Below are 54,239 nucleotides of genomic sequence, written 5' to 3' on the forward strand. Positions count from 1 at the left end.
TCTTAGACATCTATATTACCTTTACATGAAAAAAGGACACTAAACTGTGTCGACGTCTAGTACAGCAATTGCGGTGACATTTGTCCAGTGCGAATTGATGAAAAAGTGATAAATATTGATTTTTTGCGTGCTGATCACACTTTCTGCGCACGTTTAAATCTTAAAACTCAAATCTTAGCCAGGCAAAATAGACATTTCCGTTATTGTAAGTGCCCGGAATATAAGTCATTTGAAAAGTTGCCGGACCATATCCGATTGATGCTAAAGGTAAAACCAGCGGAACCGGGATATATTTCCAATTATCCCTCGCGGTGACACCCACGGTGTAGCCTGCACCCAAATGGAAATTTTGATCATCTAGAGGTCGCCAAGTGGCTTCCCAACCGTAACCGCCAATCGGTTCCCATTTGTTAAATGAGTCCTTGAACGCCATCACATACAAACCGTTCCAGTTCCCCTTCTCATCCCAACGTGACACACCTGCACCCGCGCCCCACGGACGTTCGTTGTACTTTTTGATGTGCTCATCGTCATAGGTCCAGCGGTTATGCCATGTTATCGCAGGGAGATAAAAATCGTAGCTTTGCGGTTGCGACCACGTCTGCGCGACGTTATCGCTGAAGGTATTCCAGCCAGATTTAATGGCTTGTGAGGTGGTTTCCGCTAATGCCGAAAATGAGACCGTTAAAGTCAAAAAGCAGCCGATTAAGGCTGCAGAAATATGCCGATTCACAACTAAATTTCCCGTCAAATCATTCTAAAAACTGCATAACCATCGATGCAGCATTTGCAAGTTTCTGAACTGCGAAATGTCTTACTTTTTTCACACATGAGCGTACTGGAAGTTGACATTAATCACTCCAGGTAAAGTCTGGGATTTTTGTAATCCAGCTCCTAATTGTACTTCAGGCAGGAAAGAGAGTCGAAACGGCTATTAAACCGATGAGGAATGTTATGTCATGCACAATAAGTGCAAACCTTGTGTGATGGTTACCCGAGACAACAATCGACTATTCATACACTTACCGCCGATCGTTCACATAAGAAATAATTCAATTAAATTTATCAATTGAACTCTTCCGATGATTAAGTTAATTCTCATAGCTCCAGGACGGAGAGGAAAGGAACGCAGGTGAAAATTCGTTGTAGCCGCTGCGGTAGCGGTAAATTTTTTTACACTTCCCCCAAGCGGGAAAAGGTCGATAACCCAGATCATCACGGCGCCTGTTGCGCGCATTGCCAAAAACCGATCGATTTGCGCGATCTCATTCCTCGATTCGTGGCCTTTTCCGAGAAAGAAAAATCCTATGCAGAATAATCAATGAAGGCACCCGCAGGTGCCTTTTCATATCAGAAAATCAGCTTAAACACGCCTGTTATCGTAAGTAATCCGACGATGAAGATAATGGCGATGATCCACAGAATTATTTTCATTGTTCGCTCCTTCATGTATGAAAAATAACGTATCTGCAAATCAGTATAGATGATCATTCTGCTTTCGCTGCGCGCTGCGAAGCTGTTCACGTCCATTTGATGACGCCGTGTTTAGTCACATTGAATTTCTGCGAGACCGGTCGCAGCGATCAATTTCCCTCGTCTTGTTCGCGCATTTTTCCATCGCCCAGAGTCTAAACTTACAGCGCCTAAAGCAGGCCTCAATTGTTATCAATGCCTACGTAACAAGGAGAATTTTATGAGCACGATTAATACCAGCATGGGGCGTTACAGCCTCAAGGCAAAGGATTACGGCAACCACATCAGCGGTAGCATTGCGATTAACGATGAAGGTGGCACGCAACTCACCATGCAGGAGTTTGAAGAGCATTACCTTGACGATGTCGTCAACAATGTCATTTATCCGATCACGGGTGGGAACCGTGAAATTACCCGCGCACTGCGCGATCAGATGGTTAAAGCGGGTTTTGAACAACCGCACTGAGTTTTTGGGCCACTGTTTGTGGCCCTTTCCTTGCCAAATACTTACTTGCCGTTATTACTGTTTTAGTCGCAGGATGCGTTATTGATCATGATAAGGAGATTGACCGCGTGAGTATCTTGCATCGCATTCCCCCTTCCCACCTTCATCAATTTGTTCAGGCTATCTGGTTACATGCGGGCAGCCGCATCGAAGAGGCAAAATTGGTTGCCGATCATTTGGTGGCCGCTAACCTCGCCGGCCATGACTCGCACGGCGTTGGCATGATTCCCAGCTATATGAAATCGCTTTCGGCCGGTTTTTTGCAGTTGAATCAACACACCACGCTGGAGAAAGATGCCGGTGCGGTGCTGACGTTGCATGGCCATAACGGCTTTGGTCAGGTTGCCGCTTTTGAGGCGATGCAGCTAGGCATAGAGCGTGCCGCTAAGCTGGGCATCGCGGCGGTGGGTTTACACCATTCACATCACATCGGACGCATTGGACATTGGGCAGAACAGTGTGCAGCGGCCGGTTTTGTCTCGTTCCATTTCGTTAACGTGATGGGCGATCCGATGGTCGCGCCATTCAACGGCAGCGATCGTCGCTTCGGTACCAATCCGTTTTGCGCCGTATTCCCGCGCAAGGATGGCAAACCTTTGCTGCTCGATTTTGCCACCAGCGGCATCGCATTTGGCAAAACGCGCGTGGCATGGAATAAAGGTCAGGAAGTGGCTCCCGGCTATCTCATCGATCACCAAGGCAAGCCAACGACTGAACCTGGCGTGATGCATCAAGCACCGTATGGTTCGTTGATGCCGTTTGGCTTGCACAAAGGGTACGCGCTGGCGACGATGTGTGAAATTCTCGGCGGCGCGCTGTCCGGTGGACGCACCACGCATGATGAAACGTTAGTCACCTGCCACGACGCGATTTTCAACTGCATGACCACCATCATCGTCAATCCTGATGCTTTTGATGCACCGGCGATGCAGGAAGAAGCTGAATCCTTCCTTGATTGGGTGAAACAGTCGCCGCAAAGCGGTGATGCGCCGATTCAGGTGCCAGGCGAGTGGGAAGAACAGAATCGCGTGGAGCGCAATCGCGAGGGAATTCCGCTGGATAGCAACAGCTGGCAGCAAATCTGCGCGGCGGCATTGCAAGCGGGAATGCCAGAAGAGGAACTTGCGGCCTTTCGTGCGTTAACACAGTAAGGCGTTGATGGCTGAGGCGCGTTGCCTCAGCCATCAAACTTACACTACGTTAGCCAGCAGCAAGCAACCGACCAAACCGCACACTGAAATGATGGTTTCCAGCGCGGACCATGAGCGGAAGGTTTCGCCAATGGTCAGGTTGAAATACTCCTTGAACAGCCAGAAGCCGGGATCGTTAACGTGCGAGAAAATCACGCTACCGGAACCGACCGCAATCACCATTAATTCTGGGCTGGCTCCGCTGGTAATGATCAATGGCGCAACAATCCCGCCCGCCGTAATCGCCGCCACGGTCGCGGAACCCAGCGCGATACGCAGTACCGCCGCAATCGACCACGCCATAAAGATCGGTGACAGGTTGGTAGCGTGCATCATGTTGGCGATGTATTTATCCACGCCGCTGTCCACCAGCACTTGCTTAAACGCCCCGCCGCCGCCAATCACTAACAGCATCATGGCAATAATCTTGATGGAATCGGTAATCGTGCCCATCACTTCGTCCATGCTGCGTCCACGATTGAGGCCGAAGGTGAAGATAGCAATCAGCACCGCAATCAAGGTTGCCATGATCGGATCGCCAAAGAATTCGGCATACGGCAGCAACGCGTGACCTTTCGGCAATAGCATTTCAGCCACCGCGCGCAGCGCCATTAATACTACCGGCACCAACGATGTCCAGACGCTGACAGCAAAGCCCGGCATTTCTGCTTCGGTAAAGGTTTTCGGGTTCCACAATCCTTCTGGGATCGGCTTATCAATGCCTTTCAGGAAACGTGCATAAACCGGACCCGCCAGAATCACCGTTGGAATACCTAACAGCGTGCCGTACAGCAGCGTTTTGCCCATATCGGCATTAAACAAGGTGGCGATGGCAGTTGGACCTGGATGCGGCGGCAGAAAACCGTGTGTCACCGAAAGCGCAGCGGCCATGGGTACACCGACATAGAGCAGCGGCACGCGCGCAGAGGCGGCGATGCTGAACACTAACGGCAACATCAGCACAAAGCCGACTTCATAGAACAGCGCGAAGCCAACCGTGAATCCGGTCAGCACCAGCGCCCACTGAATGTGTTTCTGACCAAATTTGGCGATCAAGGTCGTGGCGATACGTTGCGCGCCACCACAATCTGCCAGCAGTTTACCCAACATCGCGCCAAAGCCCATGATCAGCGCCAGGCTGCCCAAGGTGCCGCCGACACCGGTTTTAATCGAGACGATGACTTTATTGACCGGCATGCCCTGCATCATGCCAACTGCCAGCGCCACCAGAATCAGCGCAATAAATCCGTTTAACTTGAAACGAATCATCAGCAACAGCAGTAACGCTACGCCAATCGCCACATAGAGTAATGGCATAATTTTTCTCCACTTTTGCGCACGGCAAGCTGCCGGCAGCGGTTTATTTTGGTTATCCCAGAGGACGTAAGTTTCAGCAGCGAGCACAGCGAGAAATTATCCCGCCACGCAATGTTACGGGTATCATGTTAAGGGTAACATTGCTGGCAAAGCATCAGTCGCGGCGGCGGAATTTCTGTTTTGCGAAGGTGATCAACTTTTTGCCTTAGGGTTATCAGAATGTTTGCCGCTGGAATGTCACGGCTTTTGATTACACTAGGTTCTTTACGCTAATCAAAAAGGACATACAGGTGAGTGAGAATCTGATCGAGTTGTACAGTAATCAACAAACCCTGTTTGGTCGCGGCAGCATCGACCAGTTAATTCCTCTGCTCTCAGCCAATCCGCAACCCACATTGCTGTTTTGCGGCCGCTCATTTCTGAATGGCCCCGCCTGGGCGCGTTTGGGCGCGGCGCTGAACGACCAGATCCTCGGTTACGAAATCGTCAGTCATGAAGCGTCACCGGGTGAGATTGATGAATGGGTGCGGCGCTGGCGCGGCCACGTTGATCGCGTAGTGGCGATTGGCGGCGGCAGCGTGTTGGATGCCGCCAAAGCTTTCAGCGCCATGATGCAACATCCGCTGAACACCGCGCGCTATCTGGAAAAAGTTGGCGATACGCCGGTGCAAGCCATCACCTTACCGCTGATCGCGATTCCTACCACTGCGGGTACTGGCAGCGAAGCCACGCAAAACGCGGTAGTGACCGATCAGCAACACATTCAGGTCAAAGCCTCGCTGCGTCATCCGGTGTTTGTGCCGCAGGTGGCGATTCTGGATGCCGACTTGCTCAAAGGCGCGCCGGACAGCGTGCTAGCCACCTGCGCAATTGATGCTTTCACCCATTTATTTGAGGCGTATCTGTCGCGTAAGGGTAATCTGTTTACCCAGCAAACCGCGCTCAACGGTCTGCGACTGTTCTTTAAAGCGTGGCCCGATCTCAATCGTGATGATGAGCGTGGCGATGCCGCGCGCGAAGCGATGATGATGGCATCCTGGCTAGGCGGCGTGTGCTTGAGCAGCGCCGGTTTAGGCGTAATCCATGGCATAGCCGGTGAATTGGGCGCCATCAAGCCGTTCCATCACGGCGAAGTATGTGGTCGTTTGCTGTTCCCGTTCCTCGATGTATTAGCAGAAACCGAACATGTTGAGCAGCAACGTTTGATGGCGCAGCTCGGTCAACAACTGCTGCCAGACGATCCCGCCCCGCCTGCTTTGGCGTTAAAAACCTGGATTCAGCACCATGCGATTACTCCTTTCTGGATCGACGGACCGACGCTTGCGGCAACGGAAGTGGATTGGATTGTGGCGCGCGCCAACAGCAAAAACGGTTGGGTCAGTTACGATGCCCCGACGTTGACGGAGATGATCGCCGCCGCCTGGCGCATCGTTTAAATCATTCGGGCAGCGCTGTGGCTGCCCGACTCGTTTACTGCTCGGCCACTTTAAACATGGCAATTTCTTGCGCCAATTGCGCTGCTTCATCACGCAACGCTTGGGTGTTTTCAGCGGTTTGCGTCACCAGCATCAAGTTCTGCTGAATACTCCGCTCCATCTGCGAAACCGCCAGCGTCACTTCCGCGATGCCTTTGCTCTGCTCATCGCCCGCCACGCGCATTTCGCTGACCACTTGCTTCACTTTGTGCACGTCGCCAACCAACTGCGTCAGTTGTTGGCCAGCGCCCTCCACCAGCTTGCTGCCAGCCAAAACGTTGCTGTCGGAATCGGCAATCAACGCCTTGATTTCCTGCGCCGCTGTGGCACTGCGCTGTGCCAGTGCGCGAACTTCAGAGGCCACCACAGCAAAGCCGCGCCCTTGTTCCCCGGCCCGCGCGGCTTCAACCGCAGCATTCAACGCAAGGATATTGGTTTGGAACGCGATGCTGTCGATTACGGTCAAAATCTCTGCCACACGTCGCGATGAGGACTGAATCGCGCCCATGGTGCTGACCACTTCGCTCATCACTTCACTGCTGCTGCGTGCGATTTGTGCGGTTTGCTCAGCGGCGGCATCGGCCAAGCGCGTGTTTTCGGCGTTTTGTTGCACGGTAGCGTTGAGCTGCTCCATCGCCGCTGCGCTCTGCTCAAGCGCCGCCGCCTGTTCGGCAATTTTCTCCGACAGCGCGCTGTTGCTGTGGGCTAAGCCGGATGCGTTCGCCGCCACGGTTTCGCCGCTGCCCTGCACCCGCGTAATCACGCCTGCGATCTTGTCGACAAAGCTGTTAAATGCGCCGGCAATATCTGCCAATTCATCCCGCCCGCTTTTGGTCAGACGACGTGTCAAATCGCCGTCGCCGTTGGCGATCTCATCCAACGCAGCGTGAGTCGCTTTCAGGCGCTGCCCAATACGTTGCGTGAATGCCCAGGTCAGGAACAGCAAAACGATCATCGCTGGAATTAAGAAGGTGAAGATATCGCGCATCATGGTGCGAGCCAGGCCGCTAACGGCACTTTCCGGCGTCACTAAACCAATCACCCAACCGGTGCCGGGCATGCGGAACAGCGAAACTTGCGCGTGAGTGTGCAAATAGTCATCGTTAAAATCAGACAACTGCAACACCTTGCCATCGTCTTTTAATTCAGCGATGCGCGCAGCAAGGGGAGCCAACCACGGGGATTTTTCCGCCAGCTTATTTAAACTGCTCAATGATTTGAGATCTTGCCCGGGGTAATACAGCAAATTGCCAGCCCCATCGAGCGCGAAAGCATAGCCGCCGGTCACCTGCCCTTTTTGCTGCATAAATCCGGCGAGGTTATCCAGTTGCACATCCAGCGTAGCAACGCCGGCAAAGCGATCGCCCGCCACGTACGGCACGCTACAGGTCACCATATTCACAGCAGAAACCGGATCCTGATAAACCTCTGACCAACCGCAGCGATCGCGTGGCGCATTACGCACCGCGCTATACCAGCTTTCTTGCTGATAGCCGTTGCCCGCTGGCAGATTGTAATCATCAGAGTAGGCCAACGCGCCGTTCGCTTGTCGCGCCCAAAAGAAACTGCGGCGCTGCACACCAGCCGTAAACGCATCGGGTTCCGGCCATACGCCGCCACCCGCAATGGTTTTATTGCCGCTGCTGTTGATGATTTGCGGGAAACTTTGCTGCCACAGCGTGGCATCGTGCGGTAGCACTTCGGCGAGGCGCGCCATGCTAACGGCTTCGCCTTCAATGCGGATTAATTGCTGATTGAGCTGACTGACTAAATTACTGCCAGCTTGCTCGATCAGTTTATGGCTGGCTTCGATGACGCGTGGCTGACCACGCAACATCAGCACCGAGAACACCACGGCGGTGGTAACACACAGTAATAACAGGCCGCCCAAAGTCATTCGGGCAGCCAAACGGGTTGGCAACATAATTTATCCTTACTAACCGACTGCATTAACGATTGAGATAAGAAGTGCCGCTCAGCGGCGAATTGTGCGTTCCGTCACAATCGAATATCGGCAAAGCTAAGAATAAATTGAGTTTTAGATGACGATTAGATGACAAACGGCGGTTTGCCCGCCAGCATCTGCTCAATCACCTGCAACACGCCCTCTTCATTGTTGCTGGGCGCTTCGAAGCGTGCCGCGTCTTTCACCTTCTGCGGTGCGTTCGCCATGGCAAAGCTGAAGCCCGATTGTTGCAACATCTCCAGATCGTTGCCACCATCGCCAAACACCAGAATCTCGCTGCGTTCAATGCCCCAGCGCTTGCCGAGCAGATCCAAGCCGTGGCCTTTATGATTGCCAGGCACGATTAAATCGACCGAACCGTGCCCGCTGGAGGTCGCCGCTGCTGCACCATGATGCAGACGCTCAATGTCTGCCATCAGCGGTTCAACATAATCATCAGAAAGATTCAGCGCGAACTTGAACAGCTTATCGTCGCCCACATCTTCCAGGCGGCGAATCGGTTTGAGGCGATGGCAGTAGTGACGCATCTTCACCAGCCACTCTTCATCGATGCCCTCGAAGTAGTAAGCGCTGTCGCGCCCGCAGAGGATATAGCGCAGTTCGGGATAATTGCCGTTATGCAGCGTATCCAGCACCGCATCAATGTCCTGCCGCGAGAACGAACCACAGAACAACTCTTCGTCACAATCGATGATCCACGCGCCGTTTTCCGCCACAAAGGCGATTTCGCTGGCGATGTCGGGGAAGAAGGATTTGAGTTGGTAGTATTGGTTGCCGCTGGCTACCACAAATTTGATGCCACGCTGCTTCATTTCCTGATAGCAAGCGGCAAAACGCGGGCGATTGAACTGTTTATTGTCGTCGAGAAAGGTGCCGTCCTTATCCACCGCCACCATTTTTACCACGGTCATCATCACTCCTTAACGTCTCAAAAGGAAAAACGGGTCGTATAGAGAATAACCTGGTGAGCGGATAAAGCGGAGAGAAACACGGATGGCCGTCGCCATCCGTCGGGGAAATTAGTTGAAAGCGCCGTTAAGCAGAATGGCAGTGATGATGCCCGTTGCAGCCGCCACCAGCACATAATTACCGTCGATATAGGCCCAATGTTCGCCACGCGGTGGTTCATACAAACCACGGCCGCGCCAATCATCTACACGATAATGTGGGCCACGGAATTCCGGCGGTGCGGGATAGCCGCGACGGAAATCATGACCGCCCCAGGCAAAGCGATCGCCGCCATGATGTCCTTCCGGCATACGATGGTCAGCATAATGGTCGTGACGATCAGGACCTGGACCGCGGTCGTGATTGTAGCCATGATCCGGACCACGATCCGGTCCATGGTCGCCGCCATGATCAGGGCCACGGCCATGATCCTGATGCTGGTCGCCGCCGTGCTGCTGCCAGCGCTGATCGCCATGATCATCGGCGCGCGCTACGTTAGAAATCAGTGTGCTGCATGCAATAAGTGACGCAATAAGACTTAATGTTGTTTTTTTCATGATGTTGCCTCCAATGATAACGGCGGTTGCTGTGCCGTTGAGCATCACTATCAATTAATTGTCGGCAGAAAAGCATTTCCAAAACTCTTAAAAATCGGAAACTTACAGGAAATTACCCCAAATTATCACTTTCTTAACGATTGTGAATTCTCTGACATAACTTGGTCCGAATTTAAGCACGAGGAAATAGATGAATACAGGAGACGGAAAATTAAAGAAAAACCCGATCACAAGGATCGGGAGGATAATTCAATTTCCATAAATTGCATAAGCGGGTAAACCCTACAAGAGTGAGGGTAAAACTGAAGCACACAACGCCACATCACTAGCATTGCCGGTAAACAATACCATTTAAAATTGAAAAATGCTTTCTAAAAGCACTGTCTTTCGGAAAAATACGCAAAAACAAATTAGCTTTGCAAATAATATTTTGCGCAACGGATTTCAACCACAAATAAGGTCCGTGCTCTGACCAGCGCTTAATGTTGTTTAAAAAACATTAATTTATCATCAATCAAAAATGACATAAAAATCATCACAAACAAATCAAACCCTTTAAAATCAAATTATTAAAAACAAACCTTGCATCAAGCCCCCGTATTGCGACTCAAACTTCAGCATTATTTATCATTTTATACATCGTTTATTAGTCGAAATCGGTTAGTGTGCGTATTAATACAATACAGTGATTAATATCACGCTCAATATTACAGTTGTTGCGCAACATATAAATAGCACAAGAAGCCGCAACCGAATATTTAAGGAGTCAGGATAGATGGAGAGAATATTAGTCAGTGCCTGTCTGATGGGATATGCCGTGCGATATAACGGCAGCGATAAAGCCCTTATCTCCAATACGCTTGCACGCTGGAGAGAGGAACAACGTTTGCTTATTCACTGTCCGGAAATGGCTGCCGGTTTGCACACGCCGCGCTTGCCTGCCGAAATCGATGGCGGCAATGCAGAACAAGTATTAGCCGGTACCGCGCGCATCCTCGAATCTGACGGCAAGGATGTCACGCAACACTACGTTCTGGCGGCCTGGTTGGCACTGCGTGCGGCACAAGAATCTGACTGTAGATTTGCCCTGCTCACCGATGGCAGCCCAACCTGCGGCAGCCAACACATTTATGACGGCAGCTTCAGCGGCCAACAGTTACCCGGACAAGGCGTGGCCGCAGCCTTGTTGCGCCAGCATGGCATTGAAGTGTTTGCTGAATCTCAATTAGCCGAACTGGTTCAGCGCGTAGCCGCTGCAGAAAAATGTCGGGTGGTTGATGCCGGATGACGCGCTAACGCCGCTGCCGGACGAATCGGACGCCGCACCAGCTCACCGCTACAATTCGGGCAACACTGCGCCAACACGCCTTCGGCACAACTGACGCAGAAGGTGCATTCAAATGAGCAGATACGCGCGTCGGATGATTCCGGTGGCAGATCTTTATCACAGCATTCGCAGTTAGGACGTAATTCCAGCATGTCGATCTCCGGTTAAATTCAGCCACCATCATCACCGCATGCACGCGCTTCTACCAAGACATCAAGCGGACAAATCGGGACATGATGTTTTATCGGTTCGCCGATTAGGATGACCGATTCGCGCCCAACGAGCCACGTTTTAAGCGATCTCACCTAAAAACATTACATTCTCCGCCAGGCGTTCTATAGTTCAGTCGCCCTATCGACAAACGAGACACTGTAATGCGTATTAAAGGACTTAATTTCGGCTTCTTTATCGTTATTTTGGCGATCGTCACGGTCGCATTTTTTGATGTGCTGACACCGTATTTTTCCGCCATTTTCTGGGCCGCGATTCTGGCGGTGATCTTCCATCCACTGAAATCTTTGTTACGCCGTAAAATGGGCGATCGCAACGGTTTGGCGTCATTCGCTACCTTGCTGATTATCTGCCTGATTGTGTTCACACCGCTGGCGCTAATCACCTCTTCGATGGTGGTGGAAGTCAACACCGTGTACACCAAACTGCAAAGCAACTCGGCGCAGTTTCCCGCGGTATTTGCTGATCTATTGCAGCATTTGCCGTCATGGGCACAGCAATATCTGGCGGACAATCACCTCAATAATGCGCAAGAGATTCAGCAAAAACTGTCCGGCTTCGCGCTAAAAGGCGGCCAATATTTGGCGGGCAGCGCGTTCTTGATCGGCAAAGGTACCTTCACCTTCACGGTGGGCTTTGGCGTGATGCTGTATCTGCTGTTCTTCCTGCTGAAAGACGGCGCATGGCTGGTGAATTTGATGCTGGAAGCGCTGCCGCTTTCGACTTACGTGAAACATCACCTGATGATGAAATTCGCGGCGGTATCGCGCGCCACGGTGAAAGGCACGGTGGTGGTTGCGGTGGTGCAAGGGATTCTTGGCGGTATCGCCTTCTGGATCACTGGCATCGACGGCAGCTTGTTGTGGGGCACCTTGATGGCGTTCCTGTCGCTGATTCCAGCGGTTGGCTCGGCGATTGTTTGGGTACCGGCAACCATCTTCTTCTTCGCCACCAGCGCTATCTGGAAGGCGCTGTTCCTGATTGGCTTCTTCGTGGTGGTGGTTGGCCTGGTGGATAACATCCTGCGCCCGCTGCTGGTCGGCAAAGACACCAAAATGCCTGATTACCTGATTCTGATCTCGACACTTGGCGGCATGGAAGTGTACGGCATCAATGGTTTCGTGATTGGCCCGCTGATCGCCGCGCTGTTTATTGCCTGCTGGAATCTACTTTCCGGCCGCGATAACCAAGAGAACGCCGAAGAGATCGACGAAGAGTTTATCGAAGAAGGCAAAACGCGTGAGGAAGAGGGAAAATCCGCGAATAACGTTTAAGCGCATTAAGGCACGCCATGGAAGGCGCCTGTGCGATGAACCCGCGCGTGGAATTTGCTATCATCGCTGCATTGATTACCGCTTGCATTGAGACGAGACACAACATGTCCATGGATTCATCCCTAGCGCGTGCAGATCAGGTGCTGTCAGTGTTTGATTTTGACGGCACGCTGACCATTCACGACAGCTTCATCCCATTCCTGCGCTTTAGCTTTGGCAAACGCGTCTTCGCACGCAAAATCGCCCGTTTGGCGCTGCCAACGCTGCGCTGCATGCGCAAAAAGCTGACGCGCGATGAGTTGAAAGAAGTGCTGATTCATACCTTCTTAACCGGCGTTGAAGAAAAATGGCTGCGTCAGCAAGCGCAGCTGTTTTGCGCCGCCAACTGGAATAAGTTGATGCGTCCGGCGGGATTGTTGGCGGTTGCCGCTGAAGTCAATTCCAGCGCAGAAGTGACCATCTGTTCGGCTTCTCCGGCGATGGTGTTAGAGCCGTTTGCCGAACGTTTGGGCATCAAGCTGATCGGTACACAACTGGAAGTGGTTGATGGCGTTCTTACCGGTAAAATCACCGGACATAACTGCCGCTGCGGACAAAAAGTCCAGCGCCTCGAAAGCGTCTACGGCCCGCTGCACAATTACCATCTTCGCGCCTGGGGCGATACGCGCGGCGACTTTGAACTGCTCGCCGCCGCGCAAGATCCGCACTGGCGTCACTTCCATCCAACGTGGAAGAAACGCCGCGTGCCGATGGAAAAACTGCGCATGCTGCGTCTGGATCCCTAGTCGATTAATAGATGCGGTCAGCTTTGGCCGCATCCAGCCACGGTTTAAACTCTTCTAACAGTAAATCGAACAAGCGGTCTTCCGCCAAACTGGCAAAGTTATCGATGGCAAAGAAATGCGTGTTATCGATGCGGCGATCCAAGAAGTCATCCAACTCCTGCAAAATGCCGTAATTATTGCCGCCGAGACCAACAAATTTCCAGAAGATCGGATAGTTCGCCGAGCGGCGAATCGCGTCTTTAATAGCGCGGGTTTTGCTGATGCCACCATCGGTGATAAACACCACGTAAACAGGCAAATCGCTGTGGCGGAAAGTATCAATCAACTCTTCCATCACCGGCGGTTCATTGTTAGTGCCGCCCAATTTGGGCAGGATTTCCCACGCAGATTTCTTTTCACCGCGCTGAATGTTAGTGATGTAACCATCGAGATTATCCAGCGTCACATCGGCATATTTGGCGTGCTGCTGGGCAAAGCCCCAGACATCCATTGAACCATCATCGTCAAACTGCACCGCCAGCACCGCAATGCGATCTAACACCGCCTGCACGTTGCCTTTACTGAACTGGTTTTTCATCGAACCCGATGCATCCAGCACAAACGCCACTTTGGCTTTTACGCCTTGCGGCTGATATTTGCTCAAGCTGACGCTGGCGTTTTTCGCCAAACTCACCAATCTTGGCGCTTTCTGCTCGAGCTTTTTCTCCAGACTTACCACGCTGGGCGCCGCAATCGGCGCTGGCTGCGCCACATCGACACCAAAATTGCGCGCCAATGGTTCCAGACCTCCGTTGAATCCCTGCCCTAACGCGCGCAACTTCCAGCCGCCATTGTGGCGATAGACTTCGGCGAGAATCAGCGCCTTCTCGCTGCGTCCGTGTGTTTCAGGATTGAATTGCGCGATATTGTCTGCACTGAAATGGATGCTGTTCAACGCGGCGAGCGTTGCATCACCATCGATTACCATGGTGATGGCAATTTTGCTCACGCTGGCGGCGATCTTTGTCAGATCCAGTGAAACCGTGCTGGCGTGCGGGGTGCATTGCAAAACCACGCTGCGATTGGCCGTCGCAGGTTGATTGAAGAAGATAAAGTCCTCGTCCCCGCTAACTTTCCCTGTGGCATGGAGCAGAAAAACGCTGGTATCAATTTCACCTTTGAACGCTGACGACACCTCATAGTTGAGTCGCAACGTTAACGCGCTGCCGTTCAGCGCCATATTCTGCCCCGGTTGTAACATCATCTTTTCAACCTCCTGTTATTGATGTGTAACTGAAATCCACGCCAAATCTCGTAGGGTCGCCATTTATGGTGACCGATTAACGCTTAACTGCCGGAAAATGCGCAATAAAAAGCCCCGGACATGCCGAGGCTCAGATAACGTATTGGCTAAATCACACGCTCACGCCATGCTGTGAAGCCAGCGCGGCCAGGCCGCCGGCGAAGCCCTGACCAACGGCTTTAAATTTCCATTCGCTGCCGTTGCGATACAGTTCACCGAACACCATCGCGGTTTCGGTGGAGGCATCTTCAGACAGATCGAAACGCGCGATCTCTGCGCCGTTGTCATTGTTGAAGATACGCATGAAGCTGTTGCTGACCATGCCGAAGTTCTGCTTACGTGCTTCCGCATCGTAAATCGTCACCGCGAACACCAGCTTCTTCACTTCGGCTGGCACTTTCGACAAGGTCACTTTGACCTGCTCGTCATCGCCTTCGCCCGCGCCAGTGCGGTTATCGCCCTGATGCTCAACTGAACCGCAGCTGCTGTTTTTGTTATTGAAGAAGATAAAGCTGCTGTCGCTCAGCACTTTACCGTCGTCACCCACCATAAAGACCGAAGCGTCGAGGTCGAAATCCTGACCGTCAGTGACGCGTGCATCCCAACCTAAACCCGCCATGGCTACGTTCATGGTCGGTGCTTCTTTCGTCAGGGAAACGTTACCGCCTTTTACCAGAGAAACTGCCATTGTAAAGCTCCTGCTGTGTATTGAGGGATGCGGGCAGCGCACGGCTGCCCGTTAAAGCCATTACGATGCGTTGATGCCGTACTGCGCACAAACAGACGCCAAACCGCCAGCGTAGCCTTGGCCTACCGCGCGGAATTTCCACTCGGCGCCGTTGCGATACAGCTCACCGAACAGCATTGCGGTTTCGGTTGAAGCATCTTCAGTCAGATCGTAACGCGCGACTTCGCTGCGGTTGTCGTCGTTAACCAGACGAATGAAGGCACCAGAAACCTGGCCGAAGCTTTGACGACGGGTCTGCGCATCGTGGATGGTGACCACGAAGACGATCTTGTCGACGTCAGCTGGAATCATATCCAGTTTGATTTTCAGTGACTCATCATCACCGTCGCCTTCGCCGGTACGATTATCACCGGTGTGCGTCACGGAACCGTCAGAAGAAACCAGGTTGTTGTAGAAAATGAAGTCAGCGTCGCCGCGCACTTTGCCGCTGGCAGAGAGCAAGAAAGCTGACGCATCAAGGTCAAAGTCCTGACCATCGGTGGAACGTGCATCCCAGCCAAGGCCAACGAGGACGTTTTTCATGGTTGGTGCCGCTTTGCTCAGCGAAACGTTACCGCCTTTTGATAGAGAAACGCTCATTGTAATTACCTCTTGGTTAATGATTTTTCAGGTTCAACACAGGAAGAAGATCAGTTCTCTTCTTTTTCCTCGGGCTTGCCGGGGAACATCACGCTCAACACAATACCGACCGCCAACACACCCAAGACCACAAACAGGCTGGTGCTAGCAGAGATGCTGTAACCGTGATGCCAGATATGGTCGGACGCGTTCAGACCCAGTTTCAGCGCGATGAAGAACAGCAGCACAATCACCGCTTTCTCCAGGTGCACCAGATACTGTTTCAACGCTTCCAGCACGAAGTACAGGGTACGCAGGCCGAGGATGGCGAACATCATGGCGCTATAGACGATCAGCGGTTCACGGCTCACAGCAATAATCGCTGGAACGGAATCGAAGGCGAACATCACGTCAGAAAGCTCAACCACTGCCACACACAGCATCAACGGCGTGGCGTACAGCGCGGCTTTCTTGCCACGGCCAATGGTCACGTCTTTGTTTTCAGGCTTTTGCAGCTCAGCATCGACTTCTTTCTGGTTCAGCAGGAACGCGTTGCCGCGCATTTTTGGCCAGATCGGGAAGAATTTTTTCACCATGCGATAAGCCAGATGCTGCGAGTAATCTTCGATTTCGTCGCTGTCATCACCGCTTTTCAGCATCATCACCGCCGTCCACGCCACGATTAGCGCAAACACGATTTCGACGTACGGACCCAGGCTCAGCAAGCCCGTACCGATGGCCACGAAGATGCCGCGGAACACGATGGCGCCGATGATGCCCCAATAGAGCACGCGATGGCGGTAGCGATCCGGCACAGCAAACCACGAGAAGATCGCCATCATCACGAACAGGTTATCGACGGAGAGCACTTTCTCCAGCGCGTAACCGGTGACGAACAGGCTGGCAACTTCAGCGCCGTGGTGAATATAGAGGAAGCCAGCGAAACCCATCGCCACCGCAACCCAAAACACCGACCACAACGCCGCGCTTTTCAGCGAAATCGGCTTATCGCCGCGGTGCATAAACAGGTCGATAAAAATAGCGCCCACTGACAGCGCGATAAACACCGCGACCGTTTCAGCCGGGAAGCCAATATGCGTAGAAACCATGATTAACCCTTAAAGGACAAAAAATTACAGCCCAAACTCTGCTGGTTCGAAGCCCAAAGCCAACGCGATTTCACGCACCGCTTTCTGCTCGTCAGCATCAAAATCGCCGTCGCTTTTACCGACAGCAATACCGACACGGATCGCCAACTGCGCGGCTTCCGGTTGATCTTTTAACGCCATGATGTACTTCATGGTTTCGCCCTTGCCGATTTCCAAATCGAAATCGAAGCTGGTCACCAGTTTGTTGAAGAAATCGATCACTTCGTTGGTATCGAACACTTTCAGCTCATCGGAGGCACGCAGAAAACCGATCATCTTCTGCTTCTCTTCCGCACTCACGCTGCCGTCAGCAACGGCGATGCGCGCGCACACCGCCACAGTACCTTGCATAAACTTTTTATTTTTGAAGCGGCTAACCTGTTTGGTTAACTCGTCGCGGCCAGAATTAAATGCGCCTTTAACCTTGTTGAAGAAACTCATAGTAAACCCTCTGCCTGTAATTATTTTGAGCCTGCACGCCAGTTGAAACCCCAACCAAACGCTTTATCCATTTCGGAATGGCCGTTGAAGAACTGGTTGATGCGCTCAACGCGAATGCTGCCGTTCTCATTCACCAGACGCGCAATCGCACACATGTTGCGACGGTTTTCCCCTTCGGTCAGACGTGTTTCAATCGGCGGCTGATCGGGAATGTGCAATGTCACTAAGCCATCGGTTTTGTCCCAGCTGGCAACGCCTTCGTAGATAAAGGCAAAGATCAGCACTTCACGGATCTCTTTCCATTCACGACCGTTGATGTGCATCCATTCGCCGTCGCTGACTTCACCGGTACGATCGTCGCCCTGCAAGTGTACGAAAGGTTTGGCATGCATGGCGCCAAAGTTGCCACCTAATGCCTGAATCACGCCACGCGACCCGTCTTGCAGTTCAACAAAAGCGCCAAGATCGAGATCCACACCTTTGTTGCCGCCGCCAAACAATCCACGGAAGCCACCGCCGCCGCTGCTGGTTTCGCGATGCCAGTTGAGGTTGATACGGATCTCGCCGAAGTTGTCGCGCTTGGTCAGGCTGATCGCCGGTTTCTCTTTGGTCAGTGAAACCTTGCTCAGATTGATTTTGCTCGGCGCGGGAGCCGGTGCGGCTTGCGGTGCAGGCGCTGGAGTCGGTGCTGGTGCTGGTGCTGGTGCGGGTTCCGCCACATCCACGCCAAAGTGTTCCGCCAATGGCTTTAAGCCACCGTTGAAACCTTGTGCGATAAAGCGGAATTTCCAATCATTGTTGCGACGGTAAAGCTCGCCGAGAATCAATGCCGCTTCCTGACGTCCCACCAGCTCAACGCTGCCGTTCATCAGCACTTCACCGCTCTGCTCCACCTGAATCGCTAAGCGTTGCAGGCTCGACACATTTCTGCCGCCGTCGCAGGTCACGGTGAAGGCAACTTTCTGCACCTCTGGACGCAAGCGGCTGAGATCGACGGTAAACGCGCTGTTATTGCCTTCGTTTTTCAGGCTGATGGTGCGGTCATCGTTATCCGGCTGGCCGTAAAACACCATGTCGGCATCGCCATTCACTTTGCCGCTGGCAAACAGGCGAAAGGCGGAAGCATCCACCGCGCCGCCAGACAGCACGCGCACCGTCAGTTGGTTAGCGGGAACGGGAGCATTGCTCCCCGGCGTCATGTTCATTAGCGCACCACTGCGGCAACGATGTCGTTTTGCATCGCTTCGATGGTGCGGCCTGCGCTGGCACGGCCATGTGCGGTGAAGTCCCACAATCCGCCGTTGCGATGCAGTGAAGCGATCACGATGCCGGTGTGGTTACCTTGTTCATTGAGTTGATATGTCGCCAGCTCTTTACCGTTTTGATCGACCACGCGGCAGAAGGCGTTCTCGACTTCGTTGAAGGTTTGGCCCTGGAAGCTATTGACGGTGAACGCGAGGTATTCGACGTTGGCAGGCAGACGCGACAATTCGACGTTGATCACTTCATCGTCGCCGTCACCTTCGCCGGTGCGGTTATCGCCGCTGTGTTTCACTGCGCCGCATTGGGAGGTTAATGCGCGGAACCAAATGGTATCGATGGCATTACCGGATTGATCCAATAATATGCAGCTTGCATCAAGATCGATAGCATCACTGCCGCCGCCAAAAAGCTTATTTAAAAAGCCTTTCTTTTGAATGGGATCCCAGCCTAAGCCGAAATGTAATTTATTCAGCGAAGCGGTTTGTTTGCTGAGTGATACCGTTTGATTCTTAGCGAGTGAAACCATGTCATAATTCCTTCAAACAGGTTTGAAAAGGTTTTTTATATTTACGTCTAATTCCATGAGGGCAAAATCATATCATGATGTTATTAGCTCACAAGATTATTTTCATAGCAATTTCTTGAAACAAGTTAACCCATTGAATTACGCCAATTTATTCAGATGTTACTTAAGAATTAAGCCAGACAAACCTGACGATTCTTTACACTAAAATTCATAAGGTTACATTGAAGTAAAGAATCATATTATGATTGACTTAAAATCATGCGCTCCCTACACTCGCCAATTAAAACCTAGCCTTATCAATCCTGCGGAAATAATCAGAAATGCCTTACAAGATTTGGCTTACGGAAGGTTTATCCTCCCAACGCGATATTATTAATGGCATTAAATTAACGGCTAAAAAACACCAGGCCGAAATATTCACTTATGCGTCACATAAACATCAACGAAATGAAATTCTTTCGCTGGCTGATTCCGCAATAATCGAACCGGCAGATAATAGTCAGCGTCTCGAATTTATTCTCAATACAATTAATAAATATAATATTCAGGCGATTCATGCTGCGCGTCATGCGCATTGGTATGAAACCCATCGTCAACAGATTGAGGCCAGCGGTGCGCGCTTAACAACCGGCGCTCGCGATGTAGCGATGCTCGATCTCGCCGACGACAAAGTCGCCTTCGCCCAACGCATGCAAAGCCTTAACCTGCCGGTGGTGCCTTCGCTACGCGTTGATACGCCGACGCAATTGCGTGAGTTGATCGCCGCACAACCGTTTGGCGATCTGCCGCTGTGCGTGAAACCGGTAACCGGCATTTATGGCATGGGATTCTGGCAGTTTGATGAACGCGTCTCGCCGATGGCGGCGTTTACCCATCCCGATGCACGTCGGGTAAATGCACAGTTTTATCTCCAGGCGCTGGAAGCCGCGCCCAGCATGGAACCATTGGTGTTGATGCCGTATTTGCCCGGCCCGGAATACTCCGTCGATATGCTGGTGGAAAACGGCGAAGTGTTGGCAGCAGTGGCGCGACGCAAAGAAGGCGCGCTGCAATATCTGGAGAACAGCGGCGCGGCGTTTGAGCTGGCAAAAGCCTGCGCCAGCGCGATGGGCGCGGATGGTTTGGTCAACGTGCAAACGCGTAACGATGCCAGCGGCAATCCGCTGTTATTGGAAATTAACCTGCGCCCTTCTGGCGGCATTGGCTATACGCGTTTCAGCGGCGTAAATATTCCCGGCTTGTTTGCCCTGCGCCAACTAGGCTTGATCAATCAGCAACAGGTCATTGATCAATCCCGCCGTGATTTCTCTCCTGCCACCGTGCGCGCCATCAGCGATGTAGTGGCTTACGACGCCGTCCTCGCCAACCAGCTTCAATAAGGAACTCTCCATGAATACGCTCTGGAGCAGGACGCTATCCTGCGGCACATTAAGCGTCACCCCAACCGGCGGCATCAGCGCCATCGACGATCTGTTTGAGATCGCCGAGCGCCGCAATCCCAAGCGCGCATTTCTGTTCGTCAGCAAGGTGCTGGGCCGCCACATTCCGGTCAATCCGAACAAAATGCGCGCGGTGTATCGCCAACTGGCCGAGCAATTCCCGCCGGTGTCGAACGGCCCAACGCTGTTTATTGGCATGGCGGAAACCGCCGTCGGTTTAGGGGCTGGCGTGTTTGATGAAGTGCGCCAGCGCATCAGCGAGCCGGTGTATCTCACGTCAACGCGCCATCCGCAGCAGGCCGATTTACTGTGCGAATTTAAAGAAAATCACAGTCACGCCACCGATCATCTGATCTACCTGCCCGATGATGCGCAACTGCGCCAACGCGTGCTGAACGCGCGCACCTTGGTGATGATTGATGATGAAGCCACCACCGGAAACACCTTTATTAATCTGCTCGAAGCGCTGCGTAATGATGGCGGATTGCAACACATCGAACAGGTGATCGCCGTGACCTTAACTGACTGGAGCGGCGACGCGTTAGCCACGCGCAGTCCGCTGCCGGTGCGCACCATTTCGCTGGTACAAGGCGATTGGCATTGGCAACAAGATCCTGATGCCGAACTGCCGCCAATGCCCGCGGTTGCACTTAACGATGCGGCAACGGTGGCGATCACCGGCAAACAGCGCTGGGGCCGACTGGGCATGGCCGCGCCCGCTGGCGATTTGGGCCGAAATATTCAGGCGCAGCCGGGCGAAAAAATTTTGGTGCTTGGCAGCAATGAATTCGTCTGGGAACCCTTCTTACTGGCCGAACGGCTGGCGGCGCAAGGCGCAGACGTCAAGTACAGCTCAACCACGCGTTCACCGATTGCCACCGGTTTTGCCATCGAATCAGCCATCGCCTTCACCGATAACTACGGCCTCGGCATTGCCAACTTCGTTTACAACGTGGCGCATCAGCAATTCAACCGCATCATTTTGTGCATCGAAACGCCGCTCAGCAGCATCGATCCTCGTTTAACCGCTGCGTTAGCCAAGGTTGCGCCACAAGTTGAGGTGATCTGCGATGAATAAACCGGTGATTTTTTCCGACCTCGACGACACGCTATTCCAGACGCGGCGCAAAATGGTCGATGAGCTGGATCTTGAGCCGTTCCGCACCGGCGCGCTGGATCTCAGCTTGCAGCCGCGCAGCTTTATGACCGAAGAACAAGCCATGCTGGTCGATTGGATGCTGGAACACGCGGATCTGATCCCGGTTACCGCGCGCGGCACTGAAGAGATCGCGCGCGTGCAGATCCCGTTTCGTTCGTGGGCGGTCACTACGCATGGCGCGGTGATCCTCAATCCGCAAGGCGAGGAAGACGCCGAATGGCGCGCGCTAATGCTGGAAAAACTCAATCCCTACGGTCCGGCGCTGCTCTCGATGCAGCAAGCGATCACCGATCTGATGGCCGAACGCGCGATTGATGGCTGGGCGCGCATCAACTACGAATATGGCGTTACGCCGATCTACTTAGTGATGAAGCATCGTGACAGCACGCGCCTCGACGAGTTGTACGCCATCGCCGATGAAATCGAACAACGCTTCCCCACCACAGGTTATTACATCCATCGCAACAGCAATAACGTAGCGTGGCTGCCAAACGTGGTGGAAAAAGGTCTGGCGGTCAGCTTCCTGCTGGAAAAACTGCGCCAACAGCGCGGCGTATTCCCGGTGATCGGCCTCGGCGACAGCCTGAGCGATCATCGCTTTATGAAGCTGTGCAGTTGGTACGGCATGCCGCGCCAAAGCCAGTTTGCCGACCGCATCAACCAATCCTTATTCGGAGAACAAACTCATGGCGAATAACCAGCCTTTCTCTGGATCATACCTACCCGGCGACGTTGAATTCCTGCTTAAGCCGGTTGATATCGACATGACGCCGGTCGATCAAAAAGAACAGCTGATTCAGTCTGGCGCGCGCCACTATTCCGAGATGTTGAGCCAGGAACCGGAACCAACGCGCTGGCATCTGGATCTGTTTGCACGCGCGCTGGATCAAGGCGCGGGACGTCTGGCGAAAGAAGTCGCGATGCTGGCCAATGCGCTGGCAAAACAGTTTGCCGACACGCCGATTGTGCTGGCGAGTTTGGTACGCGCAGGCGTGCCGCTGGGCGTAATGCTGCAACAGGCGCTGCGTGCCATGGGCCGCGAATCCTACCATTACGGCATCAGCATTATCCGCGATCGTGGCATTGATAACGCCGCGCTGGCGATCATCGAAGCGCGCCACGGCACCGATGGCATTGTGTTTGTCGATGGCTGGACCGGCAAAGGCGCGATCACCGGCGAACTGATCAGCAGCCTCAAACAGCGCCCTGGCTATCCGGCACAACCGCGTTTGGTGGTGCTGGCCGATCCGTGCGGCCGCGCGTGGCTCTCTGCCAGCGATGATGATTGGCTGATCCCATTTGGCATTATGGGCGCGCCGGTTTCCGGTTTGATCTCGCGCTCGCTGTGGTCAGAAACCGGCTTGCACGGCTGCGTGCAGTGCGACCATCTGGCACAATTCGATTGTAGCCAGCAACTGGTTGAAACCGTGGCGGAATATGCGCGCACACTGGATATCAACGCCCTGCCCGCTTGCCCGCAAGATCCGCAGCATCAACAACAGTTAGTGGCGCAAAGTGACGCGGTAATCGCGCGACTGGCGGCACGTTATCAGGTCAACAGCATCAATCGCATCAAACCGGGCATCGCCGAAGCCACGCGCGCCGTATTGCGCCGCGTGCCGGATCAGGTGCTGGTGCGTTCGGTGGACGATCCCGATGTGGCGCTGCTGGTCTATCTGGCGCAGCAAAAAGGGTTGAGCATCACCGAAGCGGGAGCCGATTTAGGGCAATACCGCGCTGTGACCATCATCAAAAAGGTGCTGTGATGAACGCCCGTCTCTCGCCGTGGCGTTTGGGTGCTACGCTCTATATGCCCGCGATGCGCAGCGATATCGTCGATGTGATTGTTAACCATAAAATCAACGGTCTGCGCTCGCTGGTGATCTGCCTGGAAGATGCGGTGAGCGACGCGGATCTGCCGCAAGCGCTGCACAATCTTCAGCACATCTTGCGTGAATTGAATGCCGCGATGCGCAGCCATGGCAACGCGCATTGGCCGCTGGTGTTTATCCGTCCGCGTAACAGCGCAATGGGCGCGTGGCTGGTGGAAAACCTCGACCTCAGCGCAGTAGATGGTTTAGTGCTGCCGAAATTCACCGCCGATTCGCTGCCAATGTGGTGGCAAATCCTCGAACACAGCCATTTGTGCCTGATGCCGACGCTGGAAACCGAAGAAGTGTTCGACGTGGCCGCGATGCGCGAACTGGCGCTGACGCTGCAAAACCACGCGTGCCGCTCACGCGTGATCGCCCTGCGCATCGGCGGCAACGACTTGATGAATGTGCTCTCGCTGCGCCGCTCACGCCAGTTCACGCTGTATGACGGCCCAATGGGTTACACCATTAAAATGTTGGTGGCGGTATTTTCGGCGCGTGATTTTGCCCTCACCGCACCGGTGTGCGAGCACATCGATGATCAACAGATTATGGATCACGAACTGGCGCTGGATATCGCGCACGGCCTGGTCGGCAAAACCGCCATTCACCCCAGCCAGATTGGCAAGATCCACGAGATGTTGATGGTCTCAGCCAGCGATCACGCCGATGCGTTGCGCATCCTCAACTCCAGCCAGGCGGTATTCAAATCGCAAGGCGCGATGTGCGAACCCGCCACGCACCGCCGCTGGGCCGCCGCCATCCTCGCGCGCGCGCAAGAATACGGCATCGCGCCAGATTCACGGTCCGATGGCGCGTTGATGTTGGTGACTTAAGTTATTGTGCGATTTGACGCGGATTCGTTAAACCGCACAGTCCGTAGCGGCGCGATTTATCGCGCTGTTTTGACCTTAAATCCAACGCAACACTTTTTCGGAACCCATTTACCTGATATTTAGAAACTCCCTGATACTGTCGGACATTGTTTGCCAGGAGGGCGATAAAGACCATTGACCACCAACGCAGGCCTCAATCGACCATGCAACTCAGTACCCGACAGACACGCGTATTCATGCTCGCCTCACTGCTCAGCAGCGGCAAACCGATCGCCTCCAGCCGCATGCTCACCGAGCTCAATTGTTCAGAACCCACGCTTACCCGCGCGCTCAAAGAACTGCGCGAATCCTGGTCAGCAGAAATCAAATACATCCGCGTTACGCACTGCTACCAACTGACCGATGCTGGGAAATTAGATAAGAAAAGCCTGCGCCATATTAATGAAGCGTTGAAGCTCAACGCCGAACTGCAACACAATGAAACCGTTAGTCGAGTATTTCTGGATAAAGAGAAAAAGAAAGCGGTGTCGCTGTCGCTGCGGATGTCGGTTTTGAGGAAGATTGATCAGGTTGTAAGACTGAGTGAAACGACTCGCAGCGATGCGGTGGAAATGCTGGTTGAAAGTGGGTTGGATGAGTTGATTGAGAAGTTAATGCTTGGAAAAGAAAGGTAATTGAAGGTTAATAATAATTTATTGTTGATGGTTTTGCTGGATTAGTGACATTCATTATCTAATGGTTAAAGCTAACATCAAGAAAAACCATTTTTTTGGCATACAAAGATTCTTAAAACATAAAAACATAAAAACATAAAAACATAAAAACATAAAAACATAAAAACATAAAAACATAAAAACATAAAAATGGAATGCTTTTTTGACCATAGAATATGGATTACCAATTAAAAAGCAGGTTAAATAAAAAACCCTAACCCACATTAGAGTCAAATATCAAAGTCTAATATTGATTGCTTTTAACTAAAACAAACCATTTAATTAATAAACGGTTAAGTAATCGCTCTACTTATCCCTGCCAGAATTTAACATGTAAGAAAACTCTTTCCGTGTTTTGTATAAACACTCCTTTAAATTACCGATGCTAAACCTTTTATCTCTGCCAACTATCCCTTGAGGTGTAAATATTTTCGATATAGAGTCCATTTTCTTATCTCCTAGAGTATCAAAGATCCATTCACTAAATTTTTCATTATAGATCGGAAGCATTTTATTGGATAATCTATGAACAGCGATTGCGCTAAGACCTGTCAACTCGATAATATCCCAAATATCTTTATCACAAGTTAATATTTGCGCAAGATGAAACTGAGTTTCATTATTATCAGAAATAGTATTAGTTAATAAATCTAACATCCTAACAATAAATAAATCCATCGCGCAATTTCTAATTAACTTTAATGGCTCGGATTTGTTTTTAATATCATTTAGCTTTTTAGTTATACTTAACTCATTCTTGCGAAATATAATATCAACACAAACAGCAATTTCTTTTGGCATTACTATTGCAATTTCTTCATCAATGAAATTGATTAGTTCAATTAATTTATTTTCAGCGGAGCGATTTGAGCTGCATTCTATTATTTTAGTTTTCAATAACAGCAATTCCATTATATCAGCTACTTGTAACAGTTTTCCAAATTGATATTCATCATTATTGAAATAGCCGAATAAAAAATTATCCGCTTCGGCTTCAGATCGTAGTCTATGATTATGTATAAAATTATCTCTCCACGAAAAATCAAATTTTGAATTTATCATTGCTATTGATTTTATAGCCGATATAGTTTGCCTTACTTTAACAATATCACTATCAGCTAAGTTGTTCGTTATCTCATAAAGATATAAGGCTGTATTTATTTCATTAATGAAACCCTGAGTGATATTTTCCGATATAGATTCACATACCTGTCGAACTCTTTCTGATGGTTGAGCCTCGTAAGCAAACGATCTTAAATAGCTAGCGCAATTACTGTCAACATAGATCGCTGAAGATATTAAGTGAACTGTTTCAGCTTTGGTCTCAACTACTTCTTTATCTATAACACACAAGGAATTTCCTTTAAATGGGGTCAAAAGATAACATTTTGATGATAATTCTTTTTTGGTAGATAAAATGGCCCATTAGTTGATTCATGCGCAAATAAAACCCTCCAGTCTTTTAAATCATCTTTATACTCTTCGTAACGTTCAATTGCACCCATAAATGAAGTAGCATTACCTATTTCATTTAGATACACTAACGTTTGAATTTCCTTTTCCATTCTTCACACCTTCTCATTGGCTATTTTTAACTTCATTACCTACACATTAACAACACATTCACTTACTAGAGTTAACTTATCTAATTTATATAAAATCAAATGTTTAAGTCATCAGCCATATTAACTGGCGCTAAAGATTTACTTACAAAACTAGCAATAATAAAAACATTTTTTAGAGGCTTAAATGAGATCCAATTTTCAGATTCCTTAAAGCATGTCAAATACCACCCTTGCAAACCCACTGGCAAGTTCAGGATTGGACAGATATTGCATCATCATATCCTGATGGGTGTCATTTAAATAATCAGCAAAAAAACTATCTCGCTAAAATACCCAAGGAATTTAATAATTGAGTATCTAATGTTTCTCTTACTGGAGTAGGCAGTGCATTTGCAATCCTGTAATTCTTAATAGCAGCTCGAGTAGCTGGCCCCATGCTTCCATCAATATTTCCGTTGTAGAAACCCTTATCGAGTAATGCGAACTGCACTCGCATGATTAACCGCTTACGTTTTTCGGTATCCGAAGTCAGCCCACTACTTGCACGATTGGCTCCAGTCATTCCAGCCGAGTTTTTAGTGGTAGAGGTGTCCGTGTCATTTGAGCGAAGTGAACGGATAGATGAAGAAGAGGATGACGAACGAGTGCCTGAATTAGAAGAGTCTGAGGTATTTGGTGCACTATATGTTTTGGGATAATAAGGAGTGCTTCCGCCATAGTAGCCACCACCTGATGAGGAACGGTGAGAGCTATGACTACGATGAGAACTGTGGCTTCTATGTCCAGCAATGTAGAACGGCACTTCTGTGTTGAGTGGAGCTAACACCAAGTCATGCTCATTCAATGTCATTCCCGGTAAATCACTTGCACCAGTAGAAGAATCACTTGCCCATACTGAATTGTTAAGAGCCAAAAATCCCGGAAGCAGAGCAGCGAAATTAAACTTTTTCATATTATTGGTCTCGGAGGTTGATGAAAACGGCCTTTTGATGAACTGAAATAACCAGCACAGGAAGACTTCTGAGTGCATTCATCGCATTCTTTTGGATAGTAATTTTTCCAGTCAGAAATCGACTGTGTTGCAAAACTCCATGCCCTTTTTGGAAGGTGACACAATGGATAGTTGAATATGGTAAGAGGGATATCTGATCTGTGCGCGGTGTCTATTACAGAAAGGATCTTTTCGCTGTAGTTCTCGTGCTCAATAAAGATCGATGACCAGTTCTTTCGTGCCCATCCTACCGACTCCAGCCCCATCAGGGAGATCTGATTGATGTTTGAAAACACACGACCAGCAAACTCTACGATGTCATTAAGCTCTGTATAGTTAGCTTGAGTCGGGATGACCCTCAGTTCGATGTTGATACCTGAATTACCAGCATTAATCAGTCCTTTGACAGTATCATTAAATGCCCCCTCGCTTCCGACCAGATAGTCATGCACTGATGGTCTCGAAGAGTAGAGAGGTATACCAAAAGTAATTTTGATCTTTTCGCTTCGCTTTTTCATCTGCTGAGTAAAGCAGGCATCTGCAAACTTCCGTCCATTAGTTAAAATATGCAGAGCTGTGTCAGGAGAATTTTCGATGATGAAGTCCAGAAAATGCAGGAAGTCTTCGCCGTAGAGCAAAGGCTCTCCTCCACTCACTCCCACCAATCCATTCAGGGCGAAGGAAGCGATAGCGAGAGCTGACTGATTGAGAAGCCAGTCATCGTTTCCTGCTTTAGGAGGCTGAGAACAAAAAAGGCAACTGTTGTTACACCGTTCAGTGACAAGGACGGTGTTATGGTTCGCTCTCCGTGACAAAATCACTCTGAGCATGCTGCCGTTATTGACGATCCCAATGTCACCATCTTCTATTGAATCGAATAGCTCTTTACTAACAACGAAGTTTGCAAAATATGCAGGTAGTCTGGAATCAAGCTGAGTTTCAGTGACCAGCAAATTTGGAAGATAAAACTGAGGATTTTTGGGCTTTGATTTACATAGGCGATAGAACCCTTGTTGAACTGGTAAATCTGAAGAAAACCGAAAAATATCGTTTCTCAACACCTCAGACATAAGCCCACCTTTTTAGCATCTCAGCCATCGGTCCATCCTGAGAGATTTCGTTAAGCAGGAAGCGAAACATCCCTTTATGATACTGGCAGAAGGTAGTCCGACTCTTATCTCCAACAGGTTCACCATGAACACTGATGTTTTGGCAAGGATCTGCACCACAGAAAGGCTGGTAAGCACAAGTGTCACAACCCGGCATGGCAAAATTGAATGAGGATGAGAGTGCGGAACGGTAGTATTCATTGTTACCGAATGAGAGTGAGGCAAACTTTCCGGCGCTGAAATCTGCTTCCGGGTTTACCTTTTGAAGCATACGGCTTTCGTCGCTACCGTATGCCTTGCCGTCATAGTTGAATAAGATACAGTTCAAAACCACACCACTAGGTGATTTCAAATCTGCATAACCACTGAAGCCCGGATTGAAAATTCGCTTAAGATGGATTGAAGCTGAATGCTCAACAACAGGTATGCCCTTCTGGTTCTGAAGTAACACTTCCTGCATCAGTTCTTTATAAAACTCGAAGTATTCCGGCATTGAAAAAGTGAAGCTTTGCCTCTGAGCAAACCCATATGGGCTGACAGGCCTAATAAACATGTCAGTTAGTCCTAGAGACAAATGAGCATCCACGATGGAGGCGGGCTCTTTGGTCAGTTCCTTAGTAACTGTGGTGACCGTAGCTACCCGGTTTGCTCCCAGTTCTTCTGTAATTTTCTGGATGCCTGTTGCAGCTTTGTTGTGAGCTTTAAAATCAGTAAGGATACGATTCTTGTTGTGGACTGCTTCATTACCATCAAGAGAAACAGAGAAGGTAATATTCCGTTTTTTAACCCAAGAAATGATATCTGCATCAAGTATTGAAAGACTCGTAGCAATAACCATCTCGAATGAATCGTTACCTAATGCATTCTCGCATTGTTCATAAATTGCTTGGACGAGATCGAATCTGAGAAGTGGTTCACCACCCTGCACTTCTATTTTGTAAGGCGGAGCACCCAGCTTTTTGATGGTGCTGACAATTTGCGGTATTAATTCAGGCTTAAGATCATAACCATCGGCAGTTAACGATGCTCTGCTTACCTGACAATACTTGCATGTGTGATCGCACCTTAGAGTCGGCACAATCATAAAAATAGGTCTAACGGCAAGTTCATTCATCAGCAGTTTGGCAAAAGCAGAACTAAGCGAAGCCTGCGATACTGAAAGATTAGAATCGTCAGTGATGAACAATTTGCTTTCGAGAAGTTGTGAAGTGCGGTGGTCAGAAGGAAAACTGTTTTCAATAAGAAGGTTAAGTTCTTCGCTATTGACGAAGCTGTGAAAGCCAGCGAGATTGCTGATGAAGACTTTACCACTGCTCAGGCGATCGAAGTTGAATGGCATCGTATTCATTCGGCAAGTCTCGAATCGATGCTTCTGAGAACATTGTCAATGATAGAAGTCCTAACTTGGCCGGTATGCGCCTGAAGCTTTTCTCTAAGCTTGTAATCATTAATGAGTCGCTCAAACTCGAACTCAACTTCCTCATGAAAAGTTTCGAATGAAACGAGCCAATTATGCTCGTCTTCATCAAGTTTCCAGCGAGTGACAGCACTCATCCAGTAAAGGCTATTTCTTAGCGTCCATTCAGAATACATTTTTTTTGGTAGTTTTTTCTCTATCACATTACCATCCAGAAAGTAACATAACAAAAAAGGAAAAATCCCCTAGCCTTAAATAGCTTTAATAAGGCGTCATGAAATTTAACTTAAAGACACGCAGTATTATCAATTGTTTTATAGCTAAAGTTAAAGATAGATAGGTGCCAAGGACTGCTCTTTTTTCTTTATCTGTAATCATAAGCTTGAGCCTCCAACTCTTTGTTCCATTTGGAGATGTCTCAAGATCCATGCCACCAACACCATCAGCAAGTTTGCATGATTTTTCTTTAGGCTCAGCTGAGCTAATTTGTCGAGCTGTCAGCTTCATCTAAACGCATCCATTTCACTGAACTTGGCAATGTTTCTATCCAGACCTCAATTAGGACATGAATGCACTAGGTCACTTAGTGAGCCAAAGAATGTGTTATATGCTGAACTTATAGCAAAAAGCAGACGAAAAAAGGAAACTAATAGAATAAAAAATGGCACGCCCTACAGGATTCGAACCTGTGACCTACGGCTTAGAAGATAGTAGACCATAATCTAAAGCATTGAATCAAGTCCAAAAATCCATGCTCGCAACACGGATTGTGTCGTTAAGGGTCATCCTCGGTAATCCTCCTCCTTCCTTGCTCGTTATGTGTCGACACAAAAACGACACACCTTCCGCGCTGTTCGAATCGCACTTTATGCACCAAACCTGTGATTCAAATCGTCGGCCTGTCAGCGTTATAAACCGAAAGCACGCCCCACGTTTGCACCCCGACCACAGTCACCTCTTCCAGCGCTTCTCCCTCTATCGTCTCGCCGTCCTGACACACAATGTACCGATCGCCTAACCTGCCCAACTGGAACAGGCCAAACGCTTCGAAGTAAATCACGCTGCCCACTTTCGGCTTGATGGATTTGTCGACCAGCGCGAAACCATCAACTGTTGGCACAAGCAATGTCGCTGCCGGGCGTATGACCATCAGCCTGTTCAGGTCGAGACGCGACTCCAGATAGTCCTTTGCCGGTGATGGAAATCCCATTTCAGATGCCTCCGTTTGGATTGTAGAGGCGGAATGTTCTGTTCTGGCTGGCCCCCTCTGTCACATCGGTAAAGCAACTCGTTTGGTTCTCTATCCAGCGATTGGCCTCATTCAGCGTCCAGCGCCAGTTGCAGCGCTCCAGAGCCTCAACGAAGTCCTGCGTGGTTACGAACTGCTGACCGCGCGGCCCTTGCTTGATGCTTTTCCGAAAGCAGGCTTTGATGTCGTTGTAACGTGGCATGGTGATTACCTTTCGATAGATACTGTATATAAATACAGTAATATTGATCGGTAAGATCGATCAAGTCGATTGATGGAGGTTTTTGAGAAGGGGTTGTCGGGGAAGGAAATTTAATTTTAAGCCCAGCTCATATCGCCGGGCCGCTGACTAATGCATCGTGACGCCGAAAAGGTGCATCGCCAGTTCGGTTATGCACTGGTCGTGGTCGTGCATGCTCGCCAGTTGCTCAATCATCGATTCATTGGTTATGGGAATGCCATCTTCCAGAAGGTTTATCACGGCCTGCCCCAGCACGTTCCGCGCAGCTCCTAACGCCAACTCATACACATTGATGTCCATTCTTCCTCCTGTCGCTTACGTTAAACGTACGCTGGTCGAGGAATGTGTGAATGAGAAGCGACTCAAATGCCGCGCCATCGAAGAAATAACCTCTGCCCAATTCCCGCAGTGAATAGCTTTCGTAAGCTCTTCGTAAGCAAATCGTAAATTCGATCTGTCCCTTAACAGTTTCTTACCATACAATCGTCGGATTAATCCGAGGGGGTGTCATGCTTTCGTTCAACCGTTTAATGGGCCTTTTAGCGCTCGCAGCATTACTTACTGGAACCGTGACTCGCGAAAGCGGCTTCATCTGGTATGCCGATTTGTTTTTAGTGGTGGTCAGCGTCATGAGTGAGGGCGTTGCGCTTTTCAACTGGATGAAGGGCAGAACTAAGAATGCGGCTTAATGCACTTACATCCCTCCGCTTCTTTGCTGCGATGGGGGTATTTATTCACCACTTCCACTTCTTCGAGCACACTAAAAGCGCTTTCGCCCAGCAAGTTTACAAAGTCTTTTATGAAGGGTTTGTTGGCGTAACGTTCTTCTATATTCTTTCTGGCTTCATAATTAGCTATAGCTATAACCAGCATAAGAAGGCAGGTAAATATAGCATTCCTCAGTTTTTGCGTAACCGAGTTGCGAGACTTTACCCAACTCATTTATTAACGCTTGCCATTGCTGCGTCTGTTTATCTGACCAAAGAAGCATGGGCGTACGTGGATATGAACACGCTTTACGCTAACATTTTACTTGCCCAAAGCATATTCCCAAGCATTCCTTATTTCTTCGGATTTAATGGGGTGTCATGGAGCGTTTCAACTGAGATGTTTTTCTATCTCGGATTCATATTGCTGGTTACGTTTAACACTAAACAGTTAATTGGAATATGGATAGCGCTGCTTGCCATGATTATCTGGTTCCTTACCTTCATGTCGTCAAGCGATGTTGCTTATTGGGCGTTGTACATTAACCCTGTTTTCAGGGCTGTGGACTTCGTCACCGGCATGCTTCTGTTCCGCTTGTACGTGAGTCGTGATTTTGCGATGACATTCAAGAAGGCGACTGCACTTGAGATTGTTTCACTAGTGGCGCTGGCAGGGTTTGCATTCGTGGGGATGAAGCATGTAAACATGCTCCTGAGGCTGGATATTTATTACATAGCACCAATGGCTGCGGTAGTGTTCATTTTCGCGATTGGCAAGGGATGGGTATCAAAGCTACTTTCTAATAGATATCTGGTATTACTTGGTGAGGCATCGTTCAGTCTATATATGATTCACCAGATACTAATTAACTATGCTGTCCGTGAATATTCATCATGGGTAAATATTGACAGCATGAAGTCAGTAATCACGTTCATGGTTCCGGTTATTTTAATTGGCGTGGTTTTTTCTGTAGTGATGTATAAGCTGTTCGAGAAACCTATGAACAATTTACTCAGATCTAAAGATAAAGAACGACAGCAGATATTTTCAGCAGTGAAGTGATTTAGCCGCCCGAAATGGGCGGCTCTTTATTACATTCCTTTAGGCCAGAATGAAATATTAATTCTCACACCTGCACTTTTAACGTTAGCAACAATGAATATGTTTCCAGATCCATTAACACCAACTGAGCCTATACTTCCATCGCTGTTTACTACCGGCAAATACTCTTCATCAGTCGGGCACAAATAAGATGGAAGGCCTGAAATCAACGAAGCGCCCTGACTTGTGGAGCCACCTTGCAAGTAAGCCTGTACGGTAACTTTCCCTGAAGCATCCGATTTATAAAACGGTGAGCTAAATCCGGTCGTAGTTACCCATGAGCCTTGCGCGGCGAGTGAAACGCCCTGTCCTGAAAAAACAGACCATGCGTTAGTGCTCGGCATCCATACCCTGACAAGAACCCTTACATGCGGATCAAACGGGTACAAAAACTGGATTCCTGCATCGTCCACGCTTCTATGTGTAAACACAGTGCCGTCTACAGGCCATGTTCCACCCGCCGACGATCCAAGTGCACGATAGCCACTGATTCCATAGTTGTAACCGGTAAGTGGAGCTGATAGTAACGGCGTTCCTGTCACCGATGGCTCGTTAATAAATACGTTCTGTGCAAAGCTGGAGATGACTGTTCTGTTGAAGAACACATCAACCATTTTCGCATAAACCCACGTCATCGCCGTATCAAGCGGGTGAATTGCAATGCCATTACCGAACGGGTTATCCATTGCATTACCGGCGAGACCAGCAGAGATAGGCATGGCGTTGTAAGTGTCGAACATCGCGCAGGCGTAATCTCGCGCCGCCCTGACGTAAATATTACGAAGCTGTTCGTACCAGTAGCTGTTACGACCAAACAAGAGCACGTCATTGGTGGAGTTTGGCATCATTAAGATAATGCCCAGCTCAGACATAGTTCCGTACTGATGGTTGCGTATTTCTGCTAGCTTGCTGCGCAGCCATGACTCAAATTCGAGCAGGCGCTCTTTCTCAGCGCCGCCACCAAGACCGGCGTCATTGATGCCATATTTGATGATGAAAAGGTCAGAGGTGGGTGACAGCTTGGTGATCGCATCCATCTGCGTGACGTTAGAACCGCCCACGCCCCAGTTGTTGATGCTGACCATCGGGTATCCGCTAGCCTTAAATGCACGGCCCAACACCGGAACAACTTTAAAATCAGCCGTCTCGCCATTATTTCCGGCAACCGTTGAGTCGCCAAAAACATGAATTTCGATCACGCCTCGGTTGCGCATGCGGTTATAGGGCTTAAATAAATGCTCCTGTCCGATATGCAGGTTAATCAAATCACCTTTCAGGTTGATCTGACTCGCGCCACCATTAGTGTCGTAATAGAAAATTGCTCCTTCGCCCACGAACTTCACACCGTTAGGGTTTTGCAGCGACGTGACGCGATATCGGGTGGCTTCGCCAGTGGAAATGCTTGGCACCATAAGCTCGCCGTTAAAACCAACGGCATTGATCGCCGCCTGAATAGCAGCGGTGTCATCGGTAACGCCGTCTCCCACCGCGCCGAAGTCCAGCACGCTAATCGATTCACGGTTTTTGTCATGCTGCGTCCGCGCAACAGCCCCCGCTAGCGGTTGCTTAACGGCAACCAGCGCGTCGCCGTCGCCATCATCAGCACTGGAAAGCCGCTGAGCCAGACGGTCTGGATCGTATTTAACCACGTTAGGGAAATAGAATTGCTGCGCACCATAGGCATCAAGCACAGCCATTGAGTGGCCCTGCACGGTTACGAACTTTGCGATCTGCCCGTTATAGACCGGATATCCACCCGCGTTGATAATGATTGGCTGAGGCACCGGCACCAGGCTCTCATCTTCGTTTTCTACGTAAACCTGAATCTGGTTCGATGGCACTGTTGGGTCAGTGTCGATTATGCCAATATAAATCTTCCCGTTTGCCGCCGCCCTAAAGGAGCGAGCAAGCGTAAACAGTTGGCTCGGCATGCTTACAACCACATTTGCAGTAATATCTGGCATTGAATTGCTCCGGGCATAAAAAAGCCCCGGCGAGTGCCGAGGCTTATTAAGGTTTTGAGTAATGGAGGTGTATATGTTTCTGCTTTACGCTTTTGCTTTTTTCATTGCAGTCTGGGCGATCGCTGACTCCATCTATGATGCATGGCTTCAATCAAAGGGCCGCCGTTAGTTAGTTGCACCCTGCGATGATGCCGTTACTGCCTTCCTTACCGTGTCGATATGCTTTTCAAAAGCAGAAGTCCCTGATGGCGTATTAGCAAGCTTAAGCATTGCATTTCTTGCTGCGTTGCTTTCATACAGCCGAGTTAAAGCACCATAACCAAGAAACGCTGCCGTCCCAGCACCTCCCGTACCAATCACATCACCAGCTACCGCTGCCGGAACCCCCACCTGGAGTAATTCTTGCCCGGTTGGAGTCACCGAGCCAGCCACTGATGCCCTTCTTGTCTGGTCGAGGTACTTGGTCAGCCCCTGAAGATATTGCTTATCCTGCCCTTTAAAGAGGATTCCGGTTTGGGATGAAAGTCGATTCACTTCATTCAGAAATTTGTCAGGGCTTCCTCCCGACTTTTCATAAGCCTTTCCGATTACTGCTGAGCGAGCAGCATTACGACCGCGCTGATCCAATGCTGAATAAAGCTGCTTCACTTCACTGGGCTTACTACTGAAAAGCAGGTTATTGGCAACCTCTGGTGTGAGATCGCCTTTCTGAAGGATTGATTTTAGTCGGGTATTTTTGATTAGGTTGGCTTCATTTGCGTAAGCAGCGTTTGCCTGACGGTAGCGATTAGCAGCCTGATCTCCAAGATTACCTTTAACTGCGTCGTCAATGTCCTGGCTAAGTGCAGAGTAAACCCGGTTCGCAGACGCTTCTGACCGGCTGGGCCATATCACCCTTTCACCCTTAACATCCTGTCTGAACTGCGTACGAAGACTGCGTAGCTGTTCAAAGTCAGCGCCGTTAGCCAGTTCATTTCGATATGCCTGCAACTTACCGATAGTTTGGGTATCGGCAACCTGACCCAATTTTCCTAGCTTAGCAATTTCATCATCAATAGCAGAAACCGCTTTTGTCGCCGTCAATGAACCAAGAGAATTCATGTCATTGTTAATCTGCTGCAAACGCTGTCCTGCTGCATTTTTCACGCGGCTATTGGTTCTCTGCAAGCTTTGAACGATCTCCTCCGGCGCGGGCGGGGCGAAGGTGTTGGCATAATCTGAAACCAGCTGGCTCCGCGCCGCCTGCTGCTCCCTTCGCACTGAACCAGTACCCGTTACCGGAATCTTTTCTCCTAGTGCCTGCGCTGACCTGCCAGCGAATGTTCCAGGCTTTGCCACATCAGAAGTAAGCAAAGGCACGCCAGACTGCTCGGCGAAATCCACCGCAGCTTGAGCCTCTGATGCCGCCGTTCCTTTCAGTGCTCTATAGCCCGCACCAACCAGATTGGTTAGCCCTCTGGTTGCAGCACCTATGCCGGTATTGATCGCGGCATCCTGAGCCAACTTGCCAGAATCATTCTGGCTGCTATTTGAGGCAAGAGTTCCTACCGCACTTTCAGCCGCAGACCTTGTTATCGCTCCAGCTGCACGCTCTGCCAATCCAGCCGCTGCTGGCGCAGCTTTACCTGCCGGGTTGATGAGATATGGCAGCGCTTCAGAGGCGATTTCACCTGCTTGTGTTTGCGGTTTCAATGCGTCAGGAAGGGACAGTCTTGCTGCTGGCATGTATGTTCCATCCCCAATGCCTAGCTTGTTTCCAGCCCATGCCGCAGCGCTCTGAATAGCATCACCAACCTCTGGAATGATGTTTGCCACATTCACACCAGCCTGAGCAATCGCCCTGCCAGCTTCCGCCACACCCTGCGCAGCATCGCTTATCAAGCCGGACTGCTCAGCCTGTTGTGGCGGCTGAGCAGAAAAATACTCATCAATGGCAGTGCCGATATCTTCCTGGCTTGTGCCTTCTGGGAAGGTGAACGTTTTGCCATTAGCTGATACTTTCATCACTCCACCTTAAACTTAATACCTGACTTAGATGTATAGGTTTCACCGGTGCTGGCTGATGTTTGAGCGGGTTGCGCTGATCCCGTAGCCGATGGCGCAGGTGAGTTACCAATTGGATTTTGCGCCATGTAGCGTTTTGCAGCCTGACCCAGTGACTCGCCCTTGTTTACATCCATCCCAAGAATTTGCCCGCCGTTACGGGATTGCCCAGGATTACCATTGGCGCTCATCCATTCAGCTTTGAACTCGTTAAACTGTGCATTCCTTCTCTCCATGTTTGCCATCGAGTTCAACCATCTGGCTACAATTTTCGGGTTATCCATGTCTGTTGGAGCACCCTGACGAACGATCTCAACATCTCTATCCGTCGCCGGGCCCGGAGGCAGGAACTTCAATACCTGAGAGTTAATCAAAGCGTTCTGCCTGATGCGCAAATCTCTCAGTGCGGTATCGCTACCAGTGAGGCGGGAAAACATGTTATTGGCGTTGCCAAAAATTCCCGTGGTGGGATTTTCCTTCAGAAACTGGTCAGCAAGAGATGACATCGAGTTGGCAGAGTTCGTGCTGGCGGTAGAATCATCAACAGCCTGTGAAATCCCCTTCTCCATATTTACCGATAGTTTTGGCGCGCCGGTAATCAGCTCTTGTTTTTTCTGTGCTGCCTGATCTTGTTTGAATGCAAACTCCTGCTGGTCAAGGGCGAGGCGCTGCGAGGCAAGATTGTGTCCTGTCATAGCTGAGCCATAAGAAAGGTTTTGACCTCGCTGAGCTGTTTCGGCGCTAATGTCCTGACCACGACGTGCAGTCTCTGCCGTCATATCCTGCCCGCGAGCAGTAAGAGCATTTTTCTGCTGGTCATTCTGAACGGCAAACTGGTCTTTAGCGCTAAGAGCACCCAACTTCACTGAACCAAGAAAATTATTAAATTGATTTGGGTCTTTAACGTACAACTGCATCAGTTGCTGAGGTGTTAATCCCTTCTGCTGGATGGTGCCGGCATGTTTTACGATCGCCTGCGCCACAGCTTCAGGGCCAACCTGTGCAGCCGTCTGAAGGTCTCCAGTTGCAGAACTTACCGCTGCAACGTCCTGAGCGTTACGGAACTGTAACTGATCTTTTATAGCCCCCACCTGAGTTGGATATTTGACCGCCAATTCCTGTAGTTTTTTTGGGTCGTTAATAGCTGTAGGAAGCTCGGATTGAAATGCGCGCATTTGCTGCATTTGCTGCTGCTGCACTGCTGTCTGAACCCGTTGCTGTTGCAGTTGCGCAATCCCAAGTTGGTTTTGGGTTTCCTGCAAAGCTTCCCGCCGGAAGTCCGGGATCATGTCGTAATAGTTAATCGGTGCGCCGAGACCTCCGAATTGTGCCATTAGAATGAACCTCCCATCATGCCGCCAAACATGCCGGTGAACTGGTTAACGTCCTGTGCCGCGCCGTTGGTGATGCTTGAGTTGGCACTTGCCGCAACCTGGTAAGGCAACGCAGCTTTACCAGCCATGATTTGGCCTTTCTGCTGATACATGCCGGCCATCGTGTTTCCCTGCCCCACAGCAAAGTTACCCAATGCGTTTGCTGATTCAGCACCAACGCCTGCCAACCCCATTAGTTGGGAATACATGTTTTGCTGCTGGTCTGTCATGGCGCTCAGGTAATTTTGACCAAGTGTAGGGGCGATAGTCGCAATCTGATTGGCGTATGCTGTTGAGCCAAGTCCGCCAGTAGCCTCGGCTGAAGCCAATGACTGGTATCTGGCTTGGTCAGCCATCTGCTGATATTCCTGGCTACCAAAGTAATCATTGAGAAGTTGCGTTCTGTCTATTGGTTGTCCGGCAATGCCCTGCAATCCTGCTAGCGCAGAGTTTCCCGCCTCTTCATATGGCGAAAGCCAGTTGACAGCGTTGTTATAACCCTCGCGGGAGGCATTCATTGCCTTGTCTTGGTATTTTTGCTGCTCTTTTGCTGCCTTGTGCGCACCAATGCCACCAATGACGCTACTAACCGCAGCACCAGAACCGCTAATCGCTCCGCCCATGATATTCTCCCGGCTCGCGCCACATAATAAAAAAGGAGCTTTCGCTCCCGTTAATGGTTGTCAGAGTTTCAATTTTTCGTTCACCGAAACCCATTCGCCTGGCGTAATTGCACACTCTTGGGCGGTCAGTGAGGATGATCGCTCGCAGGCGCTGATGGCATACGTGCTTAAGCATGTCGCCGCCAGCCTTGCGGCAATCTCGCAGCCTGCCGGGGTCAATTGCCATATGCACATCGTAGAAGCCGTCCTGCTGAACGAAAGCAAAGACGCACGCACCATTCCACAGAAAGTATTCAGCGCCCGGGTCTTCCCATTCACGCACACCCCAGCGCCGCATTAGCTTTGAGCCGGATGTTTTATCAATCGTTTGCATGTCAGTTAATCAGGCCATGAGTACGAAGCGCGTCTTCCAGCGCCTTTATCCTCTGCCTTGCCTCCGTTAATCCATTGGCAACAGAAATCGCTTCAAACTGTTGATAGGTTCCGCTTATCTGATAGCCGTTATCAGCATTGAAGGCAGATTTAAACGCAGTTCCGGTTGCAGCAGTCCAGCCTGTTTGACGCGCACCAACAACCTTTAATCCGGCGACCTTGTACGAGACAGATACGTTCTCGCTTCCTGCAACCTGAAGAATATCTGCGGTAGGTGTAGTAATGTTGCCGACCAGCAACGCGCCGCCTCCGGACTGCACCGACTGGTTAGCGGTTGATGACTTCGACACCATGTCGCTTTGGATGTCGATCACCTCATCAAGCAGGTAATTAACATCACTTCTGAGAACCGTAATCTTTCCTTCGGCGCTAGTCAGCCTCACATCAAGCAGGCTTATCGCGCCTGTATTGGCGGTGATTCTCAGCTCATGGTTATCAACTTCTATCCGTAGTTGCGTAATACGACCTTCATGGTCAGCCAGAACAGTATCCTGCTCTTCGTTCTTAATGGTGGCCTGATAGGCGAGCTCGCTGGCGTTATTGGCACCATCGGCGATCGCCTTCATGTCGCTCTGTTGCTGAATGACGTAAAGCCGGTATGGCAGACTAAATCCAGGAGGTAGAATGGAGGCATCAATGCGGCTGGCTTGCACCGTTACTTTCAGTGGCTCATCTGCCATTACTCTATCCTTACCTGGCATCCAGACAGGGTTACTGGCGAACTGGTGACTACTCGAATCTTGAAGCCGATATTTTTGCGGATGCGACCAATACGTCGCCACAGCGCCCGGCGGTCATAGTTAAACGGAGCATTCCATGGAAGCTTTTGTTCGCGGCCGTAATTTATCCCGTCAGCCGTGGCAGAAAGAAAAAGCTTCTCTGCTATCTGCTCCACTCCGGTTGAGGATTCCAGCTCCAGATCAAACACACGTGCGTTATCCGCCTTAAACAACGGCGTGTACAGAATGTGTTCCTGATGCGTGGAATACTGCGATGATATCGACGGGTTAAGCACACCAGTGATGCCGCCAAGCTTATCGCCACAGGTGATGACATTATCTTCATAGATAAAATCAACGCACCGGTAGGTGTCGTCCGAAAGTCCAGTTTTTAGGATTGTCCACTGCGGGCCCGTCTGTGTTACGGAGCCATCAAACACAAGGGTGTGGCGCGGCAGATGGACTAGCAGCAACTCATGCGCCTCAAACCTCAATGACTCCAGCACACCGGTAGACAGCTCAGCTGTTGAATAGCTCTGAAGGATTTTCTCTATCGAAGCTGTGGCGATTGACTGAGCGGCGCCAGAGTTAACAAGATAGATGGAAGGTGCGCCGGTTGCAGGATGGCTAAGGATGGCGTGAGAGTCGGCAAACTTGGTCTTGCAGAATGTTCCAGCGATCCCCTTCTGCACCATCATTGACGGTTGCACCTGGTAAATCGCCACGCCAACCGCGCTGCTGTTGCCCGTCAGAGAGAAATACTCAATTGTCGTCGTACCAAAGCACACAACGAAGTCGCGCCAGTTATCAATACCAATGATGCCATCAGGCTGGCTTTCAGCCCTGTATTCAGCCGCGTATCGGTCAGGGTGCGATTCGTCCTCAAGGTCACTAATGAAGAATGAATCGGAATCTGATTTGCACCATACATAACGCGATCGGTTGCGGCATAGGTCACGAAGGTTGCCGAGGTCGTACTGCGCGTAACCATCCGAGCCGGGCCAGTTACTCAGCGTTTTAATAACACCGTCATAACGGAACAGCGTCATGGTGCCACTACCGCCGATAGCGTGGCTGGTATAGCTGTAAGCCATGCTCACGCGCGCAACGCCGCCAAAGTCAGCAGCTTCGTAACTGCCCTTATAAACCTTGCCACCACAAACCCGATAAACAACGCCCTGATTGCTGTTGTACAGTACGCCGCGAGAAGGCCCTGCGACATCGCTGCGCTTTGCTACTCCGGGGAAGGATCGAAGATAACCATTCGCACCCACGACTTCCTTTGGTGTAGCCAGCATGTTTACAGGAAGGAAATCGACATAATCCGCGTTACGGTAATCCTTCCCCACTCCCTTCATCAGGGGTAGTTGAGTTATCGGCATTCGGTTTTTCTCCGGGGTAATAATGCCACTCGTTCAGGTTGGCAAAGCTGTTTCCGCTGCCGGTTGGCATGCGAGACGGGTAAGGCGCACGCTTTGCACGCAAAGTAGCGGTTAGTTTTACAAGCTGCTCTTTGCCGTAACGGGCGGTGGTTATGACCTTTGCGGATGGTTCTATTGCGTAATCTGGAGCAATTCTCACTGCAAGATTATGCAAAACGGCGCTTACTGAGCTGGTTCTCATGCCATGCGCGTCTCCATCGGCAGGAGGATTTTCAGCGTCAGCAAATTTGTAGCCGGTGATGATGCCTTTTCCGTTCTGGTACCACTCAGCCATCATCAGCTCAAGGTCTTCTACGGCATCCTGCATTGATTGCGGCTCAACGTCAGTCAGGGTGGCGTCAGACGCCACGCCCAGCCTACGCAAAGCGGCACGGACGATATCGCCCTTAGTCGCTGTCACCATCTTTGCCTGCCTTAGACTTGCTATTAGGCTTCGATTTATCCTTTACCTCTGGCTCTGGCTCTGGCTCTGGCTCTGGCTCTGGCTCTGGCTCTACAGCAACAGGGCGCAAGCTCAGCAGGCGATCAAGAACATCTTTCGCCTCGTGACCATCCCAATCTTTGCCAAGATCCAACTCAGAACCAGCCGGAAGAAATTCAATCTCTGATTCCGGTAAGTGGTAAGTAGCCTCACCTTCAGGGGTGGTGATGCCAGCCAAAATCCAGCCTTCCCATTCTTCACCATCGCTGTGTTTGCGTGACCACCATGCGAGATGTGGGTAGGCATTCATCAGCGTTGAAAATAGGCGCACTCGGTGGTCATAGAGCTCATTGAAGGTGTGATAACCGTCAGAAACCTCACCCATATCAACTGGTGATCCAAAATCCGATTCGCCGGCGAATAATGTGTTTTCGCCTGCAATATCGTCTTCAGGTACATCGTGTGGGTGGGCATACCAACCATCAGCAATGTGATCATCAACTTCATGCTGATATACGACTTTCGTTTTCAGCTTTCGGCCCCAAATCTTGGTGTCGCCGCCAGCCTGATAAAGCATTACGCTCATTGGTTATCTCCAAGTGAGAATGGGGCCGAAGCCCCATTAATTACGCCTGACCAGCGAGGCCGACACCAATCGCTTCCGGGCGTGTCGCGTTCACGCCATACCACAGCGCAATACGGCACAGGCCGGACAGGGTGTTGATATCGCCCTGTGTCGCGAAGATACCATTCAGTCCAACATCTGGAATGCTGAAGGATGTGGTCTTCATGCCTGCGAACAGCTCATGGTTAACCGGGATTGGCTGAGAGACGATGCGGATAGCATCATCAGCCCAGAACACGTTGGAGCGTGCAGAGGTGGTATTCAGCATGTTCACAGCCATGTTGTTAGCCAATCCGGTGTTCACGTTGGCGTAAGCACGCTGCTCCGGTGACAGCGAGGTGTCGTCCAGAGCGATCGGCTTCGGAGTGATTTCAACGTGGGTGCCATCCACTACGCGCACGACGGAGAATGTTGCATCCTGTGCCAGCACGTTCTTCGCCATCTGACCGAGGAATTTGACGCCAACAAAGCTGATTTTGTCGCCGCGCTTCAGACCAGTTGTTGCTGACAATGTTACGGTGGCGAAACGGTTGTCTACGTTCACCTTGTTGCCGTCATTATCCAATTGCCATGCAACCGGCTTGAATGACTGAGCGCCTGCAACGGTTAGGCCGGTTGCGGTAGATGCATTCAACACTGGCAGCTTTGGTGAGCGCAGAACATCATCGAAGCCTGCTACCTGACGTTGAATGCTACCTTCGCGGTAAGCATCTTCAGGAATGCGACCGAAGATGTCGCGTTTAGCCAGGTCATAACCAGCTTTCTTGTAGTCCTGCGGGTTGAAGAAGTATGACAGCCCGGCATCACGGTTAAGCTCGCGGGAGAACATAATTTCTTCTGCGTCAGCAACGAAGTTCCATGCGTCAGCAGTGTTGGTGCCAATGACATCCGGAGATGTAATTACCAGCGAGCCCATCTCAGCCGCCATGTTTGCAACCTTCAGCTCGACATTGTTCGCCAGCTTACGGGCTGCTGACTGAATGCGGTTACGGTACGCTGTTTCATCACGCAAATCGTCGGCACGCAACTGGAAGAAGTCGTTATCCGGCTCGCCCATGTTTACGGCAACGTTAAGCTCCAGAACGTCGGTAGAGTCACCGGTCAAGTCCCAACCTTCCTGCGTTGGCGATTCCTGCTCAACAGGCATCCAGATGGTGTTGCTGGATCGCTGCATTGATGCGGCTGGAGGTGTATATTTCTTAGCCTTCTGCGCCATTGGGGTGATGCTGGAGATGGTGTCGATGATTTCATCTACCGCCAGCGTTACCATTTGACCTTCGTTCAAAGCCATTATCGGATTCCTTTAAGTTTTGCCTTCAGTTTGCGGTAGGTTTCAACATCACCCTTGCTCGATGCTGCTTCCATCTGCTTGCGAATAGCGTCTTTGTTTGCCGACGTTACATCGCCAGTGATGGGCTGATCTGCGGGTGGTGCTGCTGAAACCTGTTTACCGCGAGGCTTGAGAGTTAAACGGTCTGACAGGCGGGTCAGTTCGATGAGCGCCTGCTGGGGATTCATGCTCAGAATCTGTCGGGTTTTCTCTGGGTTCTTGCCCAGGTGATAGATGATCGCCGCCGACTTCTCAGGGAAGAGATTCATAATCTCAACGTCAGTGCCTGGTTTAACCAGCGCGTTAAATGATTCCTCTGCTTCCTGATAGTCGCTTAGATTCAGCTTTTCTGCGGCGTCATAGTGCTTACGCGCCGCCTCGACATACTGAGTGGAGTTGCGGGTGTAATCCTGTGTCTTGCGGCCCTGCTCCGCTACAGCGTTGCTGCGTGCGTCCATTGCCTTCATCTGCCATTCAGTGTTGGCAGAGTTGAAAGCCGCCAGAGCGCGATTGGTGTCGTAGTCATACTTTGCAAGCGCATCATCTGACAGGAACTCATTCACGTCCGGCTGCTTTGGTAAATCAGGATTAACCCGCAGGGTTTCCGGAAGCTCACCACGTTGCACAGCTTCCACCTGCTGCTCCAGCTCGCGTTGACGCTTGCGAGCGATACGGCGGGCGGCAAACTTAGCGTTGGTGCCGTGATCTTGCTTCTGGGATGTCTCATCGTCGTTCAGCACAATGTCAAAGCCCTCATCCTGCGCACCGTCATCACTGGCATGTGACAACGTATCGACTGCGGATGCCGCCGCTGGATCGACGTGCAGGTCTTGGCCTTCAGAGCCCTGAATTTCGGTGGTTTCGGTCATGTTTAATCTCTCTTATTGAGGAATCTCGGCAGCTCCGCCGGAGGGGATATTTTGTCTCTGCGATTGCAGGATGTTAGCGACGTCCATCCGCTGCTTATGCTGCTGACCGGCCCCCTTAAGGACCAGCTCGGCATTAGCGCGGTTGTCATCGCTGGATTGTTGCTGGAAGTGGCCCATAAGCTTCAGGTATTCACGGAATTCCGCCTGCTTATCGAGGTCCATGTTGTTGAATATCTCGGCTACTTTCGCGGCGTTGAGCTGATTCTGAGCTTCGACCTTCGCGGCTTCGATGTTCAGTTGCAGCTGTTGATTCTGCGCCTTCATCATTTCCGCCTGACCTTGCGCCAGAACGCCCTGAGCCTGAACCATAGCCGGGTCTGGTGTGTTCTGTTGCTGCTGTTGCGCTTCTGCAACCCATTGCTGCTCTTCCGGCGTCTCAGGTTTCTTAAGCCCGTTCACCACAAGCTGCTTGGTAGCGAAGTCGCGCGTGATCTCAATGCCCTTGCCATCCATCAGCGCGAGGAACTGAAGCAGGAGAACGTTCCATGCTTGATGCTGTACCGGAACTTTTTGTAGCAGCTCACCTATCTCTGCGCGGTTCTGCTCCTTCATAGACTGGAAGGATGGGCCAACATCGGTGTAGCACTCATAACGACCGCGGATGTCGTTCAGCACGGTGTGATCGCCCGTGTTCAGGTCAATCATTTCTGCGAGTAACTGCACATCCTTCTCGCTTCCGTCTTCAAGCGTCACCGTTACGTTGCGCGGCACGTCGTAGATGTCGTTAACCATCGCCTGATAGATTTCACCATCACGGCGCATCGCTGTTGCAAGGTTGTCCTGGAAAACATACGTCTCAAGGTCTGAGCGCATGTTCAGTTGGTTAACAGTATCGAATGCCACCTGACCATTTGCTGCCGCAGCATCAACGCCAAGCGTTGCCACCTCTTTTACAGCGGCGGTTGCAGCCTCAAGCATGTAGACGTTGGCCTGCGGGACTTCGGGATTCTCCATGTAGGCCAGTGGCTGAATGGGTAGGTCACCGTTGTTCTCGTCGGTGCGGTTCATCAGGTAGTACGGGTAATCGTCGTTGCCGTCATACATGTGCTCGTAGCCGGTGATCTGCTCAGCAAAGAAGAATGGTTTCTTCTTCGGCGTGCGGGCCACTGTGTCGGCGTTAAACGACATGATCATGTTGCGCAGGCGCTGCCCGTCTTTGGTCAGCCTGACGACGCCTTCATATACCTCTTTGTCTTCAACAAATCCCCACTCGCCGAAAACCGGCACAATCGGGATGTGCTCACCGGCGATCAGCTGCTTATCCTTCAACACGCTGGTTGAGGTGAGGAGTGTCTTATAGACGCGGCGACGCTTAATCTTGCGCTCAGCAACCTTAACGAAACCCTTGTCAGCCAATTCTTCGATGACGTCTTTGATGTCACGTTTGAAGTAACTGACCGGCTCGCCTGTCATCGGATCCTGATAGATGAAGGCGGTCTCTTTCTTCTCCTCCACTTCGTAAAACTCTGCGATGTGGATAGTGTCCTGCGTCAGCCATGGAAACACCCAATCGCTTGGGCTCTGGAAGCTGGGAATCTCGTCATCATCAAGGTCATTCTCTTCTGCAAACTTCTTCCACCCGTTTTTACTCATCGAGTGAATGATGGTGCAGTGGTGAGCGTCGCTTTTGTCGAGCTGCTTGCTGTTGCTGTCCCAGATTACGTGTGAGCAGGCGCTGTGAATTGGCTCGCGGCGAATCACCTGGTTATTGCTGGTCGGGTCCTGATCTTCGTACTCAGTGCACAAACGCCACGCACCAACACCGCCCTCTATCTGCTCACGCACCGCGACATTAACGGCAATCTTCGCCGTGTTGTGGTTCATGTCGGTGCGATACATGCCCATCAGCACATCAGCAGCGTCGGGGCCGGCTCCATCCTTCGGGCGGAACATCACGTCAATCGGGTTCTGGCGCATCTCTGCAACCAGCTTGCGCACTACCGGTCGCACCACGTCGAACTGACCGCGATACTGCAATGTTGTGTACTGGTTTAGCCAGTCATCCCACTGAGAGACGCGGGAGAAGAACAGATCGTTCTTTGCCTCCCTTCTGGCTTCATCGCTGGCTGTCCAGTCCGCATCAAAACGGCAAAGGATATCCTCCAGCCTTTCGTTTGTATCAGCCATTATCGTCCTCTGTGCACTGGTCTAATCGGGGCTGGGGTTTTGCGCTCTTTCGGCTTGTTGATGTCGCGTACTGTTCTTGCATATCGGCGCATCATGTAGGCGTAACGAACTGCAGAAAGGATGTCATCGTTGATTTTGACTATCTTGCCGTTCTCGTCACGGTGGTACAGTCGAAACTCTTCGAAGAATGGCTCGCAGGTGTTGAACACCTTGAATCGACCGTCGAGCATCATGTCTCGTATTTCCTGAATGCCAGGCTCTACCGCGTTGCCGCCTTCAGGCCATGTTGCGTGCTCTTGCAGCATCAGGAACCCGGCGTCTGCGTATTGCTCTTTGAGCTGCTCGCCTCCACCCTTTTCATGCTGATGACCATCGTGAGGCCATGCTACTGGGATGCGATGGGACCATGGCTTTATTGCCCCCCATGCTTCGATCGCTTTCTTCTCTTTGGCCTTCCAGGCATGAGCGACATAAATCTTGTCAGCGTCCTTATCCCACCAAAGCTGAACGTGTGCCTGTGGGTGGTCCCAACCAAAGTCGCAGCCGTTGATCACATAGAAATGCTCAGGGCATTCGAACGGGTGGCACTTAACAGTTTCTTCCGGTATCTGGAAGATTCGACCGCTACCCATTGTCGGTATGCCGCGAGCACGCGCTTCACGTTCATGCTCTGGGTATGACGCGACAATCTGCTCTTTCTGCTCATCCGTGTAATGGTCGGCATCGTAGATTGTCATGGAGACAACCTTCTGCGCTTTACTCGGACTCTTAATGAATTTGGTTACGACATCTGACATGCCCATCAGCGGGGTGAAGGTGAGCATTGAGAACTGACCGTATTTGTTTGTACGGGTCAGACCCTCGCCGTAAATGCTATATGGCGGCTCTTCGTCAAACCACACGCCATGAATTGTGTCACCCTGCCAACGTGCGCGGCCTTGTGAGTACGGCTTGAAGTAACAGATAGACACGCCATCTTCCACGCCATCAGCGTTGTGATGCTTAATCAGAAGGTGGTCGACAAGGTTCGGGAAGAATGGCGATTTCTTCCAGCTGATGATGTCTTCTTTGGGGATCGACCCATAGCCAGGCTCATCGTTCTCTTCAATGCGTCCGCAAAGAATTCGTTGTGTTGTTTTGGTGACGGTTTCGTTCGTCTCTCCGCCGACCCAGAACACTACTGGCCCGACGAATCTCTTACCTTTCCAGTCATCACCATATGCGCCGTCACTTGGATAACCTGCGGTGCCGGGATAGCGCCCCGTTAAGTGGAAAGCCACCTCCGCACCGCCAGTGTATGACTTGCCAAGCTGGTTGCCTGCCATGAAGCAGCGCTCAGGATATTCACCTCCAGCCTCAATAAACTCTCGCTGCTTACCGTATGGCTTGAACTCATAAAGCTGATGGGTGTTTCTGTATTTGCTCTCTTCCTCCAGAAGCTCGAGCAGCTCTATCTGCTCGTCTTCTGAAAGCTCATCAAGGATCGCTTCTTCCACCACGGCTGAGTAACTCCTTAATGCGAGAGCGGCGCTTATCGCGATCTCCCTTGTCAGGTGTCACGTCTTCGACTTGCGATTGCTCTTTGAGGCCCAAGTCACGGGCGATGATGTTGGCGTTTAACAGGTCAGCAGCAGCGCCAGAGAATTTCTGGTCATAGATGATCTCTTCTGCTCGTGTGGTGATGTCAGAAAAACCTTCCATCAACCGGAAGGTTGACCATGTCTGTCGGCTTATATCGAGAAATATGCATAGTCCTGAGATTGTCATGGCGCGCATTTTGGGAAGTGTTGCCTTGATGATTTCACCCTGATAGGAAAACACCTTCCCTTCCCATAGCGGGTTGTCATCAGCCCACTCAAAATACTCGCAGCAGGCAGACCAAAGAGCATCAGCCGATTCGAATTTCGGGTTGCGCCCATGACTACTGCGGGCCTCCCAGAATCGGTTACCCTTTGGTGCTGCCATAATTAATCCTGTTTGATGTATGGGAGGAAGTGGCTAAACATCCTATCCAGTAAGTAGCAGTAGGTTTCATTCGAGTCACAGGGCTTAGTGGTTACGCCGACATCGCTACAGCAGTAGAAGGTTGCGTGTGCGCACTCATGAACAAGGGTTGCCAGGCTGTTGTCGAACACGCCTATCAGGTAAATGTTTTCACCTGTACTGTCGTTATTGAAGTGCCGACAGAGGCCGTTACTAAATTCCAGACCTGAATGATCTACGCCAATTACCTGATGCGCCTGAACCCACTCATCCTTGCTTCTGCAAAGATAGATATGAGCACTGTTGAAGAGAGGGATTAAATAGCTTGGCAACTTAGGCCATTTTATTTTTGCCATTGCCGCTCCTTAACTCATTATCCAGCCCACTCAGTGAATGAGCTGTGTAATGGGCTTATGCCAGTTCGCCGCCTGCTTTCAGCTTCGTGAGAATACTGTTCACTTTGGTGACTATGTTGTTCACTGCGGTCTGTGCAGTAGCGATATCGGTAACAGTCTGGGCGGCTAACGCTGCCTCTGCTGCCTGCTGCAATACACCACCGCGATCGGTTGTGGTTGGCGTTTTGTTACCAGCCATTGCGGTTGTCGCTGTAGTGCCGATGGTTGGTGTGAATGTTGTCGGCTTGCCGGTTAGATCACCCCATGCTGTTGGCGTACCAGCAGACTTGGTGAACTTGGCTTCGAATGCTGCCTTCGCCATATACAACAACTCACCGTACTGGCTACGGAAAAGATATCCTGTTGCCACCGGGTGAAACACAGCCATGAAGTGAGCCGACATATAGCGGTCTTCATAACCACCATCAAACTCAGCATTAGCTGAGCCATCAACTGCCTGATTTACTGTCTTGATAGGGAGCGCAGTTACGTAATTACCGTCTGCGTCTGAATACGTGGGCCATGTTTGGTTATTCACGTTCTGCCTCCTTCGGCTTTACTGGAATAGTGCGTATGCTTCGGTGGCGACCTGAATGGCTTTGTCAGTGCGAGCCACTACGCCAGTTTCGGCAGTAGCCAGTGTCATGCCGTCCTTAAACAATTCGTAACGAAGCTGATCGCCACTCACGAATGCGATGGCTTTCTTTGCTGCGGCGGTGTCGCGCTGTACCAGTCGATACACTTCAAGGTTTAGCGCCTGCTTATCATCAAGCAGCGCAATGTTGGTATCTGTCATTGTTTTTTCCCGTGGCTATTGGCTACTTGAGGCATTGCTCATTGATGTACTGCTGCAATCCGGCTATTTGCTTTCCGGCGATTTCGATACGACTTCGGAGGGTCCAATAATTTCGCTCAGCGGCGTCAGCAAGTCGGGGGCTGGTTGCATCATCCACGCTGGTGGTGCCGGTGGCGTTGTTCGCTGGGCATTTTGCGTTGAGCTGCAACCGGCGCTTGCCATTAGCAACATCATCATGCAGAAGATCGATTGTTGCCTGAGCATCAGCTAACTCCTTCGTGTATTTGGCATCGAGAGCTGCTACATCGCGCTGACGCACCTGCATGTCATCAATGGTGGCGTTTGCCATCTCTAGCGCTTTCGATGCTTTATCGCGCTCTTTCTTGTATTCGATGGCGTTGCCGCGGTAGTAGAGAGCGCATGAACCACAGATGAGCGACGCTATTGTTAGCAGAATCAACGCAGCTGCAAATAACTTGGCGCTTCCTGTCATTTCTGACCCCACAAGCAAACCTCTCGCTCAATCTCACGGCGATTCATTAGCCCTTTCCACTTCTGCTTGCCTGCGTATACCCAGCGACGAAGCTGGTCACAAGCACCGGCAGTGTCGCCAGCATTTATACGGGTGAGCAGTGTTGAGGTTTTGAAATTACCTGCACCGACGTTATAGGCGAATGAGTAAAGAGCCGCGCGTGTTTCGTCGGGGATCGGCTTTTTGATATATGGGTCAATCTGCGCGGCAGTTGTGCGAAGGTCTTTGTCCAGCAGCGCGCGACATTCCATCTCGGTGTATGTTTTCCCGAGCATGATGTCTTTGCCGGTGTGCCCATAACAAACCGTCCAGATACCGGCGACGTCTTTGTATGGGTTGTACTCAACATCTTCCAGCGAGGGAATCAGTGTGGCGGCAATAGCGAGAGCGCCAGCCCCGCCACCTACGGTAGCAAGCAGCTTTTTCCGTAGCGACGGTGACATTGCCATGATTACTGGTCCTGTGGTGGGTTTGACACGTAGCCGCGACGCAGGGCCGCTTCATATGCGCGAGTTTGTCTGTTCTTGAAATACAGATTCACCAGGAATGTGGCGATACCGATTACCACACCACTGATGACTGCGATCTGATTCCAGTCGAGGTCATGAATCCATTGCGACACACTACCTCCGCAGACCAGTGTGCCGGACACGCAATAGCTGGCACCTGATGCAAGTTTGTCAGGCATAAATTTCATATCCACCCCCATCGAGGGGATTCGCTTTTAAGATTTTGCCGAAGGAAGAAGGAAGCGAACCCGGTTAAAATTTCTACTGCTGAGGAAGAAACTTTCCCGAATTCGACATAACCCGCCGTGTGCGGGTTTTCTTTTGTCCGGTGCCGTGTAAAAGACGCCCGATACCACACAGGATAACGAGTGAGGTTTGATTGATTGGCATGGGCGAAAGAAGTGATCAGCTCTATGGCTGACCTTTAATCTCAGGCAATCGCAAAAGTGCCTGATTTTGAGATTTGAAGCATCCTGCCGGATTCGAACCGGCGTCATCTGGTTGGAAGCCAGAGATACTTAGCCTCTGTACGAAGGATGCAGGCAATAAACATCATCGGGCGCACGGTTGGGTGCACCCTGTGATGCTTACTGTTCGTCGTAAAGTTTCTGCTTCAGAAGGTAGCCTTCCAGTAGCCAGATTTTATTCACGGCGTTTTGTCGCGCAATTTTGCGTCCAATTTCTGCATCAAAGTTTTCTGGACTTGCACATGCCGACTCGCCTGTCACGGTGAAGCCGTTCTCAAGCACAAGAACACAGAACGTCAGCAACTCCAGTTGATTGAAGTCATCTAACTCCTGCACTTGATTCACTTTCTCACCACCTTCACTTTCGATGCGAATATTGGCACCGCTGCGACCGTCTGCCGCCGTGAAGTATGTTTCGCTGGTGATGATCGATTCTACGTGGGAAGGGGTAACGCGTGGTGCAGTCTTACCTTTCTGAACAATCTCTTGCTCAATCTGCTGGTCGTTCATAATTATGACCTCTGGATTTTAGGCAACAAAAAAGCCCTCGCAGATGGTGAGTCCGCAGGGCTTCTTAATTATCACAATTTATTTGTTCGATTGCTGTCCGGGCATCCTAAAGAACACTTACGGCAGCTTACCTTTAAATTGTGGCTAAATGGCTAAAGGAAGTCAACATGTTATTTGCGGTTCGCTTCACATTGGCTACACGTTTGCGATCGTTGAACGCATTTTGCAGCGGTTGATAAATCAGGAACAGGCTTGCGTTCAGAATCTCATCAATCTCATTGCGGCACGTTGCAAGTGATGGTTTTCTGATGCTCTCACCGCTCCTGCCCGACATTTTGCGAGGACTTGCGCACTTGTGATAGTAAGATGCGATCGCACGCTTGGAAGAGCCGTGAGCGTAGTAACTGAGCAGGATGCCAAGGGCTTTTTTATCGATGCACATGACGGAGTCCACGACCTGAGAAATCAAGAGTCCGTCATCATCGTTGCACATTGGGCGGTATGGATATGATTGTGGTTCAACAGTAGCCATGTATTGCGCTATGACGCTGGTCATGCGCTTTTCCAGCCTTCCTGAATATACCCACGCTCCCCACAGTTCTAACCAGCCATTCAGCCAGTCATGTTGCTGTTTGCTGAGATTAAGCTCGCGTACTGGCATGTTTCACCCCCATGATTTTCGCTGTGTTACGCAATATGCGGTAGTTGATCTCGAACATGCGGCGGGCGCGGTACATTCGCAGCAGCTGCCACTTCTGTCTGAGGTAGTCGGTCATGATGGCCTTCCTGATAGATCTCTGATTGCTTTGTACCTACGACCGAATTGATAGCCCTTGCATATAGCGTTAACTGAGGCCATTTTTTTCCTGTACCGGATGAACTTGCGCGGGAGCCATACAAAAAGAAACGTGACCCACAATATGATTACGAACGCTGCATCCCAATTCATGCTGCCTCCATCTCAGTGATGATTACTTCCAATCTGCCGCCCTTAACCACTTCGCAGCGCACCATGCGCACGTCATCAATCAGGCTGTCGTCAGCGATGACGCCTGCTTGTGTGAGCGAGTCGAGGGGTGCTTTGAAAAGGTTGTCGAGGTCACGCCGGGCGCGTGTAGGTGGATATGCGAGAATTTTTACTTTCAGCCTGCCGGCCAGTTTGAATTGCTGATTTGATTCGGTGATTTGCTGAGTTACTGTTGAGGTGTACTCCCTTCCCTTTTTGCTTTTTATCTTTCGACCGCGGAACACTGAGAAGAGGTGATTGTTTCCGGGCGGCCACGGTAGCGTAAGCCTGTATTCATTCATCGTTTTAGCTTGCCCTCTTGCAGTAATGCGCTTTGCGTCCTGATAACGCCCTCAAGGTGAGCAAGTCGTGTCTCTGTCACTTCACAGTGGCGCGTACGCCGGTCTATTTCGTCGTGGCACGCTGAACAGGCCCATGCGCCGAAAAGGTCATCTGGCTTCATGCCGGTTCCACAAATGCCGGGCATGCGGTAATGCGCGAGAACTACTGTTTCAGGGTTGCCGTTGCAGATGCCGACTAGCCTTACCTGGCATTCTCTGCCGCGTGCTTCATTCCGTAATTTGGTCATCGTCCACT

General features: G+C 50.7%; 63 protein-coding genes and 1 tRNA gene. 15 read left to right on the forward strand and 49 right to left on the reverse strand.

Features of this window, described 5'->3' with window-relative positions; genetic code table 11:
* Positions 1 to 160: 160 nt before the first annotated feature.
* Entirely contained in the window at positions 161 to 706 is a 546-nt protein-coding gene (gene pagP / locus ABDW13_RS08310) for a lipid IV(A) palmitoyltransferase PagP (protein WP_343552234.1), read from the reverse strand.
* Between the two features lie 426 nt (positions 707 to 1,132).
* On the opposite strand from pagP, the gene ABDW13_RS08315 reads away from it, so the two are divergent.
* The 3 genes from ABDW13_RS08315 (at position 1,133) to ABDW13_RS08325 (ending at position 3,129) form a co-directional block, all read left to right on the forward strand.
* Positions 1,133 to 1,318 carry a hypothetical protein gene (locus ABDW13_RS08315; RefSeq protein ID WP_343552053.1) on the forward strand — a complete coding sequence of 62 codons (186 nt, stop codon included), beginning with the start codon at positions 1,133 to 1,135 and terminating at the stop codon, positions 1,316 to 1,318.
* Between the two features lie 375 nt (positions 1,319 to 1,693).
* The gene (locus ABDW13_RS08320; protein WP_007890717.1) at positions 1,694 to 1,939 is read left to right on the forward strand and encodes a hypothetical protein; all 246 of its coding nucleotides are present in this window, start codon (positions 1,694 to 1,696) and stop codon (positions 1,937 to 1,939) included.
* 107 nt (positions 1,940 to 2,046) lie between these two features.
* Positions 2,047 to 3,129: a malate/lactate/ureidoglycolate dehydrogenase gene (locus tag ABDW13_RS08325; protein WP_343552057.1), complete on the forward strand. Its 1,083-nt coding sequence runs from the start codon at positions 2,047 to 2,049 to the stop codon at positions 3,127 to 3,129.
* A gap of 39 nt (positions 3,130 to 3,168) precedes the next feature.
* On the opposite strand, the gene gntT is transcribed toward ABDW13_RS08325, so the two are convergent.
* Positions 3,169 to 4,485 carry a gluconate transporter gene (gene gntT, locus ABDW13_RS08330; protein WP_343552059.1) on the reverse strand — a complete coding sequence of 439 codons (1,317 nt, stop codon included), beginning with the start codon at positions 4,483 to 4,485 and terminating at the stop codon, positions 3,169 to 3,171.
* Positions 4,486 to 4,757: 272 nt separating this feature from the next.
* On the opposite strand from gntT, the gene ABDW13_RS08335 reads away from it, so the two are divergent.
* A complete protein-coding gene (locus ABDW13_RS08335) occupies positions 4,758 to 5,921 on the forward strand; it encodes an iron-containing alcohol dehydrogenase (RefSeq protein WP_343552235.1) in 1,164 nt (387 codons plus the stop codon).
* Between the two features lie 34 nt (positions 5,922 to 5,955).
* Here the strand turns inward: ABDW13_RS08335 and ABDW13_RS08340 are convergent, their stop codons facing one another.
* The 3 genes from ABDW13_RS08340 to ABDW13_RS08350 form a co-directional block, all read right to left on the reverse strand.
* The gene (locus tag ABDW13_RS08340; RefSeq protein WP_343552060.1) at positions 5,956 to 7,884 is read right to left on the reverse strand and encodes a methyl-accepting chemotaxis protein; all 1,929 of its coding nucleotides are present in this window, start codon (positions 7,882 to 7,884) and stop codon (positions 5,956 to 5,958) included.
* A gap of 125 nt (positions 7,885 to 8,009) precedes the next feature.
* Positions 8,010 to 8,837, reverse strand: a complete 828-nt coding sequence (locus tag ABDW13_RS08345) for a Cof-type HAD-IIB family hydrolase (RefSeq protein ID WP_343552061.1) — start codon at positions 8,835 to 8,837, stop codon at positions 8,010 to 8,012.
* A 108-nt stretch (positions 8,838 to 8,945) separates the two neighbouring features.
* The gene (locus ABDW13_RS08350; RefSeq protein WP_343552062.1) at positions 8,946 to 9,431 is read right to left on the reverse strand and encodes an RcnB family protein; all 486 of its coding nucleotides are present in this window, start codon (positions 9,429 to 9,431) and stop codon (positions 8,946 to 8,948) included.
* 775 nt (positions 9,432 to 10,206) lie between these two features.
* On the opposite strand from ABDW13_RS08350, the gene ABDW13_RS08355 reads away from it, so the two are divergent.
* Positions 10,207 to 10,719, forward strand: a complete 513-nt coding sequence (locus tag ABDW13_RS08355; protein ID WP_343552063.1) for a DUF523 domain-containing protein — start codon at positions 10,207 to 10,209, stop codon at positions 10,717 to 10,719.
* On the opposite strand, the gene ABDW13_RS08360 is transcribed toward ABDW13_RS08355, so the two are convergent.
* Entirely contained in the window at positions 10,671 to 10,910 is a 240-nt protein-coding gene (locus ABDW13_RS08360) for a DUF1272 domain-containing protein (protein WP_343552064.1), read from the reverse strand. The genes ABDW13_RS08355 and ABDW13_RS08360 overlap by 49 nt on opposite strands.
* A 222-nt stretch (positions 10,911 to 11,132) precedes the next feature.
* Here ABDW13_RS08360 and ABDW13_RS08365 point away from each other — a divergent pair, with 222 nt between their 5' ends.
* Together ABDW13_RS08365 and ABDW13_RS08370 are read left to right on the forward strand one after the other, a co-directional pair.
* Positions 11,133 to 12,263, forward strand: coding sequence for an AI-2E family transporter (locus tag ABDW13_RS08365; RefSeq protein ID WP_343552066.1), 1,131 nt, complete (start codon positions 11,133 to 11,135; stop codon positions 12,261 to 12,263).
* Positions 12,264 to 12,367: 104 nt separating this feature from the next.
* The gene (locus ABDW13_RS08370) at positions 12,368 to 13,048 is read left to right on the forward strand and encodes an HAD family hydrolase (protein WP_343552067.1); all 681 of its coding nucleotides are present in this window, start codon (positions 12,368 to 12,370) and stop codon (positions 13,046 to 13,048) included.
* 4 nt (positions 13,049 to 13,052) lie between these two features.
* Here the strand turns inward: ABDW13_RS08370 and ABDW13_RS08375 are convergent, their stop codons facing one another.
* The 7 genes from ABDW13_RS08375 to ABDW13_RS08405 all read right to left on the reverse strand — a co-directional run bounded on the left by ABDW13_RS08375 (position 13,053) and on the right by ABDW13_RS08405 (position 19,014).
* Entirely contained in the window at positions 13,053 to 14,291 is a 1,239-nt protein-coding gene (locus ABDW13_RS08375) for a VWA domain-containing protein (RefSeq protein ID WP_343552068.1), read from the reverse strand.
* 151 nt (positions 14,292 to 14,442) lie between these two features.
* Entirely contained in the window at positions 14,443 to 15,018 is a 576-nt protein-coding gene (locus ABDW13_RS08380) for a TerD family protein (RefSeq protein WP_343552069.1), read from the reverse strand.
* Between the two features lie 60 nt (positions 15,019 to 15,078).
* Positions 15,079 to 15,657 carry a TerD family protein gene (locus tag ABDW13_RS08385; protein ID WP_343552071.1) on the reverse strand — a complete coding sequence of 193 codons (579 nt, stop codon included), beginning with the start codon at positions 15,655 to 15,657 and terminating at the stop codon, positions 15,079 to 15,081.
* Between the two features lie 50 nt (positions 15,658 to 15,707).
* Positions 15,708 to 16,745 carry a TerC/Alx family metal homeostasis membrane protein gene (locus ABDW13_RS08390; protein ID WP_343552072.1) on the reverse strand — a complete coding sequence of 346 codons (1,038 nt, stop codon included), beginning with the start codon at positions 16,743 to 16,745 and terminating at the stop codon, positions 15,708 to 15,710.
* Between the two features lie 24 nt (positions 16,746 to 16,769).
* Positions 16,770 to 17,225, reverse strand: a complete 456-nt coding sequence (locus ABDW13_RS08395) for a tellurite resistance TerB family protein (protein ID WP_343552073.1) — start codon at positions 17,223 to 17,225, stop codon at positions 16,770 to 16,772.
* A gap of 20 nt (positions 17,226 to 17,245) precedes the next feature.
* Entirely contained in the window at positions 17,246 to 18,430 is a 1,185-nt protein-coding gene (locus ABDW13_RS08400; protein WP_343552075.1) for a TerD family protein, read from the reverse strand.
* A complete protein-coding gene (locus tag ABDW13_RS08405; RefSeq protein WP_343552077.1) occupies positions 18,430 to 19,014 on the reverse strand; it encodes a TerD family protein in 585 nt (194 codons plus the stop codon). The genes ABDW13_RS08400 and ABDW13_RS08405 overlap by 1 nt, the downstream gene beginning before the upstream one ends.
* A gap of 320 nt (positions 19,015 to 19,334) precedes the next feature.
* Here ABDW13_RS08405 and ABDW13_RS08410 point away from each other — a divergent pair, with 320 nt between their 5' ends.
* The 6 genes from ABDW13_RS08410 to ABDW13_RS08435 all read left to right on the forward strand — a co-directional run bounded on the left by ABDW13_RS08410 (position 19,335) and on the right by ABDW13_RS08435 (position 24,996).
* Positions 19,335 to 20,393, forward strand: coding sequence for an ATP-grasp domain-containing protein (locus ABDW13_RS08410; RefSeq protein ID WP_343552078.1), 1,059 nt, complete (start codon positions 19,335 to 19,337; stop codon positions 20,391 to 20,393).
* Between the two features lie 10 nt (positions 20,394 to 20,403).
* Entirely contained in the window at positions 20,404 to 21,531 is a 1,128-nt protein-coding gene (locus ABDW13_RS08415) for a phosphoribosyltransferase domain-containing protein (RefSeq protein WP_343552080.1), read from the forward strand.
* Positions 21,524 to 22,309: a hypothetical protein gene (locus ABDW13_RS08420; RefSeq protein ID WP_343552082.1), complete on the forward strand. Its 786-nt coding sequence runs from the start codon at positions 21,524 to 21,526 to the stop codon at positions 22,307 to 22,309. Before ABDW13_RS08415 ends, ABDW13_RS08420 begins: the two co-directional genes overlap by 8 nt.
* The gene (locus ABDW13_RS08425) at positions 22,299 to 23,378 is read left to right on the forward strand and encodes a cysteine protease StiP family protein (protein ID WP_343552083.1); all 1,080 of its coding nucleotides are present in this window, start codon (positions 22,299 to 22,301) and stop codon (positions 23,376 to 23,378) included. Before ABDW13_RS08420 ends, ABDW13_RS08425 begins: the two co-directional genes overlap by 11 nt.
* Positions 23,378 to 24,322, forward strand: coding sequence for an HpcH/HpaI aldolase/citrate lyase family protein (locus ABDW13_RS08430; protein ID WP_343552084.1), 945 nt, complete (start codon positions 23,378 to 23,380; stop codon positions 24,320 to 24,322). The genes ABDW13_RS08425 and ABDW13_RS08430 overlap by 1 nt, the downstream gene beginning before the upstream one ends.
* Before the next feature lie 203 nt (positions 24,323 to 24,525).
* Positions 24,526 to 24,996, forward strand: coding sequence for a tellurium resistance protein TerW (locus tag ABDW13_RS08435; protein ID WP_343552086.1), 471 nt, complete (start codon positions 24,526 to 24,528; stop codon positions 24,994 to 24,996).
* Between the two features lie 345 nt (positions 24,997 to 25,341).
* Here the strand turns inward: ABDW13_RS08435 and ABDW13_RS08440 are convergent, their stop codons facing one another.
* The 10 genes from ABDW13_RS08440 to ABDW13_RS08485 all read right to left on the reverse strand — a co-directional run bounded on the left by ABDW13_RS08440 (position 25,342) and on the right by ABDW13_RS08485 (position 31,907).
* Entirely contained in the window at positions 25,342 to 26,388 is a 1,047-nt protein-coding gene (locus ABDW13_RS08440) for a hypothetical protein (protein WP_343552087.1), read from the reverse strand.
* A 20-nt stretch (positions 26,389 to 26,408) separates the two neighbouring features.
* Positions 26,409 to 26,600, reverse strand: coding sequence for a hypothetical protein (locus ABDW13_RS08445; RefSeq protein WP_343552088.1), 192 nt, complete (start codon positions 26,598 to 26,600; stop codon positions 26,409 to 26,411).
* 316 nt (positions 26,601 to 26,916) lie between these two features.
* Positions 26,917 to 27,552 carry a His-Xaa-Ser repeat protein HxsA gene (gene hxsA, locus ABDW13_RS08450; protein ID WP_343552089.1) on the reverse strand — a complete coding sequence of 212 codons (636 nt, stop codon included), beginning with the start codon at positions 27,550 to 27,552 and terminating at the stop codon, positions 26,917 to 26,919.
* Positions 27,549 to 28,661 carry a His-Xaa-Ser system radical SAM maturase HxsC gene (hxsC, locus tag ABDW13_RS08455; RefSeq protein ID WP_343552090.1) on the reverse strand — a complete coding sequence of 371 codons (1,113 nt, stop codon included), beginning with the start codon at positions 28,659 to 28,661 and terminating at the stop codon, positions 27,549 to 27,551. Before hxsC ends, hxsA begins: the two co-directional genes overlap by 4 nt.
* Positions 28,654 to 30,048 (reverse strand): His-Xaa-Ser system radical SAM maturase HxsB, encoded by a 1,395-nt coding sequence (gene hxsB, locus ABDW13_RS08460; RefSeq protein WP_343552092.1) that lies wholly within the window; start codon positions 30,046 to 30,048, stop codon positions 28,654 to 28,656. The genes hxsC and hxsB overlap by 8 nt, the downstream gene beginning before the upstream one ends.
* A complete protein-coding gene (gene hxsD, locus ABDW13_RS08465; protein WP_343552093.1) occupies positions 30,045 to 30,320 on the reverse strand; it encodes a His-Xaa-Ser system protein HxsD in 276 nt (91 codons plus the stop codon). Before hxsD ends, hxsB begins: the two co-directional genes overlap by 4 nt.
* A gap of 58 nt (positions 30,321 to 30,378) precedes the next feature.
* On the reverse strand, positions 30,379 to 30,624 hold the full coding sequence (locus tag ABDW13_RS08470; protein WP_343552095.1) for an Arm DNA-binding domain-containing protein: 246 nt from the start codon (positions 30,622 to 30,624) through the stop codon (positions 30,379 to 30,381).
* Positions 30,625 to 31,003: 379 nt separating this feature from the next.
* The gene (locus tag ABDW13_RS08475; protein ID WP_343552096.1) at positions 31,004 to 31,267 is read right to left on the reverse strand and encodes a hypothetical protein; all 264 of its coding nucleotides are present in this window, start codon (positions 31,265 to 31,267) and stop codon (positions 31,004 to 31,006) included.
* A 61-nt stretch (positions 31,268 to 31,328) separates the two neighbouring features.
* Positions 31,329 to 31,568 (reverse strand): hypothetical protein, encoded by a 240-nt coding sequence (locus ABDW13_RS08480; protein ID WP_343552098.1) that lies wholly within the window; start codon positions 31,566 to 31,568, stop codon positions 31,329 to 31,331.
* Between the two features lie 147 nt (positions 31,569 to 31,715).
* On the reverse strand, positions 31,716 to 31,907 hold the full coding sequence (locus tag ABDW13_RS08485) for a hypothetical protein (RefSeq protein ID WP_343552099.1): 192 nt from the start codon (positions 31,905 to 31,907) through the stop codon (positions 31,716 to 31,718).
* Between the two features lie 209 nt (positions 31,908 to 32,116).
* Between ABDW13_RS08485 and ABDW13_RS08490 the strand changes: the two genes are divergently transcribed.
* Both ABDW13_RS08490 and ABDW13_RS08495 read left to right on the forward strand, forming a co-directional pair.
* A complete protein-coding gene (locus tag ABDW13_RS08490; RefSeq protein ID WP_343552101.1) occupies positions 32,117 to 32,296 on the forward strand; it encodes a hypothetical protein in 180 nt (59 codons plus the stop codon).
* Positions 32,286 to 33,377: an acyltransferase gene (locus ABDW13_RS08495; protein WP_343552103.1), complete on the forward strand. Its 1,092-nt coding sequence runs from the start codon at positions 32,286 to 32,288 to the stop codon at positions 33,375 to 33,377. The genes ABDW13_RS08490 and ABDW13_RS08495 overlap by 11 nt, the downstream gene beginning before the upstream one ends.
* 29 nt (positions 33,378 to 33,406) lie before the next feature.
* On the opposite strand, the gene ABDW13_RS08500 is transcribed toward ABDW13_RS08495, so the two are convergent.
* The 26 genes from ABDW13_RS08500 to ABDW13_RS08625 form a co-directional block, all read right to left on the reverse strand.
* Positions 33,407 to 35,380: a phage tailspike protein gene (locus ABDW13_RS08500; protein ID WP_343552104.1), complete on the reverse strand. Its 1,974-nt coding sequence runs from the start codon at positions 35,378 to 35,380 to the stop codon at positions 33,407 to 33,409.
* 165 nt (positions 35,381 to 35,545) lie between these two features.
* Positions 35,546 to 37,384 (reverse strand): lytic transglycosylase domain-containing protein, encoded by a 1,839-nt coding sequence (locus ABDW13_RS08505; protein ID WP_343552105.1) that lies wholly within the window; start codon positions 37,382 to 37,384, stop codon positions 35,546 to 35,548.
* A complete protein-coding gene (locus tag ABDW13_RS08510) occupies positions 37,384 to 38,757 on the reverse strand; it encodes a phage DNA ejection protein (RefSeq protein ID WP_343552106.1) in 1,374 nt (457 codons plus the stop codon). Before ABDW13_RS08510 ends, ABDW13_RS08505 begins: the two co-directional genes overlap by 1 nt.
* Positions 38,757 to 39,419, reverse strand: a complete 663-nt coding sequence (locus ABDW13_RS08515) for a DNA transfer protein (RefSeq protein WP_343552107.1) — start codon at positions 39,417 to 39,419, stop codon at positions 38,757 to 38,759. Before ABDW13_RS08515 ends, ABDW13_RS08510 begins: the two co-directional genes overlap by 1 nt.
* Positions 39,403 to 39,792 (reverse strand): hypothetical protein, encoded by a 390-nt coding sequence (locus tag ABDW13_RS08520; protein ID WP_343552108.1) that lies wholly within the window; start codon positions 39,790 to 39,792, stop codon positions 39,403 to 39,405. The genes ABDW13_RS08515 and ABDW13_RS08520 overlap by 17 nt, the downstream gene beginning before the upstream one ends.
* Before the next feature lies 1 nt (position 39,793).
* The gene (locus ABDW13_RS08525) at positions 39,794 to 40,531 is read right to left on the reverse strand and encodes a phage tail protein (RefSeq protein ID WP_343552109.1); all 738 of its coding nucleotides are present in this window, start codon (positions 40,529 to 40,531) and stop codon (positions 39,794 to 39,796) included.
* A complete protein-coding gene (locus ABDW13_RS08530) occupies positions 40,531 to 41,952 on the reverse strand; it encodes a packaged DNA stabilization protein (RefSeq protein ID WP_343552110.1) in 1,422 nt (473 codons plus the stop codon). The genes ABDW13_RS08525 and ABDW13_RS08530 overlap by 1 nt, the downstream gene beginning before the upstream one ends.
* Positions 41,900 to 42,415, reverse strand: a complete 516-nt coding sequence (locus tag ABDW13_RS08535; protein WP_343552111.1) for a packaged DNA stabilization gp4 family protein — start codon at positions 42,413 to 42,415, stop codon at positions 41,900 to 41,902. The genes ABDW13_RS08530 and ABDW13_RS08535 overlap by 53 nt, the downstream gene beginning before the upstream one ends.
* Positions 42,399 to 43,019: a hypothetical protein gene (locus ABDW13_RS08540; protein ID WP_343552112.1), complete on the reverse strand. Its 621-nt coding sequence runs from the start codon at positions 43,017 to 43,019 to the stop codon at positions 42,399 to 42,401. Before ABDW13_RS08540 ends, ABDW13_RS08535 begins: the two co-directional genes overlap by 17 nt.
* A 40-nt stretch (positions 43,020 to 43,059) precedes the next feature.
* The gene (locus ABDW13_RS08545) at positions 43,060 to 44,349 is read right to left on the reverse strand and encodes a P22 phage major capsid protein family protein (protein WP_343552113.1); all 1,290 of its coding nucleotides are present in this window, start codon (positions 44,347 to 44,349) and stop codon (positions 43,060 to 43,062) included.
* Entirely contained in the window at positions 44,349 to 45,257 is a 909-nt protein-coding gene (locus ABDW13_RS08550; protein ID WP_343552114.1) for a scaffolding protein, read from the reverse strand. Before ABDW13_RS08550 ends, ABDW13_RS08545 begins: the two co-directional genes overlap by 1 nt.
* Before the next feature lie 12 nt (positions 45,258 to 45,269).
* Positions 45,270 to 47,444 carry a portal protein gene (locus tag ABDW13_RS08555; protein ID WP_343552115.1) on the reverse strand — a complete coding sequence of 725 codons (2,175 nt, stop codon included), beginning with the start codon at positions 47,442 to 47,444 and terminating at the stop codon, positions 45,270 to 45,272.
* Entirely contained in the window at positions 47,444 to 48,943 is a 1,500-nt protein-coding gene (locus ABDW13_RS08560) for a terminase family protein (protein WP_343552116.1), read from the reverse strand. The genes ABDW13_RS08555 and ABDW13_RS08560 overlap by 1 nt, the downstream gene beginning before the upstream one ends.
* A complete protein-coding gene (locus tag ABDW13_RS08565; protein ID WP_343552117.1) occupies positions 48,921 to 49,409 on the reverse strand; it encodes a DNA-packaging protein in 489 nt (162 codons plus the stop codon). The genes ABDW13_RS08560 and ABDW13_RS08565 overlap by 23 nt, the downstream gene beginning before the upstream one ends.
* Before the next feature lie 2 nt (positions 49,410 to 49,411).
* A complete protein-coding gene (locus ABDW13_RS08570; protein WP_343552118.1) occupies positions 49,412 to 49,783 on the reverse strand; it encodes a hypothetical protein in 372 nt (123 codons plus the stop codon).
* A gap of 55 nt (positions 49,784 to 49,838) precedes the next feature.
* Entirely contained in the window at positions 49,839 to 50,360 is a 522-nt protein-coding gene (locus ABDW13_RS08575; protein WP_343552119.1) for a Decoration protein, read from the reverse strand.
* Between the two features lie 18 nt (positions 50,361 to 50,378).
* The gene (locus tag ABDW13_RS08580; protein ID WP_343552120.1) at positions 50,379 to 50,618 is read right to left on the reverse strand and encodes a DUF2560 family protein; all 240 of its coding nucleotides are present in this window, start codon (positions 50,616 to 50,618) and stop codon (positions 50,379 to 50,381) included.
* A gap of 22 nt (positions 50,619 to 50,640) precedes the next feature.
* Positions 50,641 to 51,111: a lysis protein gene (locus tag ABDW13_RS08585; RefSeq protein WP_343552121.1), complete on the reverse strand. Its 471-nt coding sequence runs from the start codon at positions 51,109 to 51,111 to the stop codon at positions 50,641 to 50,643.
* Positions 51,108 to 51,599, reverse strand: coding sequence for a lysozyme (locus ABDW13_RS08590; protein WP_343552122.1), 492 nt, complete (start codon positions 51,597 to 51,599; stop codon positions 51,108 to 51,110). Before ABDW13_RS08590 ends, ABDW13_RS08585 begins: the two co-directional genes overlap by 4 nt.
* A gap of 2 nt (positions 51,600 to 51,601) precedes the next feature.
* Positions 51,602 to 51,847 carry a phage holin gene (locus tag ABDW13_RS08595; RefSeq protein ID WP_343552123.1) on the reverse strand — a complete coding sequence of 82 codons (246 nt, stop codon included), beginning with the start codon at positions 51,845 to 51,847 and terminating at the stop codon, positions 51,602 to 51,604.
* Between the two features lie 279 nt (positions 51,848 to 52,126).
* Positions 52,127 to 52,199: transfer RNA gene (locus ABDW13_RS08600), tRNA-Gly, on the reverse strand.
* A 47-nt stretch (positions 52,200 to 52,246) separates the two neighbouring features.
* Positions 52,247 to 52,636, reverse strand: coding sequence for a Gp49 family protein (locus ABDW13_RS08605; RefSeq protein WP_343552125.1), 390 nt, complete (start codon positions 52,634 to 52,636; stop codon positions 52,247 to 52,249).
* 133 nt (positions 52,637 to 52,769) lie between these two features.
* Positions 52,770 to 53,297 carry an antiterminator Q family protein gene (locus ABDW13_RS08610; protein WP_343552127.1) on the reverse strand — a complete coding sequence of 176 codons (528 nt, stop codon included), beginning with the start codon at positions 53,295 to 53,297 and terminating at the stop codon, positions 52,770 to 52,772.
* Complete coding sequence (locus ABDW13_RS08615; RefSeq protein ID WP_155726385.1) at positions 53,278 to 53,412, reverse strand: YlcG family protein; 135 nt, start codon at positions 53,410 to 53,412, stop codon at positions 53,278 to 53,280. Before ABDW13_RS08615 ends, ABDW13_RS08610 begins: the two co-directional genes overlap by 20 nt.
* 169 nt (positions 53,413 to 53,581) lie before the next feature.
* Positions 53,582 to 53,944, reverse strand: a complete 363-nt coding sequence (locus ABDW13_RS08620) for a RusA family crossover junction endodeoxyribonuclease (protein WP_343552128.1) — start codon at positions 53,942 to 53,944, stop codon at positions 53,582 to 53,584.
* Complete coding sequence (locus ABDW13_RS08625; RefSeq protein ID WP_343552129.1) at positions 53,941 to 54,231, reverse strand: DUF1364 domain-containing protein; 291 nt, start codon at positions 54,229 to 54,231, stop codon at positions 53,941 to 53,943. Before ABDW13_RS08625 ends, ABDW13_RS08620 begins: the two co-directional genes overlap by 4 nt.
* Between the last annotated feature and the right edge of the window lie 8 nt (positions 54,232 to 54,239).

Source organism: Pantoea sp. (assembly GCF_039594315.1).
In the GTDB taxonomy this organism is placed as follows: Bacteria; Pseudomonadota; Gammaproteobacteria; order Enterobacterales; family Enterobacteriaceae; genus Pantoea.

What these genes read in the sequence shown, in the direction of transcription:
- ABDW13_RS08320 (WP_007890717.1), top strand. Translation starts at nt 1,694, where the DNA reads ATGAGCACGATTAATACCAGCATGGGGCGTTACAGCCTCAAGGCAAAG.
- gntT (WP_343552059.1), bottom strand. Translation starts at nt 4,485, where the DNA reads ATGCCATTACTCTATGTGGCGATTGGCGTAGCGTTACTGCTGTTGCTG.
- ABDW13_RS08340 (WP_343552060.1), bottom strand. Translation starts at nt 7,884, where the DNA reads ATGTTGCCAACCCGTTTGGCTGCCCGAATGACTTTGGGCGGCCTGTTA.
- ABDW13_RS08345 (WP_343552061.1), bottom strand. Translation starts at nt 8,837, where the DNA reads ATGACCGTGGTAAAAATGGTGGCGGTGGATAAGGACGGCACCTTTCTC.
- ABDW13_RS08350 (WP_343552062.1), bottom strand. Translation starts at nt 9,431, where the DNA reads ATGAAAAAAACAACATTAAGTCTTATTGCGTCACTTATTGCATGCAGC.
- ABDW13_RS08355 (WP_343552063.1), top strand. Translation starts at nt 10,207, where the DNA reads ATGGAGAGAATATTAGTCAGTGCCTGTCTGATGGGATATGCCGTGCGA.
- ABDW13_RS08360 (WP_343552064.1), bottom strand. Translation starts at nt 10,910, where the DNA reads ATGCTGGAATTACGTCCTAACTGCGAATGCTGTGATAAAGATCTGCCA.
- ABDW13_RS08365 (WP_343552066.1), top strand. Translation starts at nt 11,133, where the DNA reads ATGCGTATTAAAGGACTTAATTTCGGCTTCTTTATCGTTATTTTGGCG.
- ABDW13_RS08370 (WP_343552067.1), top strand. Translation starts at nt 12,368, where the DNA reads ATGTCCATGGATTCATCCCTAGCGCGTGCAGATCAGGTGCTGTCAGTG.
- ABDW13_RS08375 (WP_343552068.1), bottom strand. Translation starts at nt 14,291, where the DNA reads ATGATGTTACAACCGGGGCAGAATATGGCGCTGAACGGCAGCGCGTTA.
- ABDW13_RS08380 (WP_343552069.1), bottom strand. Translation starts at nt 15,018, where the DNA reads ATGGCAGTTTCTCTGGTAAAAGGCGGTAACGTTTCCCTGACGAAAGAA.
- ABDW13_RS08385 (WP_343552071.1), bottom strand. Translation starts at nt 15,657, where the DNA reads ATGAGCGTTTCTCTATCAAAAGGCGGTAACGTTTCGCTGAGCAAAGCG.
- ABDW13_RS08390 (WP_343552072.1), bottom strand. Translation starts at nt 16,745, where the DNA reads ATGGTTTCTACGCATATTGGCTTCCCGGCTGAAACGGTCGCGGTGTTT.
- ABDW13_RS08395 (WP_343552073.1), bottom strand. Translation starts at nt 17,225, where the DNA reads ATGAGTTTCTTCAACAAGGTTAAAGGCGCATTTAATTCTGGCCGCGAC.
- ABDW13_RS08400 (WP_343552075.1), bottom strand. Translation starts at nt 18,430, where the DNA reads ATGAACATGACGCCGGGGAGCAATGCTCCCGTTCCCGCTAACCAACTG.
- ABDW13_RS08405 (WP_343552077.1), bottom strand. Translation starts at nt 19,014, where the DNA reads ATGGTTTCACTCGCTAAGAATCAAACGGTATCACTCAGCAAACAAACC.
- ABDW13_RS08410 (WP_343552078.1), top strand. Translation starts at nt 19,335, where the DNA reads ATGCCTTACAAGATTTGGCTTACGGAAGGTTTATCCTCCCAACGCGAT.
- ABDW13_RS08415 (WP_343552080.1), top strand. Translation starts at nt 20,404, where the DNA reads ATGAATACGCTCTGGAGCAGGACGCTATCCTGCGGCACATTAAGCGTC.
- ABDW13_RS08420 (WP_343552082.1), top strand. Translation starts at nt 21,524, where the DNA reads ATGAATAAACCGGTGATTTTTTCCGACCTCGACGACACGCTATTCCAG.
- ABDW13_RS08425 (WP_343552083.1), top strand. Translation starts at nt 22,299, where the DNA reads ATGGCGAATAACCAGCCTTTCTCTGGATCATACCTACCCGGCGACGTT.
- ABDW13_RS08430 (WP_343552084.1), top strand. Translation starts at nt 23,378, where the DNA reads ATGAACGCCCGTCTCTCGCCGTGGCGTTTGGGTGCTACGCTCTATATG.
- ABDW13_RS08435 (WP_343552086.1), top strand. Translation starts at nt 24,526, where the DNA reads ATGCAACTCAGTACCCGACAGACACGCGTATTCATGCTCGCCTCACTG.
- ABDW13_RS08445 (WP_343552088.1), bottom strand. Translation starts at nt 26,600, where the DNA reads ATGGAAAAGGAAATTCAAACGTTAGTGTATCTAAATGAAATAGGTAAT.
- hxsA (WP_343552089.1), bottom strand. Translation starts at nt 27,552, where the DNA reads ATGAAAAAGTTTAATTTCGCTGCTCTGCTTCCGGGATTTTTGGCTCTT.
- hxsC (WP_343552090.1), bottom strand. Translation starts at nt 28,661, where the DNA reads ATGTCTGAGGTGTTGAGAAACGATATTTTTCGGTTTTCTTCAGATTTA.
- hxsB (WP_343552092.1), bottom strand. Translation starts at nt 30,048, where the DNA reads ATGAATACGATGCCATTCAACTTCGATCGCCTGAGCAGTGGTAAAGTC.
- ABDW13_RS08470 (WP_343552095.1), bottom strand. Translation starts at nt 30,624, where the DNA reads ATGAAGCTGACAGCTCGACAAATTAGCTCAGCTGAGCCTAAAGAAAAA.
- ABDW13_RS08475 (WP_343552096.1), bottom strand. Translation starts at nt 31,267, where the DNA reads ATGGTCATACGCCCGGCAGCGACATTGCTTGTGCCAACAGTTGATGGT.
- ABDW13_RS08480 (WP_343552098.1), bottom strand. Translation starts at nt 31,568, where the DNA reads ATGCCACGTTACAACGACATCAAAGCCTGCTTTCGGAAAAGCATCAAG.
- ABDW13_RS08485 (WP_343552099.1), bottom strand. Translation starts at nt 31,907, where the DNA reads ATGGACATCAATGTGTATGAGTTGGCGTTAGGAGCTGCGCGGAACGTG.
- ABDW13_RS08490 (WP_343552101.1), top strand. Translation starts at nt 32,117, where the DNA reads ATGCTTTCGTTCAACCGTTTAATGGGCCTTTTAGCGCTCGCAGCATTA.
- ABDW13_RS08495 (WP_343552103.1), top strand. Translation starts at nt 32,286, where the DNA reads ATGCGGCTTAATGCACTTACATCCCTCCGCTTCTTTGCTGCGATGGGG.
- ABDW13_RS08500 (WP_343552104.1), bottom strand. Translation starts at nt 35,380, where the DNA reads ATGCCAGATATTACTGCAAATGTGGTTGTAAGCATGCCGAGCCAACTG.
- ABDW13_RS08505 (WP_343552105.1), bottom strand. Translation starts at nt 37,384, where the DNA reads ATGAAAGTATCAGCTAATGGCAAAACGTTCACCTTCCCAGAAGGCACA.
- ABDW13_RS08510 (WP_343552106.1), bottom strand. Translation starts at nt 38,757, where the DNA reads ATGGCACAATTCGGAGGTCTCGGCGCACCGATTAACTATTACGACATG.
- ABDW13_RS08515 (WP_343552107.1), bottom strand. Translation starts at nt 39,419, where the DNA reads ATGGGCGGAGCGATTAGCGGTTCTGGTGCTGCGGTTAGTAGCGTCATT.
- ABDW13_RS08520 (WP_343552108.1), bottom strand. Translation starts at nt 39,792, where the DNA reads ATGCAAACGATTGATAAAACATCCGGCTCAAAGCTAATGCGGCGCTGG.
- ABDW13_RS08525 (WP_343552109.1), bottom strand. Translation starts at nt 40,531, where the DNA reads ATGGCAGATGAGCCACTGAAAGTAACGGTGCAAGCCAGCCGCATTGAT.
- ABDW13_RS08530 (WP_343552110.1), bottom strand. Translation starts at nt 41,952, where the DNA reads ATGCCGATAACTCAACTACCCCTGATGAAGGGAGTGGGGAAGGATTAC.
- ABDW13_RS08535 (WP_343552111.1), bottom strand. Translation starts at nt 42,415, where the DNA reads ATGGTGACAGCGACTAAGGGCGATATCGTCCGTGCCGCTTTGCGTAGG.
- ABDW13_RS08540 (WP_343552112.1), bottom strand. Translation starts at nt 43,019, where the DNA reads ATGAGCGTAATGCTTTATCAGGCTGGCGGCGACACCAAGATTTGGGGC.
- ABDW13_RS08545 (WP_343552113.1), bottom strand. Translation starts at nt 44,349, where the DNA reads ATGGCTTTGAACGAAGGTCAAATGGTAACGCTGGCGGTAGATGAAATC.
- ABDW13_RS08550 (WP_343552114.1), bottom strand. Translation starts at nt 45,257, where the DNA reads ATGACCGAAACCACCGAAATTCAGGGCTCTGAAGGCCAAGACCTGCAC.
- ABDW13_RS08555 (WP_343552115.1), bottom strand. Translation starts at nt 47,444, where the DNA reads ATGGCTGATACAAACGAAAGGCTGGAGGATATCCTTTGCCGTTTTGAT.
- ABDW13_RS08565 (WP_343552117.1), bottom strand. Translation starts at nt 49,409, where the DNA reads ATGGCAGCACCAAAGGGTAACCGATTCTGGGAGGCCCGCAGTAGTCAT.
- ABDW13_RS08570 (WP_343552118.1), bottom strand. Translation starts at nt 49,783, where the DNA reads ATGGCAAAAATAAAATGGCCTAAGTTGCCAAGCTATTTAATCCCTCTC.
- ABDW13_RS08580 (WP_343552120.1), bottom strand. Translation starts at nt 50,618, where the DNA reads ATGACAGATACCAACATTGCGCTGCTTGATGATAAGCAGGCGCTAAAC.
- ABDW13_RS08585 (WP_343552121.1), bottom strand. Translation starts at nt 51,111, where the DNA reads ATGACAGGAAGCGCCAAGTTATTTGCAGCTGCGTTGATTCTGCTAACA.
- ABDW13_RS08590 (WP_343552122.1), bottom strand. Translation starts at nt 51,599, where the DNA reads ATGGCAATGTCACCGTCGCTACGGAAAAAGCTGCTTGCTACCGTAGGT.
- ABDW13_RS08595 (WP_343552123.1), bottom strand. Translation starts at nt 51,847, where the DNA reads ATGAAATTTATGCCTGACAAACTTGCATCAGGTGCCAGCTATTGCGTG.
- ABDW13_RS08605 (WP_343552125.1), bottom strand. Translation starts at nt 52,636, where the DNA reads ATGAACGACCAGCAGATTGAGCAAGAGATTGTTCAGAAAGGTAAGACT.
- ABDW13_RS08610 (WP_343552127.1), bottom strand. Translation starts at nt 53,297, where the DNA reads ATGCCAGTACGCGAGCTTAATCTCAGCAAACAGCAACATGACTGGCTG.
- ABDW13_RS08615 (WP_155726385.1), bottom strand. Translation starts at nt 53,412, where the DNA reads ATGACCGACTACCTCAGACAGAAGTGGCAGCTGCTGCGAATGTACCGC.
- ABDW13_RS08620 (WP_343552128.1), bottom strand. Translation starts at nt 53,944, where the DNA reads ATGAATGAATACAGGCTTACGCTACCGTGGCCGCCCGGAAACAATCAC.
- ABDW13_RS08625 (WP_343552129.1), bottom strand. Translation starts at nt 54,231, where the DNA reads ATGACCAAATTACGGAATGAAGCACGCGGCAGAGAATGCCAGGTAAGG.